Below are 57,671 nucleotides of genomic sequence, written 5' to 3'. Positions count from 1 at the left end.
CGAGCAGCCACATGAGGAACGTCGAGAACAGTGCGGGGCGGTCCTGCACGGCCGGCAGCTCGAGCGCGGAGATCACCCCGCGCCCGTCGGGCGAGCGCCGCAGCAGGTCGCTCACGTCGAACGCGGGCTCCCCGAAGAAGACGTCGGCACCCTGCGCCTGCAGTCCGACGATCTCCCGCAGGATGACGCCGGCCGTGGCCGCGGAGAGCCCGCCGATCCCGCGCAGCTCGGCCTTGCCCTCGTCCCCGACGAGGTACGCCAGCGCGGCCTGCAGGTCCCTGAGGTCCAGCAGTGCGAGCCCCTGGGCGTCGGCCCAGTGGAACACCAGCCCGAGGCTCGACTCCTGCGTGGCGTTGAGCCCGAGCACCTTGCTGAGCAGGAGCGGCCCGAAGTCGGTCACGGTCGTGCGGATCGGCGTCCCCTGCCCGAGCCCGCCGAGCGTGAGCAGCTCGACGGGGTAGGCGCGCGCGGCCCACTCCTGCCCGATGCTCGCGGTCCGCTCGAGGAGCTTCTCGCTGGACACCCCCGGCGCCGCGAGGCCGGACAGGTCGCCCTTCACGTCGGCCACGAACACCGGCACGCCGGCCTCGGAGAGGTGCTCGGCCATCACCTGGAGCGTCTTGGTCTTCCCGGTGCCCGTCGCGCCCGCGACGAGCCCGTGCCGGTTCATCATCGCGAGCGGCAGCCCGACGGGTGCTCCCGCCGTCGCGACGCCGTCCTCGACGAGCGCGCCCAGCGGGACGCTCCCGCCCGCGAACCGGTAGCCCGCGGCGACCGCGGCCGCCCACGGCGAGAGCGACGGCGCGGAGCCCGCCGGACGTGCCACCGGGGGAGCGGCGGCCGAAGCCGCGACCGCGGCGGGAGCGGCGGCGTGCTCGGCGGCGTCGGCGGCTGCCTGCGCGGCGTCGGCCAGGGCCTCGGCGGCCTCCGCACGCGCCTGGGCTGCCTCCGCGCGTGCTGCCGCGGCGGCGGCGCGCAGCTCCGCGACCGACGGCGTCGCCGGTCCCGAGGGCCCCGCGTCCCGGACCGGGATGCTGTCCGCCGCGGCGCCGGCCGGGGTCGCGCTGGGCTCGGGCAGGGCGTCGGGTCCGGGCACGTCGTCGGGCATGGCCGGAGTCTAGGGCGGGCCCTGCCGGGCCGCCGGGTGCTGCGACGCGACGGAGGTCCGGCACCGGACGCCGCCGCGCGGAGCGGGGGAGCAGCGCGGCGTCCTCGTCCGGGTGACCGGCTGCTGAGATCCGGACCGGACATTCGTGACGGACGACGCAAACCCCCGGATCGCACAGAGTCTCAGGCTATGGTGAACTGGACCTGATCAGATGTGCTGCCTTGTCGGGCATCGCGTCACCCCCGATGAGCACGAGGCTCCCTCTATGACGAGCACGCTGAACGACGGCCGCGTCCCCGACGAGGCCCCCACGGCCCGCAGCCCCCGAGAGCGCCAGGTGAGCGAGTTCACCGAGCTCACCCGCATGGTCCAGGAGGCGGGGCTCATGAAGCGCCGCTACGCGTACTACTGGACCCGCTTCGTGGTGCTGACCGCGATGCTCGCCGGCCTCGTGGCCGCGTTCGTCCTGCTCGGCCCGACGTGGTGGCAGCTCGTCGTCGCCGCGGTCCTCGCGATCGTGCTGGGCCAGGTCATGTTCCTCGGCCACGACGCCGCGCACCGCCAGATCTTCCAGTCGGGCAAGTGGAACGACTGGGCCAGCCTCGTGATCGCCAACCTGTACGCCGGCATGAGCTACGGCTGGTGGAACCACAAGCACAGCAAGCACCACGCGAAGCCGAACACCCTCGGCGCCGACGGTGACATCGACCCGGGCGTGCTGGTCTTCACGACCGAGAACCTCACGAAGGAGCGCACCGGCCTCGCCGGCTGGTTCGCGAAGCGTCAGGGCTGGTTCTTCTTCCCGCTCCTGCTCCTCGAGGGCCTCAACCTCCACATCTCCGGCGTCAAGACGATCTTCGGCCGCGGCGAGGTCAAGCGCCGGCCCGTCGAGATCGCGTTCGTGACGCTGCGCCTCGGCGGCTACCTCGCACTCGTGTTCTGGCTGCTCCCGGTCGGCATGGCGTTCGCCTTCCTCGGTGTGCAGCTCGGGATCTTCGGCGTCTACATGGGCGCCTCGTTCGCGCCGAACCACAAGGGCATGCCGGTCGTCCCCGCGTCGATGAAGATCGACTTCCTGCGTCGTCAGGTCCTGCTCAGCCGCAACATCTCCGGCGGCCGCGCGGTCGACCTGTTCATGGGCAGCCTGAACTACCAGATCGAGCACCACCTGTTCCCGAGCATGCCGAGCCCGGCGCTCAAGAAGGTCCAGCCGATGGTGCGGCAGTTCTGCGCCGACAAGAACATCTCCTACACCGAGACGACGCTGATGCAGTCGTACCGGATCGTCGTGCGCTACCTGAACGAGGTCGGCCTGCAGGCCCGCGACCCGTTCCAGTGCCCGCTCGTCGCGGAGATGCGCGCCTCGCGCTGACGCTCCGCCCCCGCACGCCCGGCTACCGGCGCGCGGCGACCTCGGTCGCTGCGCGCCGGTAGCCTTTGCACGTGACTTCGCAGGCTCCCTCGCACCCCGCTCCCGATGCCCCCGTGCCGAACGACGTGCCGTTCCGCTACACCGCGGCGGCAGCCGACGAGCTCGAGCTCCGCTGGCAGGACGAGTGGGAGCGGCGCGGGACGTTCTACGCGGCGAACCCGACCGGCCCGCTGACCGACGCCCAGGGCCGCAACGCCGAGCCGGAGCGGCGGCCCTTCTTCGTGATGGACATGTTCCCGTACCCCTCGGGCGCGGGCCTGCACGTCGGGCACCCGCTCGGGTACATCGCCACCGACGTCGTCTCGCGGTTCCGCCGCATGCTCGGCGACAACGTGCTGCACGCGCTCGGCTACGACGCGTTCGGCCTGCCCGCCGAGCAGTACGCGGTCAAGACGGGCCAGCACCCGCGCACGACGACCGAGGCGAACATCGAGATCATGGCGCGCCAGCTGCGCCGCCTCGGGATGGGCCACGACCCCCGACGCACGTTCGCGACGATCGACCCCGGCTACGTGCGCTGGACGCAGTGGATCTTCCTGCAGATCTTCGAGTCCTGGTACGACGCCGACGCCGTGCGGCCCGACGGCGGACGTGGTGCCGCGCGTCCCGTGTCGACGCTCGTCGAGTCGCTGGAGTCCGGTGCGCGCCCGGTGCCGAGCGGCATCGGCGGCGTCCCCGCGGGCGCGTCGTGGGCGGACCTGGACGCGGTCGCCCGCCGCCGCGTCGTCGACGCCCACCGTCTCGCGTACGTCTCGGAGACCCCGGTCAACTGGTGCCCGGGCCTCGGCACGGTGCTGGCCAACGAGGAGGTCACCTCCGAGGGCCGCTCCGAGCGCGGCGACTTCCCGGTGTTCCAGCGCACGCTGCGGCAGTGGCAGATGCGGATCACCGCGTACGCCGACCGCCTGATCGACGACCTCGAGCTCATCGACTGGCCCGAGAAGGTCGCGTCGATGCAGCGGAACTGGATCGGCCGCTCCGAGGGCGCCCGCGTGCGCTTCCCGGTGCCCGGCCCGGACGGTACGGAGCGCACGTCCGTCGAGGTCTTCACGACGCGCCCCGACACGCTGTTCGGCGCGACGTTCATGGTCGTCTCGCCCGAGCACCCGCTGCTCGATGACGTCGCCGCCGGGTGGCCCGACGGCACGAAGGACGCCTGGACGGGCGGCCACGCGTCGCCCGCCGAGGCCGTCGCCGCGTACCGGCGCGAGTCGGCCGCGAAGAGCGCGATCGAGCGCCAGGCCGACGCCGGCCGCAAGACCGGCGTGTTCACCGGCATCCACGCGACCAACCCCGTGAACGGCGCGAGCATCCCGGTGTTCACGGCCGACTACGTGCTCATGGGCTACGGCACCGGCGCGATCATGGCCGTCCCGGGCGGCGACGAGCGGGACTTCGCCTTCGCGGAGGCCTTCGACCTGCCCGTCGTCCGCACCGTCGAGCCGCCCGTCGGCTTCGAGGGCGGTGCGTGGACCGGCGACGGCGCCATCATCAACTCGTCCAACGACACCGTGAGCCTCGACGGGCTCGACGTCGCGGCCGCGAAGCGCACGATCGTCGACTGGCTCGTCGCGGAGGGCCTCGGCGAGGGCACGATCACGTACCGCCTGCGCGACTGGCTGTTCAGCCGGCAGCGGTACTGGGGCGAGCCGTTCCCGATCGTCTACGACGAGAACGACCTGCCGATCGCGCTGCCCGACGCGTCGCTGCCGGTCAACCTGCCCGAGGTGCCGGACTACGCGCCGCGCACGTTCGACCCGCAGGACTCCGAGTCCTCGCCCGAGGCGCCGCTGGGCCGCAACGAGGACTGGGTGAACGTCACGCTCGACCTCGGCGACGGACCGCGCACCTACCGGCGCGACACCAACACCATGCCCAACTGGGCCGGGTCGTGCTGGTACTACCTGCACTACCTCGACCCGTCGCACACCGAGCAGGTCGTCGACCCGGCGCTCGAGCAGTACTGGATGGGCCCCGGCCACAACGCGGCCGACACGCACGGCGCCGGCGGCGTCGACCTCTACGTGGGCGGTGTCGAGCACGCGGTGCTGCACCTGCTGTACGCGCGCTTCTGGCACAAGGTGCTGTACGACCTGGGCCACGTCAGCAGCCGTGAGCCGTTCCGCAAGCTGTTCAACCAGGGCTACATCCAGGACTGGGCCTACCGGGACGCGCGCGGCGTGTACGTCGAGGCGACCGAGGTGGTCGAGGACACGTCGGTGCCGAGCGGCTTCTCGTGGAACGGCCAGGAGGTCCAGCGCGAGTACGGCAAGATCGGCAAGTCCAAGGGCAACATGATCACGCCCGACCAGATGTACGCCGAGTACGGCGCGGACACGCTGCGGGTCTACGAGATGTCGATGGGTCCCCTGGACCTGTCGCGCCCGTGGGAGACCCGCGCGGTCGTCGGTGCGCAGCGCTTCCTGCAGCGCCTGTGGCGCAACGTGGTCGATGAGACCACCGGGGCGCTCGTCGTCACCGAGGACGAGCTGTCCGCCGAGACGCTGCGCGTGCTGCACCGGACCATCGCGGACGTCCGCACCGACATGGAGGCGATGCGGATCAACACCGCGATCGCCAAGCTCATCGTGCTCAACAACCACCTGACCAGCCTCCCGGCCGTCCCGCGTGCGGCGGTCGAGCCGCTCGTGCTCATGACCGCGCCGGTCGCGCCGCACATCGCGGAGGAGCTGTGGTCGCGGCTCGGGCACACCGAGTCCCTCGCGCACGAGCCGTTCCCGGTCGCCGAGGAGAAGCACCTCGTCGAGGACACCGTGACGTGCGTGCTCCAGGTGCAGGGCAAGGTGCGTGGCCGCGCGGAGGTCCCGGCCGACATCGCCGAGGACGCGCTGCGCGAGCTCGCGCTCGCCGACCCGGGCGTCCAGCGCGCGCTCGCCGGGCGGGACGTCCGCACGGTGATCATCCGGGCGCCGCGCCTGGTCAACGTCGTCCCGGCCTGACCGCCGTGCCGGACCGCACGCGGCGCGGCGCGGGCCGGCGTGAGCCTGCGCCGCCGCCGGTCGCCGTCGTGACCGACTCGACCGCGTCGCTGCCCGCGCACGAGCTCGAGCGGTGGGGGATCGTCGTCGTCCCGCTCGAGGTCGTCCTCGGCGGCGAGCGCCTGCACGAGGGACGGGACCTCGACCCGGCCGCGCTCACGGCCGCGCTCGGGGCGGGTCAGCGCGTGACGACCTCCCAGCCGTCACCCGCCGCGTTCGCCGACGCCTACGCGCGGGCGGCGGCCGGCGGGGCGCGCGAGATCGTGTCGGTGCACCTCTCGGGGGACCTCTCGGGCACGGTGCGCGGCGCCCAGCTCGCGGCGCTCGCCGCGCCGCTGCCGGTGCACGTCGTGGACTCGCGCTCGGTCGCGATGGGCCTCGGCTTCGCGGTGCTCTCGGCCGCCCGGCTGGCCCGCGGCGGCGTGCCGCTCGACGCCCCCGATCCCGCCCCGCCCGTCGCGGGGACGCGCACCTGGCACTCCGCGCTCGGGCGTCGCCGCGACCGGGCGCCCGCCCCCGTCGTCGCCGAGCCCGCGCCGCTGCCCCACGGCGCGGCGGTCGCCGAGCGGGCGCGTCAGGTCGCCGCCGACGCGCACGCCTGGTTCCTCGTCGACTCGCTCGACCACCTGCGCCGAGGCGGCCGGCTCAGTGCGACGGCCGCCGCGCTCGGCACGGTCCTCGGTCTGCGCCCGATCCTCGCGATGCGCGCCGGCCGGATCGAGGTCGCGGAGAAGGTCCGCACCCGCCGGGCCGCGCGCGAGCGTCTCGAGGCCCTCGTCGTGGCCGACGTGCAGCGGCGCGGACACGCTCGCGTCGCCGTGCACCACCTCGGGCAGCCGGACCTCGGCGCCGAGGTCGCGGACTCCCTCCGGTCCCGGCTCGCCGAGAGCGTGTGCGCCGTCGAGGTGTGCGAGGTCAGCGCCGTGCTCGGCGCGCACGCGGGGCCCGGCGTCCTCGCGCTCGTCGTCGCCGACGCCGACGCACCCCCAGCCGTCTGACCGGCAGCGTGCCGTACGCGGCACGAGGGGCCGGGGCGGGTCCTGCGCGGGCCGTCCGTACGGTCGCGGCATGGTCCGAGCCCCCGACCCCTCCGACACCGCCCGGCGCCGCCTTGAGGCGCTGACCCCACCGGCGCCCCGCTCCGACGCCGCGCTGCGCTGGACGCCGCACCGTGGCTCGGGGGACGTGGCGCGTGAGCACCCGGACGCCGGACGGCAGGCGGAACGCGAGGCGCTCGGGCTGAACCCGGGTGGGGAGGCCGGTCGCGAGGCGGCGTCGAGCTGGGAGCGCGCGGCCTCGGGTGCCGGACGCTCGCCTGCGCGCGGGGAGGGCGCCGGTGCGGTGGTGGACGAGCTCGGCACGGCGACGTCACCCGTACCCCGGGTCGCCCCAGACGACCTCGATCCGTGGACCGACGCGACGCGCAGGGTGCGTCTGCCCCGCCCTGCCGTCCCCGAGCCCGTGGCCGTGCGTGCTCCCGTCGCCGGGGCCGCGCCCGTGCGGGAAGCCGCACACGAACGCGGAGGCGCGCTCGCGCCCGTGCCGGGGGCTGGACGTGTGCACGAGGGGCAGCCTCAGGAAGTGCGAGCGCGTCTGCCGTTGTCCGGGGCCGAGGCGCTGTCCTCGCCGGTGCGACCGCGATGGCCCGAGCTGCCGGAGCCCGGCGAGGGAGGAGGCGAGCGCCGCGGCTCGTGGGCGCCCGGGGCGGTCGACGAGCGACCACGTACGGCCGCGACACCAGTCGAGGACACCGGAACCTCGGACGCAGCATCCTTCGACGGCGAAGGGAACGCGGCCAGACGGTTCCGGTCCGACGCGACCGGACGGGGCGCCGAGGACGTCGTGCAGCGGGCCGGGGCCAGGCGCCTCGCTCGCGCGCGGGACGAGTACGCCGCGCGGTACGGCTCGCCGCTGGAGCGCGACGACGTCGCCGCCGGACCGCCGACCCGGCGGTGGGCCGTCTCGACCCGGGCCGGGCTCGTCGCCTCCCTCGCGGTCGCCCTCGTCGCCGGTGTCGTGGTCGTGCGGTCGATGTCCGTCCTCGTGCCGGACGTCGGGCACGCGGTCGACCTCCCGGAGGTGACCGGTGCCCCAGCGGCGATCGGAGCCGCGGTCACGAGCGAGCCGGTGCCGACCACGGGGGCGGGACCTGGCGCTGCGCAGCCCGCGCCGACCGACGTCGCCCGTCGGGTCGTCGTGCACGTCGTGGGCCAGGTCGCGCGGCCGGGGATCGTCGAGCTGCCCGAGGGGTCCCGGGTGACCGACGCCCTCACGGCGGCCGGTGGACCTTCGTCCTCCGCCGACCTCGCGGGCCTCAACCTCGCCCGGGTGCTCGTCGACGGCGAGCAGGTCGCGGTCGTCGCCGCGGGGGAGGCGGCGCCGGCTGTCCCGGCCGGACCGGGACCCGGCGGTGAGGCGGCGTCCGCGGCGGGGCCGCTCGACCTCAACACCGCGGACGCGGGCGCGCTCGACGAGCTGCCGGGCATCGGTCCGGTGCTCGCCGGGCGGATCGTCGCGTGGCGCGAGGAGCACGGACGGTTCCGGTCGCTCGACGAGCTCGCCGACGTCGAGGGCATCGGTCCCGCCCTCCTGGAGCGACTCACCCCGATGGTCCGGGTCTGAGGTGAGGGGACCGCTCGACCTGCGGCTCGTCCCGGCGGCACTCGCGGCGTGGGCGGCGGCAGCGCTCCTCGTCGTGCTTCCCGTGCCGTGGGTCCTCGCCGCAGGTCTCGGCGCGGCGAGCGTGCCGCTGACCGTCGTCGTGCGTGCCGTGAGGAGCGCGTCGCGTGCCGGCAGCCGCGCACATCGCGGCCGTCGTGCGGTCACCGGCGCGGGCCGTGCCCGGCGCGGAGTCGACGGCGTGCTCGTCGCGGGCCGCCCGGGCGCCGCCGTGGACCCCCGACGGCGTCCCGCGGCGGGCGTGCGGACCGGTCAGGTCGTCCTGACGTGCGGTGTGGTCGCGGGGGTGCTGCTCGCCGGTGCGAGCCAGTTGGCCGCCCGCGGCGCCGGCGACCTCGACGGGCTCGCGAGCGACGGCGCGACGGTCACCCTCACCGGGACGCTGACGTCGGAGACCGAGCGGGTGCGCTCCGGGCCACCCGACGCGCCGCCGCGGTACCGCGCGACGATCGCCGTCGAGCAGGTCGAGCACCGCGGGGAGCGCCGCGCGACGTCGGCGCCCGTGGCCGTCCTGACCGGGGTCCCGTGGCCCGAGGCGACCTACGGGAGCCGCGTCGCGGTGCGGGGTCGCCTCGTGCCGGGCACTGCCGGGCGACGCGAGGTGGCGCTGGTCCAGGCGGGCGGCTTGGCCGAGATCGTCGCACCACCGGGCGTCGCGCTCCGCGCGGTCGACGCCGTGCGGTCCGGCCTCCGGGACGTGTGCGCCGGGCTGGGCCCCGACGCGCGTGCGCTCGTGCCCGGCATCGCGGTCGGCGATACCTCCGCGCTCCCGGAGGACCTGGACCAGGCGATGCGCGACTCCGGGCTCACGCACGTGACCGCCGTCTCGGGCGCCCACTTCTCGATCGTCGGCGCGGGTGTCCTCGTGCTGACCGGCGCCGCGGGGATGCCCCGGCGTGCGCGCGCAGGGGTCGTCTGCGCGGTGATGCTCGGGTTCGTGGTGCTCGTCCACCCGGGGCCCAGCGTGCTGCGCGCCGCGGCGATGGGCGCCGTCGGGCTCGGCGCGCTCGTGCTCGGCCGGCCCGCACGGGCGGTGCCGGCGCTCGCCGCGGCCGTCGTGGTGCTCCTCGTCGCCGACCCGTGGCTCGCGCGCGAGCTCGGGTTCGTGCTCTCGGTCGTGGCGACGTCGGGGCTCGTCCTGCTCGCCGGGCCGCTCGCGCGCCGGTGGTCCGGCTCGGTGCGCGCACCCGTCGCCTACGCGCTCGCCGTCCCCGTCGCCGCCCAGAGCGTGTGCGCGCCCGTCGTGCTCCTCCTCAGCCCCACGGTCGCGCTCTACGCCGTGCCCGCCAACGTGCTCGTCGCGCCGGCCGTGGCGCCGGCGACCGTGCTCGGGCTGCTCGCGGCGCTCGTCTCCCCGTGGTGGAACGCCGGCGGCGTCGTCCTCGCCGAGCTCGCCGGTGCCGCGTGCTGGTGGATCGCCTCGGTGGCTCGCGTCGCGGCGTCGCTGCCGGGCGCTCAGGTCGCGTGGCCGCCGGGCGCGCTCGGCGTCGTGCTGCTCGTCGCCGGCACGGTCGCCGCGCTCGTCCTGCTCCTGGGCCGTCCCCCCGGCGACCTCGACCACGGAAGCGGCACAGCCCCGGAGGACCGCCCGCGGCGCGGAGTGGGCGCCGCACGCGCGCGAGCCCGGCCTCCGTCGGCCGCCCCTGCGCTCGGGATCGGCACGGACCCGTGAGCGAGCCCGCCGCCCGTGAGCGAGCCCGCCGCCCGTGCGCGAGCGCCACTCGTCGTCAGCGCGTGACGAGTCGAGGAGCGCCCGCGAGGCCGGACGGGGTCCACGGCGAGGTGGGTGTCGCATGGCAGGCTGGGCGCGTGCCGACCCCGACCCGCTCCAGCACCCGTTCGCCCTCTGGGGCACGCTCCGCCGCACCGGGCCTCGGGTGGGACGAGGTCGAGCTCGCCTCGGTCGTCCTGGTCGCCGGGTCCGAGGGCCTGCTCGCGGACCGCGCGGTCGAGCGGCTCGTCGGGCTCGCACGGGAGCGCGACGCCGGGGTCGAGGTGACGCGCCTCGACGCCGCGGACTACGGGTCGGGCACCCTCGGTGTCGTGACGAGCCCGTCGCTGTTCGCCGAGGACCGGGTCGTCGTCGTCGAGTCCGTCGAGCGCGCGACCGACGAGCTCCTCACCGACGCGCTCGCCTACGTGGCGGCGCCGCAGGAGGACGTCGTGCTCGTGCTGCGCCACGGCGGCGGCCAGCGCGGCAAGAAGCTCCTGGACACCGTGCGCGCCGCGCGCTGGCCCGTCGTCGCGTGCGAGGCGCTCAAGAAGGACTCCGACAAGTCCGCGTTCGTCACGGCCGAGCTGCGCCGGGCGAAGCGCCGGGCGGACGCCAAGGCGGTCCGGGCCCTCGTCGACGCGGTGGGCAGCGACCTGCGCGAGCTCGCCGCGGCGTGCGCCCAGCTGGTCTCGGACACGACAGGGATCATCGGCGAGGCGGCCGTCGAGCGGTACTACGGGGGTCGCATCGAGGCGACCGGCTTCCGGGTGGCTGACGCCGCGATCGAGGGCGACGCGGGGAACGCGGTCGCGCTGCTGCGGCACGCGCTCGCGACCGGTGTCGACCCCGTGCCGATCGTGGCGGCCCTCGGAGCCAAGCTGCGCACGCTCGCGAAGGTCGCGGCCGTGCGCGGGCGAGGCTCGGGCGCGGTCCGCGACCTGGGACTCGCGCCGTGGCAGGTCGACCGCGCGCAGCGAGACCTCGCGCGCTGGACCCCCGAGGGGCTGGCCGTGGCCATCAGCGCCGTTGCGCAGGCTGACGCGGAGGTCAAGGGTGAGAGCCGGGACGCGCAGTTCGCGGTCGAGCGGGCGGTGCTGCGGGTGGCCGCAGCGGGCTCGCGCTGACGCGAGCACGGACCGGGCCGCCACGGCCGCGCAAGCACACGGCCCGCGTCTGCACCGCCGACGCCGGAACCGGCATCGCCTACGCCGTCACCGCCTGCGTCCCCATGCCGTGCGTCGGCACCGCCTGGGTCTGGATCGCGTGCGTCGGCACCGCGCCCGGGAGCACCACCGTCGGTGCGAGCACGTCGCCCTGGAACAGCGAGAACCCCGCCGCGATGCAGGCGTCGAGCGCGGCCGTCGTCTCCAGGTGCTCGGCGACGAGGCGGGCACCGTGGCGGGCGGCGAGGTCCACCAGCGGCTGACCGTGGCGCACGACGTCGCGGTGGTCGATCTTGACGTAGTCGGCGTAGGGCAGCAGCCGCACCTGGTCCGGCAGGGCGACGAAGTCGTCGACCGCGATCCGGAAACCGGCGGCCCGGAGCCGCGCCACGCCCGCCAGCACCTCGGCGTCGACCTGCACCGACTCGACGACCTCGAGGACCAGCCGTGCGGGGTCCGCAGGCAGCGGGAGGGCCCCGACGAGGAACGAGCGGGTCACGTTCACGAACGCCGGGCAACCCCCCGCGGCGGTCACCACACCGCGGTCCGCGAACACCGAGTGCAGCACGGCGCTGGTCGCGAGGTCCTGCTGCGCGGCGGCCCAGCGGTCGACCCCGACGCGTTCCGAGGCGAGGGAGCGGTAGAGGAACTCGTAGGCCTGCGGGGTCCCGTCCGCGCTCGTGATCGGCTGGCGCCCGACGGGGATGCGAGCGCCCGGGGCCGGGACGGCCTCGCCCGGGACGGCCTGGGGGGTCACCTGGGTCAGCGGGTGGCGTCGCCGGTGGGCGCGGGGTGCGGCGGCAGGCGCTGCGAGGGTCACACCGGATGAGAGCGTGCACATCGCGGATGATGACGCGACTTGTGTGAGGTGGGTCTCGCGGAGGTAGCGTCGCCGCCGACACCGGGACGAGTGCGCCGAGGCGTCGCGACGGGCGGGCCCGGCGGGGGACGACGAGCCCTGCGGGGGAATGCGCCGCGCCCACCTCGCGCATGCGAACGAGGTGCCAGGGTCAGGCCGAGCAACCCGGCCAGGCACGGGTGGCCCGTCGGACGCGCCTCCCGAGCGGGCTCCTCGGGGTGCGCAGGGCACGCCCAGCCGAGCGACGAGGCCGCGAGGCGTCAGGCGGACCTGTTCAGCCGACGGGGCGTAGCAGCCGGGCGGCCGAGCGGTCGAGCGTGGCCGACGGCTCGAGCAGGTTGCCCTGGAACAGGTCGAAGCCGAGGTCGCGGCTCTGGTGCAGCATCCACGGGTGCTCGATGTACTCGGCGACGAGGAGCGCGCCGTAGGACCGCGCGAGCTCGACGACCGGGCGGCCCTCGACGTCGAGGTCACGGACGTCGATCTTGACGAAGTCGGTGTGGGGGAGGAGGCGGCGCTGTCCGGGGCGGCTCACGAAGCCGGGGATGGCGACGCGGAACCCACGCTCGCGCAGCCGGCGGACGCCCGCGATGACCTCGGCGTCGACCTCGACGTTGTCCGCGATCTCGATCACGAGGCGGTCGGGGCGGGCCGGCACAGGCAGGTCCCCGACGAGGTAGGCCCGCGGGAAGCGCACGAACATCCAGCGCCCGTGGGCGACCTGCTCGAGGTCGGCGCGCCCGAACGTCGCCCGCAGGACGTGTGCGGTCGCGCGCTCGTGCTGCAGCTCGGTCCAGGTCGCGTGGTGCGGTGCGGCCGCTCCGGCGGTCCCGGGGGGCCGGAACGAGAGCTGGTAGGCGAACGGTCGCAGCCGCGGCGAGAAGATCCCCTGCCGTCCCACGAGGACGCGCTCACGCGCCAGGTGCTGCGCCCAGTCGTGCCGGGCACTGTCGGAGATCGCGTCGTCCACCGCCGCGGCGAGCTGCGCCGCCAGTGCGTCCTTGTCTCCGGTCATGGCACCTATGACACCATAACCAGGGTCGACTTGACACTCCTCCGATCGGCTGAACTGCGACGACGCACGAGAATTCTCGACGCCCGATTCGGGCGGGTCACTCGATTGGGCGGACGTGTGCCAGAGGCCTGCGAAAGGGGCGACTCCACGTCCGGGATCGGTCATGATAGACGTGACACGAAGTCAACCCGTTATGACAGGAGCACTCCCATGGCTACTTCCCTCAAGACCGTCGCCGCCCTCGCGCTCGCTGCCGTTCTCTCCTTCTCCGCTGCGGCCTCGGCGCAGGCCGGCGACGTCTCGATCCAGTCGGGCGGCGCCACGGGCTGCTGCCGCATGAACATGAACTGAGCCACGCCGACTCGCCGGCTGGCCCAGCGACCGGCGTGGTGGCGGGCGCCCCATCGTCCGCTACCACGTGGTCGGAAATTCGCCCGCTGTCAGGGGCGGTATTTCCCAGCCGTCACAGGGACAGTGACGCACTATGACGACGATCGCTGACCGCGTCCGGCAGGCGCGGCTCGCTGCGGGGCTCTCCCAGACCGCCCTCGCGGGCGATTCCTTCTCGCCCAGCTACATCTCGCTGATCGAGGCCGGACGCCGCGAGCCCACGGATTCCGCGCTCAGCGTGCTCGCCGAGCGGCTCGGGTCGACCGTCGAGTACCTCAAGCACGGCGACGACGGTCCGAACGAGGCCCGCGCCCGGCTCGAGATCGACTACGCCAAGCTCGACCTCAGCGCCGGGGAGCCCGCCGGCGCCCGGGCGCGCATCGCGGCGATCGACCTGGCGAGCGTGACGAACGCCGTCCGCGTCGACGCCCTGATGACTCTGGCGCGTGCCCACGAGGCGCTCGGCGACCTCGAGGCCGCCGTCGCGATCCTCGAGCCGCTGCTCGACGACGCCCGCGCCCGCACGCACAACCTCGACTCGGCGGCCGTCGCCACCGGGCTCGTCGCGTCCTACCTCGAGGCCGGTGACATGCACCGCGCGGTCGAGGTCGGCGAGCGCGTGCTCGGCGAGCTCGAGGCCGCCGGGATGTCCGGTACCGACGAGCACCTGCGCCTCGCCTCGACGGTCCTGTGGGCCTACGTCGAGCGCGGCGACCTCCTCTACGCGACGCACCGCGCCGCGGAGCTGGTCCGGCAGGCCGAGGCCCTCGGCAGCCCGCGCGGACGGGGCAGCGTGTACTGGAACGCCGCCCTGGTCGCCGAGCAGCGCCGGGACTACCCGCTCGCACAGCGGTACACCGAGCGCGCGCTCGCGCTGCTGGGCGAGGGCGAGATGGGTCGCGACCTCCCGCGTCTGCGGCTCAACTACGCGTGGCTGCTCCTGCGGAGCGAGCCGGCCGAGCCGCACGAGGCGCTGCGCCAGCTCGACCGCGCGCTGCCCGACCTGCTCGCGATCGGCTCCGAGATCGAGCTGTCGCGCGTCGACGTGGAGCGCTCGCGCGCGCACCTCGTGCTGGGCGACGTCGAGATCGCCGAGACGAGCGCCCGCGAGGCGCTGCGCCGCCTCGGCGACCAGCCGCGCCTCGAGACCGCGGTCGCCCAGCTCGCGCTCGGCGATGCGCTGCACGCCCGGGAGGACGTCGCCGGTGCGGCGCGGGCGTACCGCTGGGCGGCGGACATGCTCGGCATGATGTCCGCGACCCGGCAGTCGGCAGCGGCGTGGCGCGAGCTCGGCGACCGCTTCCTCGGGCACGGCGACGTGGCCGGTGCCGCGCACGCGTTCGACCGCGCGCTGCGCGAGGCAGGTTTCCGACCCACGGTCCCGGCGACGCTGCGGGAGGCATGGACCGCCGCAGCGGGCTGAGACCGTCGGGTCGGAAGAGAACGAAGGCGTCGCCCCGCAGGGGGGGTGACGCCTTCGTCATGTCCGGGGGCAGGCGCCGCGGCCGAGGAGGGTCGCATCCGTCACCGCGCCGCGAGAGCCGAGGGCGGCGGCGCCGGCCGCCCGCACGGGTCTCGGCCGGGACCGGCGAGCGTGCCCCGGACGCGACGAAGGCGCCGGCCCTGACGGGCGGCGCCTTCGTCGTACGGTGCGCTGAGCGCGAGGGGTCAGAGCGAGCCGACGGCCTTCGCGAGAGCGGACTTCTTGTTCGCCGCCTGGTTCTGGTGGATGACACCCTTCGAGGCGGCCTTGTCGAGCTTCTTCGACGCGCTGACCAGCGCGACCGAGGCGGCCTCCTTGTCGCCACCGGCGACGGCCTCGCGGACGCGGCGCACGTGCGTCTTGAGCTCCGACTTGACGGCCTTGTTGCGCAGGCGCGCCTTCTCGTTGGTGCCGATGCGCTTGATCTGGGACTTGATGTTTGCCACGTGTGGACTTTCTGGTGTGTCGCCTGAGCGTCGGATAGGTCGTAGAGGGCCCGTCTGGTTCCGGGACTGGGGCGTGGGGACACCCGCGGAGAGGAACTGGACCAGTGCCCGCCGACCTGGGCGGACACGCGATTCACTATCTTACCAGCCGTGGTGGGCCACGAGCGAGCCCGTGACCCGGTCGAACAGCGCCCGATCCATCACGGCGCCCTCGCGGCGGACCTCGTCCGGGTCCACGCGGAGCACGCGGTCGAGGCGGACCTCGCTCGGCCGGCGCTGGGCGTCCCAGTCGCCCGCACCGATGTCGAGCCACGCGCGGCCCCAGCGCGCCTCGTCGGCCGCGTCGCGCGTGTGGTCCTTGCTCGTGAGCATGAGCCCGAGGAGGTGCTCGCCGTCGCGCCCGACGAGGAGGACGGGCCGGTCCTTGCCGCGCGCGGGGTCGTCCTCGTACGGGACCCACGTCCACACGATCTCGCCCGGGTCGGGTCGGCCGTCGAGGTCGGGGGAGTACTGCGGACGGACGACGCCGGTGTGGTCCCCGGCCGTGCGTGCACGGTCGCGGGCGGCGCTCCCCGACGGCGCAGCCTGGCCGCGAGCCGGCGTCCCGCTGCTGCGCGGTCCCGGGCGTCCGGTGGCCCGTGGGCTCGTGGGGCTGCCCTCCGCCGCGTCACGCGAGACGGTCGAGCGCGTCCGGCGCGTCGGGGTCCGTCTCGCCGGCGCGGACGCCCCGGCACCGCCCGGGCCCGAGCCGCTGCCGGTCTCCCCGCCGGTCCGCGCGCCGGAGGACGTCACGGCGCGCAGGACCGCGTCGAGCACCCGCACCCACGTCCGTCCGCGCACCCGGCAACCCTACGGCGTGGCGCGGACCGCCCGTAACGCGCCGGACGCATGGCGCCGTTAGGGTCCGGACCATGGCGGACGTGTTCGACGACTACCCGCCCGGGGCGGCCTGGGACGAGATGCTCGACGGTGTGGGCGGGGTGCGGCCCGCGTACGAGCACGTGCACTCCTCCCTCTCGCAGCTCTCCGCTGCCGAGCTGCGCGCCCGCGCCGACACGCTCGCGCGCTCCTACCTCGCGCAGGGCGTGACGTTCGACTTCGCGGGCGAGGAGCGGCCGTTCCCGCTCGACGTCGCGCCGCGCGTGCTGACCGGCGCCGAGTGGGACCACGTCGCCCCCGGGGTCTCCCAGCGGGTGCGGGCGCTCGAGGCGTTCCTCGCGGACGTGTACGGCCCGCAGAAGGCCGTGGCCGACGGCGTCGTGCCCCGCGGGCTCGTCGTCTCCTCGACGCACTTCCACCGGGCGGCGCGCGGGATCCAGCCGCCCAACGGGGTGCGCGTGCACGTGTCGGGGATCGACCTGGTGCGCGACGAGGTCGGCGGGTTCCGGGTGCTCGAGGACAACGTGCGCGTGCCGAGCGGCGTGAGCTACGTGCTGTCGAACCGGCGCGCGATGGCCCAGACCTTCCCCGAGCTGTTCGCCGCGCTGCGCATCCGCCCGGTGCAGGACTACCCGCGGCGCCTGCTGGCCGCGCTCACCGCCGCGGCGCCGCACGGCGTCGACGACCCGACCGTCGTCGTGCTGACCCCGGGCGTCTACAACAGCGCGTACTTCGAGCACTCGCTGCTCGCGCGGTCGATGGGCGTCGAGCTCGTCGAGGGGCGCGACCTGTTCTGCGCGGGCGGGCGCGTGTGGATGCGCACGACGCAGGGGCGCCGGCGCGTCGACGTCATCTACCGCCGCGTCGACGACGAGTACCTCGACCCGGTCGCGTTCCGGTCCGACTCGTTGCTCGGCAGCCCGGGGCTCATGACGTGCGCGCGGGCCGGCACCGTGACGATCGCCAACGCGGTCGGCAACGGCGTCGCCGACGACAAGCTCGTCTACACCTACGTCCCCGACCTCATCCGCTACTACCTCGGCGAGGAGCCCGTGCTGGCCAACGTGGACACCTGGCGCCTCGAGGACCCGGGCGCGCTCGAGGAGGTGCTCGACCGCCTCGACGAGCTCGTGGTGAAGCCTGTCGACGGCTCGGGCGGCAAGGGGCTCGTCGTCGGCCCGAGCGCGTCGCGCGCCGAGCTCGCGGCGCTGCGGGACCGGCTCGTGGCGGACCCGCGGGGGTGGATCGCGCAGCCGGTCGTCCAGCTCTCGACGGTCCCGACGCTCATCGAGGACCGCCTGCGCCCGCGGCACGTCGACCTGCGTCCGTTCGCGGTCAACGACGGCGACTCGGTGTGGGTCCTGCCGGGCGGCCTGACCCGCGTCGCGCTCCCGGAGGGGCAGCTCGTCGTCAACAGCTCGCAGGGTGGCGGCTCGAAGGACACGTGGGTCCTCGGCGGTGCCCTGCCGAGGCGCGCGCAGCCGGCGGGGGAGACGACGCCGCAGACGGTCCCGGCGTCGTCGGCGGTGCCGATCGACGCGAACCCGCACGACCTGCGCGCGCAGGTCATGCAGCAGCAGCAGGCGCAGGACGGGGTGGGCACGTGCTGAGCCGGATCGCGGAGTCGCTTTTCTGGATCGGCCGGTACATCGAGCGGGCCGACGACACCGCACGGCTGCTCGACGTGCACGTGCAGAGCCTGCTCGAGGACCCGTGGGCGGAGGAGGACCTCGCGTGCCGCTCGCTGCTCTCGGTCATGGACCGCCCCGCCCCGCCCGCGGGGGTCGTGGTCGGCCGGGAGAGCGTGCTCGACATCCTGGCCTACGACCGCCGCGCCCCGAGCGCGATCGCCGGGTCCCTCGTCGCGGCGCGCGAGAACGCCCGGCGCGCCCGCGAGATCATCTCGACGGACCTGTGGGAGTGCCTCAACACGACGTGGAACCAGCTCCCGTCGCACATGCGACCGGCGCGGCCGCACGACTACTTCACGTGGGTGCGGGAGCGCGCCGCGGTCGTCGCGGGGCTCATGGACTCGGTCACGTCGCGCGACGAGACCTGGCAGTTCATGGTGCTGGGCCGGTCGATCGAGCGCGTCGACATGACCGCGCGCCTGCTCACGACGCGCGCGCTCGTCGGTGCGACGGGGCCGAGCTGGCAGACGCTGCTGCGCTCGTGCGGCGCGCACGAGGCCTACCTGCGCACGTACCGGGGCATCGCGTCGGACGAGCGGGCCGCGGGCTTCCTGCTGCTCGACCGGCTCTTCCCGCGCTCGCTCGTGTTCGCGCTCGGGCAGGCGGAGTCGTGCCTCACGGCGCTGGAGCCGGTCACGAGCCGGTCGAGCGTCGACGACGCGCTGCGCCACCTCGGCCACGCGCGCGCGAGCCTCGAGTACCGCCCGCTCATGGAGGTGCTCGACGGGCTGCCCGAGGAGATGGAGCGCGTGCAGCGCGCGTGCTCGGCGGCGAGCGACGCGATCCGCGCGCGCTACTTCCCGTCGGGTCACGTGACGAACTGGGTGGGGGAGGCGCTGTGAGCCGGCTGCACGTGGTGCACACGACGTCGTTCCGGTACGCGAGCCCGGTCACGGCGTCGTACAACGAGGCGCGCATGACGCCGCTGTCGCAGCCGGGCCAGTCCGTGCTCGAGACGCGGCTCGAGGTCCAGCCGCACACGTGGATGTCGGAGCACCGGGACTACTGGGGCGCGCACGTGACGGTGTTCGAGGTGCTGACGCCGCACGAGTCGCTCGTGATCACCTCGGAGCACCGCGTCGAGATCGCCCCGCGGCGCGACGTGCGCTCGGAGACGACGTGGGACCACCTGCGCAGCCCCGAGCTGCGCGACCACCTCGCGGAGTTCCTCGCGGACACCCCGACGACGCAGGCGCCGCCCGAGGTCGCGGGGCTCGCCGCGCGGGCCGCCGAGGGCCTCGAGCCGTCGCAGGCCGCGGTCGCGGTGTGCGCCGCGCTGCGCGACGAGCTCGAGTACGTGCCGGGCGTCACGGCGGTGCACACCCCGGCGAGCGAGGCGTGGGCGGCGCGCACGGGCGTGTGCCAGGACATGGCGCACCTCGCGGCCGGTGCGCTGCGCAGCATCGGGATCCCGGCGCGGTACGTCTCGGGCTACCTGCACCCCGTCGCGGACGCGATCGGCGAAACCGTCGTGGGCGAGTCGCACGCGTGGGTCGAGTGGTGGTCCGGCGAGTGGCACCCGTACGACCCGACGAACCGCACGGTCGCGGGCGAGCGCCACGTGGTGCTCGCGCGCGGGCGCTCGTACGACGACGTCCCGCCGCTGCGGGGCATCTACGCGGGTGCCGGGACGATCGACCTCGACGTGCAGGTGCGGATCACGCAGGAGGCCTGACGCGTCGGACCGGACGCGGCCGGCCGGTGCGGTCGGCCGGGCGGAGGTGGACGGACGGCGCGCCGCCCGGCGGTGCCGGTGCCCGGGTGGCGGTCGGGACCGGCGGGACGGTCAGAACGACGTGTCGACGACCGGGAACAGCGCGCTCTCGGCGACCGCGTGCCCGAACAGCCAGCCCTGGCCGTGCGTCCACCCGTGGCCGAGCGCGAGCGCCCACTGCTTCTCGGTCTCGATGCCCTCGACGACGCCGTGGCTCGACAGCGAGTCGACGAGCGCGGCGATCGCGGTGCTGATCCGGTCGCACGCCGCGCCGTCGCCGAGCCGCACGGTGAACGAGCGGTCGAGCTTGAGCCCGCTCACCGGCGTCGAGAGCACCGACGTGAGCGCCGAGAAGCCGGTGCCGAAGTCGTCGAGCAGGAGCTCGACGCCGAGCGCGGCGAGCTGCTCGAGGTCCTCGCGCGTCTGCTCGGTCGCCTGCAGCACGCCGTTCTCGGTGATCTCGATGCCGAGGCGCGAGGCGGGCACGTCGTTCGCGCGCAGCACCTGCTCGACGAGCGGCGCGAGGCCCGCGTCCCGGTCGTCCGTCGCGGGCGTGCCGCGGCCCAGCTGGCGGGGCGAGACGTTGATGTAGACCTTGCCGGGCAGCTCGGGGTGCCGGGCGAGGAACTCCACGGCCTCGCGCAGCACCCAGCCGCCGATCCCGTTGATCAGGTCGGACTCCTCGGCGATCTGCACGAACTCCCCGGGCAGGAGCAGGCCCCGGCGGGGGTGCATCCAGCGCACGAGCGCCTCGTGCGCGACGGTCCGGCGGGTGTCGAGCTCGACGACCGGCTGGTAGTGCAGCAGGAACTGCCCCCGGTCGATCGCGGTCCGCAGCTCGGTCTCGACCGACAGCCGGCGCAGCGCGTCGCGGCGGTAGACGTCGTGGTAGACCTCCCAGCGCGAGCGCCCGGCGTCCTTCGCGACGTAGAGCGCGGTGTCCGCGTCGCGCAGGACCTCCTCGGCGACCCCCGTGCCGTCGTTGACGGTCAGCCCCGCGCTCAGGCGCGGCACGACCTCGTGCCCGTCGATGTGCAGCGGGAGCTCGACGGCGGTGAGCAGCTCGTCGAGCAGCTCGCCGGCGTGCTCCGCGGAGTCGACGCCCTCGAGCACGACGACGAACTCGTCGCCCCCGATGCGCGCGACGGTGTCGCCCGGGCGCACCGCGGCGGTCATCCGCTCCGCGACGGCGCGGAGCATCCGGTCGCCGGCGTCGTGGCCGAGGGAGTCGTTGAGCCGCTTGAAGTGGTCCAGGTCGGCGAACGCGACGGCGACGAGGTTGCCGGTGCGGGCGTGCTGGGTCAGCGCGTGCGCGAGGCGATCGAGCAGGAGGCTGCGGTTCGCGAGCCCGGTGAGGTGGTCGTAGAGCGCGCGCCGCTCGAGCTGCTCCTGCGCGAGCCGCATCTCGGTGACGTCCTCGATCTGGTTGACGAAGTGCACCGGCGAGCCGTCGCCGTCGCGCACGACCGAGACCGTGAGCCGGGCCCACATCGTGTCGCCGCCGGGCGTGAGGTAGCGCTTGTCGACCTGGAAGGAGTCGAGGCTCCCGTCGAGCAGGCGGGCGCCGTGCGCGAGGTCGCTCGGGAGGTCGTCGGGATGCGTGATGTCCTCGAACGACGCGCCGACGAGCTCCTCGCGCGTGCGCTGCAGGCTCTCGGTGAGCGCGCGGTTGACCTCGACGTAGCGGCCGTCGAGCGACACGATCGCCATGCCGATCGGGGCGTCCTCGAACGTCAGCCGGAAGGTCTCCTCGCTGTGCCGGAGCCGCTGCTGCGCGTTCTGCGCGCCCGTGACGTCCGTGAGCGTGACCATGCACCACACCTCGTCCGCGACGGGGACGAACGGGATCGCGGTCGCGCGCAGCCACAGCGGGTTCGGCGAGCCGCGCCGGACCTTGACCGTGGCCGAGGCGGGCTGGTTCGTGCGGCGGACGACGGCGACGGGCAGGTCCTCCGAGGGGAGGAGCGATCCCTCGGCGTCGGCGGCGTCGTAGTCGAGCGCGGCGAGGTCGAGACCGAGGAGGCTGTCCCGGTCGAGCGTGAGGATCGTCCCCGCGGCCTCGTTGACGTCGACGACGACCCCGCGGGCGTCGCAGATGAGGACGCCCTCCTGGAGCGCGTCGACCATGGCGTCGGGCAGGCGTACGCCACCGAGCGACACGGGTCGCGGCGGGTTCGTGCCGAGCATGCTGCCTCCAGGCGGGGTCGACTCCCCATCGGCAGCCGGACGCGTCGCGTGAGCGGATGCGCGCGTGTGGTGCTCCCCGGGCTCGTCGTCCGGTGCTGGCGCCGTGTTCGGCACGTCGTGCTCCCCTTCCCCCCGTGCGCCGCGGCGACCTGGTCGCGCGCGGCACACCCTGCATCATGACGCACGCGTGCGGGCTGTCTCGACGGACATCCGTCCTGGACGGCGCGGGGAAAGGCTCACCGGGCGGCGCAGGGACGGCTCGCGGGACGGCGCAGGGACGGCTCGGGCGACGGCCCGGCCGGCAGGTCAGGGGACGAGGGCCTGCGCGAGCGCCCGGTCCAGTGCCGCGGCGTCCCCGGCGACCGCGAGGTGCGGCCCGCCGGGCGTGCGCCGGCCCCACAGCAGGAGCGCGAGCGAGGCGGCCGAGCCGGCGACGGCGGCGTGCGGTGCGTCGCGACCGGTTCCGAGGCGCCACGTGCGGCCCGCGTCGAGCGCGGTGAGGTCGAGCGCGACGTCGAGCGCGGGCATGCGGCCCAGGCGGACCTGGCGCGGCTGCATCACGTGGACCACCTCGTCGACGGTGTCGGCCCACACCTCGGGCGCGGCGTCCACGGGGAGCCCGGCCGCGGTCCGCAGGTCCCACAGGTGCACGAGCGTCTCGTGCAGCTGCCGCCGGCGCCAGAACGACGCCCGCCCCGCACCCTCCAGCGTCTCGCAGGGGGCGTCCGGCCCGAGGTCCCTGAGCGTCGCGGCGAGCTCCTGCGCGCACCGGGAGTAGTGCTCCGCGAGCGGGGCCCTGCCGCGCTCGAGCGGCACCTCGTCCTCCCCGCGGGCCATCGCGGCGGCCCAGCGGTGGATCTCGGCGAGGTGGTCGACGAGGTCCGCGACGGTCCACGCGCCGCACGCCGGCACCGGCGCGTCGGCGGGGACGAGGTCGATCGCGGCGAGGAAGTCGCGCTGCGCGAGCCCGAGCAGGGCGAGATGGTCGAGGTCGGCGTCCGTCATGGGACCATGGTGGCGGGCCTGCGCCGCATCACGGGCCCGAACCGAGACCCCCGTCGAAGCCGGAGCGAACCCGAGTTGTCCCCGATCCCAGCCGCCGCGGGCATGCAGCGCATCCAGCCGGCAGCGACGCCGCCCGAGCTCCTGCGCAACTTCTGCATCATCGCGCACATCGACCACGGGAAGTCGACGCTCGCGGACCGCATGCTCCAGGCCACCGGCGTCGTCGACGCCCGGGCGATGCGCGCGCAGTACCTCGACCGCATGGACATCGAGCGCGAGCGCGGCATCACGATCAAGTCGCAGGCCGTGCGCATGCCGTGGGGCGTCGCCGACGCGTCCGGCGTGGTGCAGCCCTTCGCGCTCAACATGATCGACACCCCCGGGCACGTCGACTTCACGTACGAGGTCTCGCGCTCGCTGGCGGCGTGCGAGGGCGCCGTGCTGCTGGTCGACGCCGCGCAGGGCATCGAGGCGCAGACGCTCGCGAACCTGTACCTCGCGATGGAGAACGACCTGCAGGTCATCCCGGTGCTCAACAAGATCGACCTGCCGGCCGCGCAGCCCGAGAAGTACGCCGAGGAGCTCGCGAAGCTCATCGGCGGCGACCCCGAGGACTGCCTGCGCGTCTCGGGCAAGACGGGTCAGGGGGTCGAGGCGCTGCTCGACCGGATCGTTGAGCTCATCCCCGCGCCGACCGGCGACGCGGACGCCCCGGCGCGCGCGATGATCTTCGACTCCGTCTACGACACCTACCGCGGTGTCGTGACGTACGTCCGTGTCGTCGACGGCAACCTCAACCCGCGCGAGAAGATCGCGATGATGTCGACGCGCGCGACCCACGAGCTGCTCGAGATCGGCGTCATCTCGCCCGAGCCCGTCGTGACCAAGGGCCTCGGGGTCGGCGAGGTCGGCTACCTCATCACGGGCGTCAAGGACGTGCGTCAGTCCCGCGTCGGCGACACGGTGACGAACGCGAGCAAGCCCGCGTCGCAGGACCTCGGCGGCTACCGCGACCCCAAGCCCATGGTGTTCTCGGGCCTGTACCCGCTCGACGGGACCGACTACCCGGTGCTGCGCGACGCGCTCGACCGCCTCAAGCTCAACGACGCCGCGCTGGTCTACGAGCCCGAGACGTCGGTGGCGCTCGGCTTCGGGTTCCGCGTCGGGTTCCTCGGCCTCCTGCACCTCGAGATCGTGCGCGAGCGGCTCGAGCGCGAGTTCGACCTCGACCTCATCTCGACCGCGCCGAACGTCGTCTACGACGTGACCCTCGAGGACCGCAGCGTCGTCACCGTCACGAACCCGAGCGAGTACCCGGGCGGGCGGATCATGGAGGTCCGGGAGCCGGTCGTGCGCGCGACGATCCTCGTCCCGAGCGAGTTCATCGGGTCCGTCATGGAGCTGTGCCAGACGCGGCGCGGCGACCTGCTCGGGATGGACTACCTGTCCGAGGAGCGCGTCGAGATGCGCTACACGCTCCCGCTCGCCGAGATCGTGTTCGACTTCTTCGACGCGCTCAAGTCCAAGACCCGCGGGTACGCGAGCCTCGACTACGAGCCCAACGGCGAGCAGGCCGCCGACCTGGTGAAGGTCGACATCCTCCTGCAGGGCGAGCAGGTCGACGCGTTCAGCGCGATCGTGCACAAGGAGAAGGCCTACGCGTACGGCGTGATGATGGTCGGCAAGCTCAAGGACCTCATCCCGCGCCAGCAGTTCGAGGTGCCGATCCAGGCCGCGATCGGCGCCCGGGTGATCGCGCGCGAGACGATCCGCGCGATCCGCAAGGACGTCCTCGCGAAGTGCTACGGCGGCGACATCACCCGCAAGCGCAAGCTCCTCGAGAAGCAGAAGGAGGGCAAGAAGCGCATGAAGACGATCGGCCGGGTCGACGTGCCGCAGGAGGCCTTCATCGCGGCGCTGTCCTCGGAGGCCGCGGGCAGCAGCGTGAACAAGGACGCGAAGAAGAAGTGAGCCCGGCGCTGCCGGACGGCGACGCCGCACCGGAGGACGGCGCGCTGCCCGCCTCGGTCCGCGACGGCGCTCACGACCGGGCGCTCGGGGTGTACCTGCACGTGCCGTTCTGCACGGTGCGCTGCGGGTACTGCGACTTCAACACGTACACCGCGACCGAGCTCGGCGGCGGCGCGAGCCAGGCGTCCTACGCGTCGACCGCGCTGAGCGAGATCGCGCTGGGCGCCCGGGTGCTGCGCGACGCCGGCCTGCCCCCGCGGGCCGTCTCCACCGTGTTCGTGGGCGGGGGGACGCCGACGGTGCTGCCCGCGCGGGACCTCGCGGCGATGCTCGACGGCATCCGCGACGCGTGGGGCCTGACCCCGGACGCGGAGGTCACCACGGAGGCGAACCCCGACTCGGTGACGCCGGAGTCCCTGGCGGCGCTCGCGGCCGCGGGCTTCACGCGCGTGTCCTTCGGCATGCAGTCCGCGGTGCCGCACGTGCTCGCGACGCTCGAGCGGACGCACGACCCCCGGCGCATCCCCGACGTCGTGCGCTGGGCCCAGGACGCGGGGCTGCGCGTGTCGCTCGACCTCATCTACGGCACGCCGGGGGAGTCGGTGGGCGACTGGCGCGCGAGCCTCGACGCGGTGCTGGCCGCGGGCGTCGACCACGTGTCGGCGTACGCGCTGGTGGTCGAGACGGGCACGCGGATGGCCGTGCAGGTCCGCCGGGGCGAGCTCGCGCTGCCGACCGAGGACGACCTCGCCGCCAAGTACGAGCTCGCCGACGAGCTCCTGACCGCCGCGGGCCTCGGCTGGTACGAGGTCAGCAACTGGGCGCGCACCGACGCGGACCGCTGCCGGCACAACCTCGCGTACTGGCGCGGGGACGACTGGTGGGGCGTCGGGCCCGGCGCGCACAGCCACGTCGGCGGGGTGCGGTGGTGGAACGTCAAGCACCCGCGCGCGTACGCCGACCGCCTCGCGCGCGGGCTGAGCCCGGCGGCCGGGCGGGAGACCGTCGCGGACGACGCGGCCCAGCTCGAGCGCGTGATGCTCGGGGTGCGGCTCGCGGAGGGCCTGGGACTCGGTGCGCTGAGCGACGCGGCGCGCGGCCGGGTCGCGGGGCTCGTCGCGGACGGACTCGTCGACGGGCGGGCCGCGCTCGGGGCCGACGGCGAGCGGCGCGTGCTGCTCACGCAGCGCGGGCGGCTGCTCGCGGACGCCGTGGTGCGCACGCTCACGGACTGAGCGGCGGCCCGACAGGCCCAGGTGTCACCGCGCCACGGGCACGGCGACGGGTACGCGGCACGGCGTCCGGACGCGACGACGCCCCGCGCACCTCTCGGTGCGCGGGGCGTCGTGACGTGGCGGGCTCAGCTCACTTGATGAGGCGCAGCGCCACCGGGTAGCGGTAGTACTGGTTCGAGCTCGCGGCGACCGCGGCGAGGATCCCGAAGATCAGCTGCGCGAGCGCGGCGACGAAGATCAGCACGAAGCCGATGACGATGAAGCTCGTGATGAAGCCGACGACGTAGGCGATGACCAGCGTGATGTGCCAGTTCAGCGCCTCCTTCGACTGGTCCTCGACGAACTGCCCGCGGCCCTTGAAGACGAGCCAGATCACGAGCGGCGCGACGAAGTACGTGATGATGCCGCCGACGTGCGCGAAGATCGCCCACATCCGCTGGTCCGAGTCGTTGAGCGGCGCGCCGACGCCCGGGGCGCCGTAGCCGGCGGGCGGGTAGCCGCCCTGGGGTGCGCCGTAGCCCTGTGCGGGCGGGGGCGGGACGGCGCCGGGCTGGCCGTAGCCGGCGGCGGGCGGCGGCGGCACCGCGCCGGTGGGCTGCTGCGGGTGCTCGGGGTTCGTGGTCACTTGATCAGCTCCAGCGAGAAGGGATAGCGGTAGGCCTGGCCGCGCTGCACGGCGAGGTAGCCCTGGATCGAGAAGATGATCGAGACGACCCAGAGGGCGAACTGAGCGAGCTGGGTGAGCACCCACAGCGGGTCCAGGATGGCGCCGAGGATGGCGACCGCGACCCAGGCGAGCAGCAGCGTGATCTGGAAGTTGACGGCCTTCTTGCCCTCCTGGTCCACGAACGCGCTGCGCGCCCGGAACACCAGCCAGATGACGAGGCCCGGGACGATCCACAGGATCCCGCCGAGGTGGGCCAGTCCGGCCCACTGACGGGTCTCCGCGTCGGTGAGGGGGGCGGCGGTGTGCCCGGCGGGCGGGTGGTCACTCATGTCGAGCCTTTCGCGTCAGGGGGTTTCGGCGCGGCGGACGCGCCGATGCGCCGCACACTAGTCGTCCGAGGTGCGGTGCAGGGACAAACCCGGGAAAATCCGCCCGCCCGGCCCCGCTGCGGGCCCACCGGTGGGTGCGGCGGCCGTCGTGCGGCCAGGATGGTGCCGCACCCGACCGGAGGAGAACGATGAGCGAGCCCACGCCGGACAGGGGCGTCGAGGACGCCTACGGATACGCCGCCCGCACGGTCCGCGACCACGCCGGTCCGTTCCTGCTCGCCGCGCTCGTCGCGACCGCGGTCGCGGCGGTGCTCCAGCTGCTCGTGACGCTCGCGGTGGGCCGGGGCGTCGCGCGGTTCGTCGACGCGGTCGCGGGCGAGGACGCCTCAGCGCTCCGGGTGCTCGGCGTCACCGGGTTCGCGGGGCTCGTGCTGCTGCTCGCGGTGACGGGCGTGCTGCTCGCCGGGCTCGTGCAGGCCGTGCTCACGCGCGGCGCGCTCGCGGTCACCGACGGCCGGGCACCGACCGGGCGCACGTTCACGGGCGGCGGGCGGACCGGGACCGTCGTGCTCGCGGCGCTGCTGGTCGCGGCGCTCGCCGGCGTCGGCACGCTGCTGTGCTACCTGCCGGCGCTCGCCGTCGCGCTGTACGCGCAGTTCACGCTGCTGTTCGTGCTGGACAAGGGGCTCGGCCCGGTCGCGGCACTGCGGTCGAGCGCGATGCTCGTGCAGCGCAACCTCGGAGCGTGCGCGGGGCTCGCGGTCGTGGCGCTGCTCGCGTGCCTCGTCGGCGTGCTGGTGTGCGGCGTCGGCATCGTGCTCGCCGCGCCGGTCGTCGTGCTCGCGCAGACGCACCTGTACCGGACGCTGCTCGGCGAGCCGGTCGCGGCCTGACGGCCTGCCCCGCGGAACGCTGTGGGTGGGCCGAGCGGAACGCGGTCGGGCGGACCGGGCGGAGGGGCGGCGCCCCTGGCGGGCCTAGGGCGGCGGCGGACGGCCGGGGGCGGAGGTCCGGCGCGACGGGCCGCACCGACGTCCGGCGCGAGGGTGCTCAGCCGGTCGTGACGAAGTCGATGAGCTCCTCGACCCGGCCGAGCAGCGACGGCTCGAGGTCCGCGTAGGAGCGCACGGAGCGCAGGATCCGCTGCCACGCGCGCGCGACGTCGGCCTGCTCGTCCGCGGGCCAGCCGAGCTCGCGCAGGATGCCGTGCTTCCACTCGGTGCCGCGCTCGATCGTCGGCCACGCGGTGAGCCCGATCCGCTCGGGGCGCACCGCCTGCCACACGTCGACGTACGGGTGGCCGAGCACGAGCACGGTCCCGGCGGGGACGGTGCGCATCGCGGCGTCGGCGATCCGGCGCTCCTTCGACCCGGGCACGAGGTGGTCGACGAGCACGCCGACGCGGCGCTCGCGGGTCGGGCCGAAGTCGGCGAGCGCGTCCGCGAGGTTGTCGACGCCGTCGAGGAGCTCGACGACGACGCCCTCGACGCGCAGGTCGTCGCCCCAGACCTTCTCGACGAGCTCGGCGTCGTGCTTGCCCTCGACCCAGATGCGGCTCCCGCGGGCGACGCGGGCGCGGGCGTGCGAGACCGCGACCGAGCCGGACGCCGTTCGCGTCGGTGCGGCGGGCGCCGTCGGACCCGCGGGCGCGCGCAGCTCGACGGGCTCGCCGTCGACCCAGAAGCCGGGGCCGAGCGGGAAGGCGCGGGTCTTGCCGCGCCGGTCCTCGAGCACCACGACGTGCTGCCCGCCGGACTTCTCGACGCGCACGACCGCGCCGACCCAGCCGGTCATGACCTCCTCGACGACGAGGCCCGGCTCGGCGGCCTGCGGGCGGGAGGTGCGGGGGGCGCGGTGGTGCGCGGACGCCGGCCGGGTGCTCCCGAGGACGTCGTTGCCGTAACGGTCGTGGGTCACCCGGGCAGCGTAGACGCGGGCCCACGGACGGGCTCGGCGCCGCGCGTCGGCGGCGCGTCCGGGTGACCCCCGGGCGGCCGCGTCGGGCGGGTGAGGTGCCCGTGCGTGACCAGCGAGAACACGTCGGGCTCGGGGCCTCATGTCGCGGACCTGGACAACCGATGGACAAGGCGGCTGTGACTTACGGGCGAGGGGGATGCATGACGGCGGTCGTGACGCGCGCGACGGACGAGCTCGACGACCCGGTGTGGGACGACGCGCTCGACCGTGTGCTCGCAGGGGAGGGCGTGCGGCTCGTCGCGCAGCCCATCATCGACGTGACGCACGCACGGGTCGGCGGGTACGAGCTGCTCTCGCGCTTCGACGGGCCGCCCTCAGCGAGCCCCGACGTGTGGTTCGCGGCAGCGCGGCGCCGGGGCGTCGACGCGCTGCTGACCGCGATCGTGCTGCGGTCCATGCACGCGCTGCGCGCGCGGGGCGTCGTCGACGGGTTCTGCTCGATCAACGTCGAGCCGCACCTCATGGCGGAGCCGGTCGTGCGCGGTGCGCTGTTCGAGCGCGGCCGGCTCGACGGCGTCGTGGTCGAGCTCACCGAGCACGTCGCGGCGCACGACGACGACGCGCTCGGGGACGTCCTCGCCGAGGTGCGGGCGCTCGGGGGGCTCGTCGCGATCGACGACGCGGGGACCGGGCACTCGGGGCTCACGCAGCTGCTGCGCGTGCGGCCCGACATCGTCAAGCTCGACCGCGCGCTCATCACGGGCGTGCACGCCGACCCGGTGCAGCGCGCCACGGTCCGCATGCTCGGCGACCTCGCGGGCGAGATGGACGCCTGGCTCGTCGCCGAGGGCGTCGAGACGCGCGAGGAGCTCGCGGCCCTGATCCACCTCGGCGTGCCGCTCGTCCAGGGCTACGCGCTCGGCCGGCCCGCGTCGGGCTGGACGGGGATGGACGACGACATGACCGCGTTCGTGCGCGAGACGGCGGCGAGCACCGACCGCGGCGAGCACGTCGTCGGCCTCGTCCGCGTCGCGCAGGTGCTGCCCGCGACGATGGCCCGCCACGCGACGGGCGCGGCACCCGGCGCGGTGGTGCTCGACGCCCGCAACCGGCCGGCGAGCGTCGTGGTGCGCGACCCGGCGGGCGGCACGCACCTCGCGCCCGCGCTCGTGGTCACGCCGTCCGCGGCGCCCCTCGAGGTCCTGCGGCGTGCGACCGCGCGGGCCGTCATCTGGCGGGGCGCCCCGGTCGTGTGCGTCGAGGCGAGCGGCATCGTGCTCGGGACGGTCGACGTCGGCGACCTCGTCGAGCACCTGGTCCAGCGGGTGCCCGCCGCCTGACGCGGCCGCCGACGCGGGAGCGGTGCCACACCGGTGCCACACCGGGGCGGCGCCCTCGCGGGGTGGTGCTCGTCACGTGCCGCGGCCCCACCGCGAGGCCGCGCCGTCCGCCAGGTAGAATTGGCACTCTCGATGCCCGAGTGCTACGCCTCCTCCGGTCCGGCCCGCCCCGCGGGCCCCCTCCAGGTCGCCGACCCGCTCCGGGCACGCCACAGGTCCGACGGCCAGGAGGTGCGATGAGCGAGGACCGCAAGCTCGACGTGCTGCGCGCGATCGTCGAGGACTACGTGCAGACCAAGGAGCCGGTCGGCTCCCGGGCGCTCGTCGAGCGGCACTCGCTCGGCGTCTCGCCCGCGACGATCCGCAACGACATGGCCGCCCTCGAGGAGGGCGGCTACATCGCCCAGCCGCACACGTCCGCGGGCCGCGTCCCGACCGACAAGGGCTACCGGCTGTTCGTCGACCGGCTCTCGACCGTCAAGCCGCTCTCGGCACCCGAGAAGCGCGCGATCCAGTCGTTCCTCGAGGACGCCGTGGACCTCGACGACGTCGTCGACCGCTCCGTGCGGCTGCTCGCGCAGCTCACGCAGCAGGTCGCGGTCGTGCAGTACCCGTCGCTGCGGCGCTCGGCGCTGCGCCACCTCGAGCTCGTGCCTGTGGGTGACCGCCGCCTGCTCGTCGTCATCATCACGGACAACGGCCGCGTCGAGCAGCGCACGCTCGAGCTCGGGGCGGACGTCGAGGAGGGCGTCGTCGCGCAGCTGCGGACCCGGCTCAACGTCGCGGCCGTCGGCCGCCGGCTGCCCGAGCTCGACGGGGTGCTCGCCGAGCTCCCCGACGCGTTCGCCCCGCACGACGTGCCGCTCGTGCGCTCGGTCGTCGCGGTCGTCGAGGAGACGCTCGCGCAGGAGATCGAGGAGCGCATCGTGCTCGCCGGGACGGCGAACCTCGCGCGCGGCAGCGGCTCGGACTTCACGCACACGATCGGGCCGGTGCTCGAGGCGCTCGAGGAGCAGGTCGTGCTCCTGCGGCTGCTCAGCGAGATGGCCGAGGACTCGGGCGGCGTCGCGGTGCGCATCGGGCGCGAGACGCAGCACGAGGGCCTGCTCGAGACGAGCTTCGTGACCAGCGGGTACAGCGGTGCGCGCGACGACGGCGCGTCCGTGGCCCGGATCGGCTCGATCGGGCCGCTGCGCATGGACTACCCGGCGACGATGGCCTCGGTCCGGGCCGTCGCGCGGTACCTGTCCCGGATCCTCGCCGGATGACGTCCCCCACCAGCGTTCCCCCCAGCACAGAGAGAGTTCAGTGAGCGACTACTACGAGATCCTCGGCGTGCCGCGCGACGCGAGCCCGGAGCAGATCAAGAAGGCCTACCGGCGGCTCGCCCGCGAGCACCACCCGGACGTCGCCGGGACGGAGGGGGCCTCGGACGAGCGCTTCAAGGACGTCTCGCGCGCGTACGAGGTGCTGTCCAACCCCGAGAAGCGCCGCATGTACGACATGGGCGCGGACCCGGCGTCGCCCGGCGGCGGCATGGGCGGCGGGTTCGGGTTCCAGGACATCTTCGAGACGTTCTTCGGGGCCGCGGCCGGCGCGGGTGCCCAGCGCGGCCCGATCCCGCGGGCGCGCCGCGGCCAGGACGCGCTCGTGCGCCTCGACCTCGACCTCGCCGAGACGACCTTCGGCGTGCACCGCGACGTCCAGGTCGACACCGCGGTCGTGTGCCCGACGTGCTCGGGGACGTGCTGCCGGCCGGGCACCTCGCCGCGCACGTGCGAGGTCTGCGGCGGGCGGGGCAGCGTCCAGCGGGTCGCGCGCTCGTTCCTCGGGCAGGTCATGACGTCCCAGCCGTGCGCCGCGTGCCACGGCTTCGGCACCGTGATCCCCGAGCCGTGCACCGAGTGCTCGGGCGAGGGCCGGGTGCGCTCGCGCCGGACGCTGAGCGTCGACGTCCCGGCGGGCGTCGACACGGGCACCCGCATCAAGCTCACGGGCCAGGGCGAGGTCGGACCCGCGGGCGGCCCGGCCGGCGACGTGTACCTCGAGGTGCGCGAGCGCAAGCACGAGACGTTCATGCGCAGCGGCGACGACCTGCACTGCAACCTCCCCGTCCCGATGACGGCGGCCGCGCTCGGCACCGTGCTCGTGCTCGACACGCTCGACGGTCCGCGCGAGATCGACCTGCGCCCGGGCACGCAGCCGGGTCAGGTCGTGACGCTCAAGGGGCTCGGCGTCGGGCGCCTGCACGTCGGCGGCCGCGGCGACCTGCACGTGCACGTCGAGGTCCAGGTCCCGACGTCGCTCGACGACGAGCAGGCCGAGCTCGTGCGCCGGCTCGCGGTGCTGCGCGGCGAGGAGCGCCCCGAGGGCCGGCTCTCGGCCGCGAACGCCGGGGTCTTCGCGAAGCTGCGCGACAAGCTCGCGGGGCGCTGACCCGGTGAGCGCGCCGGTCTTCCTCGCGGAGCCCGGGAGCCTCGCGGACGCCCGGGCGGGCGCCCTGCACCTGCTCGACGGCGCCGAGGGGCGCCACGCGGGCGTGGTCCAGCGCCGGTCGCCGGGCGAGCGGGTCGACGTCGTCGACGGTCGCGGCGTGCGGCTCGAGTGCGTCGTCGAGGGCGCGCAACCCGACGGCGTGCAGCTGCGCGTCCAGGCGCGCGTCGAGGAGCCCGCGCCGGGCGTCGCGCTCGTGCTCGTGCAGGCCCTCGCGAAGGGCGACCGCGACGAGCTCGCGATCGAGGCGGCGACCGAGGTCGGCGTCGACGCCGTGGTGCCGTGGCAGGCCGAGCGGTCGGTCGTGGTGTGGCGGGGCGAGCGCGCGGCGAAGAGCCGCGCGCGCTGGCTGGGCACGGTGCGGGCGGCGGCGAAGCAGTCGCGGCGCGCGTGGGTCCCCGAGGTCGGGACGGCGCTCGACGACCGCGGTCTGGTCGCGCGCGTGCAGGAGACGGCCCGGCGCGGCGGTCTCACGCTCGTGCTGCACGAGGAGGCGAGCACGCCGCTCGCGTCGGTCGCGCTGCCGGCTCCGGGCGCGGCGGGGGAGCCCGTCGAGCTGGTGGTCGTCGTCGGACCCGAGGGCGGGATCTCGCAGCGCGAGGTCGACGCGCTCACGGAGGCCGGCGCGGTCACCGTGCGGCTCGGGCCGCACGTGCTGCGCACCTCGACCGCGGGCCCCGTCGCGCTCGCGCTGCTCGCGGAGCGACTCGGCCGCTGGTCCTGACCCGCCCGTCCCGACCCGTCGGGCGTGCCCTGCCGGACGCGGCCCGTCGGGCGTCCTCTGCCCGACGCGCCCAGCGGGCCGGCGGTGTCACGCCGCGCCGTGCAGCACCAGGGCCCAGACGAGGCAGCCGAAGGCGGCCGTCGACAGCACGGCGCGGACGACGTTCCAGCGGACCCAGCGCTGCTCGAACGCCCTCCGCACGCCGGCGACGTCGGCGTGCCGCTCGGGGTCGCCGGCGGCCTGGATCTGCCGGTTCAGCGGCAGGTGGACGCGGAACGTGATCGCGACCATCGCCCCGTAGAGCCCGAGCGCGGACAGCGTCCAGCCCAGCTCGGGCCCCCCGCCCTCCGCGAGGTGCAGCCCGGCGGCCAGCGCGGTCGCGAGCGGTGCGCCCAGGAAGCCGAGGGCCTGCCAGGGGTTGCTGATCGCCCGGTCGATCGCCTGGAATCCGGCCACGAACACCGTGTCGGTGCTCCGGCTCAGCCCGGGCATCACGGCGTGCGCGAAGGTCGAGAAGAGCCCCGCGACGAGGCCCGTGCAGAGGGTCGCCACCACGAGCGCGACGCCGTGCGCGTCCACGCCTCACGCCACCCGTCCCGCCGGCGCGGCGCCCCACGCGCCGGCTGCAGCGGCCGCGCGGGCGACGTCGCGTGGCTCACGTCCCAGGGCCCGCCGCACGCCGCCGGCCAGGCGGACGTCGCGCCCGTCGAGCCAGGTGCCGCGCGCGCGGCGGTCGAACGGCGGCGCACCTGCGCGGGTCCCCAGCCGCGTCGGTGCCCCGAGCGCCCCGAGCCGCCGAGCCACGCGGCGACCGGTCCTGCCGGTGCCGCCGGTCGCGGGTGTCGTCCGCTGCTGCGTCGGTGTGGTCATGCACCCAGCCAAGTCCTGCGCCCCGACGTGCGGAATGGCAGTCCCGCTCGCCTCCATGTCCGAGCGTCCACGACCGGCGTGCGGACGCCTGGCCCGCGGGTCGTCCGTGCTCCGCATCGTGCTCGACCCGCCCGGGACGATCGGCGTCCAGCACGGTGCCGCGGACCGTGCCCGCGGCGCCCGGTCGTCACGACACCGTGAACGTCACCGTGGCCTCGTTGCGGCGTCCCTCGGCCGCATCGCCCTCGCCCATGCCGGGCTCCCAGACGTGCAGCGTCCAGGTCCCGGCCGGCACGGTCGCGGAGAACGCGAACGGGCCGACCTCGCCGTTCGCGCCCCCGGTCGTGAAGTCCTGCGCGCCGACCGCGCCGGTGTCGACCGAGACGATCTCCCAGAGCAGGGTGCCCTCGAACGCGGTCCCGGTCCCGGTGACGTCGACCTGCGGCCCGGGGACGGTCGCGCCCGGCGTCGGGGCCGTGATCGCGACGGGTCCGTTGGTCGGGACGTCACCCGCGGAAGGGCTGCCCGAGGGCGTCGCCGTGGGCTCGGCCGACGCGGTCGGTGTCGTCGTCGCCGGTGTCGTCGCCGACGCCTCGGGGCTCGCGCTCGCCGTCGGCTCCTCGCCGCTCGTCCCCGCGCAGCCCGCGAGCAGGCCGACCGCGAGCGCGGCCGTCGTCACGCGCAGCAGCACCCCGGGGGTCGCCGCCCGCGCTCGTCGTGCGGCTCGCTCGTGCATCGCGTCCCCCTCGTCGTCCGGTGCGCCACCCGGCGCACGCCCCGAGTGTGCCCGGGGTCCGTCGGCGTCCGGCGCAGGACGCGCCACGCGCCGGGGATCCGGACGCCCGGGCGCGCCGGGGACCCCGGACGCGCGCGCCGCAGACCCGGACGCACGGGTGCGCCGAGCGCGGGCGAGCGGGGCGCGTCGCTCGGTAGACTCGACGAGTCCCCGGCAGCAGCGCCGGGGGTCCCGGGTCGCCCACGGCACCGGGAACCGTGAGGGTCCGCACCGAAGGAGCGCGAGGCGCGAGCCGAGCACATGACCGACAGCACATCCGCACGGCGCGGGGGCACAGGCGTGACCGCCCACCTCGAGCACAGGATCACGATCCCCCCGGAGATCTCGATGGCCGAGCTGCTCGGCCGGCGCGACGAGGTGCTGCGGGCGATCGAGGCCGGGTTCCGGGACGTCGACATCCACGCGCGCGGCAACGAGATCACCCTCGCCGGACCGACCGGGGACGTCGCGCTCGTCGCGCGGCTCGTCGACGAGCTCGTCGAGATGGCCGCGAGCGGCACGCCGCTGACGCCGGACGTCGTGACCCGCTCGGTCGCGATGCTGGCCGCGGACGCCGGCGCGCGCCCGGCCGACGTCCTGACGTTCAACATCCTGTCGAGCCGCGGCAAGACCATCCGGCCCAAGACGACGGGGCAGAAGGAGTACGTCGACGCGATCGACCGGCACACGGTCACGTTCGGGATCGGCCCCGCAGGCACCGGCAAGACGTACCTCGCGATGGCCAAGGCCGTGCAGGCGCTCCAGGCGCGCGAGGTCAACCGCATCGTGCTGACGCGCCCCGCGGTCGAGGCCGGCGAGCGGCTCGGGTTCCTGCCCGGCACGCTCAACGACAAGATCGACCCGTACCTGCGCCCGCTGTACGACGCGCTGCACGACATGGTCGACCCCGACTCGATCCCGCGGCTCATGGAAGCCGGGACGATCGAGGTCGCGCCGCTCGCCTACATGCGCGGGCGCACGCTCAACGACTCGTTCATCATCCTCGACGAGGCCCAGAACACCTCGACCGAGCAGATGAAGATGTTCCTGACCCGCCTCGGGTTCGGCTCGAGGGTCGTCGTGACCGGTGACGTCACGCAGGTCGACCTGCCGTCGGCGACGACGTCGGGCCTGCGGGTCGTCGAGTCGATCCTCAAGGACGTCGACGACGTCGCGTTCTGCCGGCTGTCGTCCTCCGACGTCGTCCGGCACCGACTCGTGAGCGACATCATCGACGCGTACGCGCGGTGGGACCGCACGTGAGCGTCGAGGTCAACAACGAGTCGGGCGCCGAGGTCGACGAGGCCGAGTTCGCGGCGCTCGCGCGCTACGTGCTCGACGCGATGCACGTGCACCCGCAGACCGAGCTGTCGATCCTGCTGGTCGGCACGCAGGTGATGACCGACCTGCACGTGCGCTACATGGACGAGCCCGGCCCGACCGACGTCCTGTCGTTCCCGATGGACGAGCTGCGCCCCGGGCGGGAGGGCGAGCCGACGCCGCCCGGCCTGCTGGGCGACGTGGTGCTGTGCCCCGAGGTCGCCGCGCAGCAGGCGCGCGTCGCCGGGCACTCGACCGCGGAGGAGCTCCTGCTCCTCACGACGCACGGGATCCTGCACCTGCTCGGGTACGACCACGCGGAACCGGAGGAGGAGAAGGAGATGTTCGCGCTCCAGCGCCAGCTCCTGCTCACGTTCCTGGCCGGGCGATGACCGACATCCCCGTCGCGCTGCTCGTCGTGCTCGCGGTCGTGGGGATCGCGCTCGCGGCGGCCCTCAGTGCGGGCGAGGTCGCGGTGGTGCGCGTGACGCGCGCCGCGGTGACCGAGCTGTTCGCGGAGCGGCGCCCGGGGGCCGCACGGGTGCACCGGCTCACCGAGCACCCCGGCGAGGTCGCCTCGTCGGCCGCGTTCGTGCGCCTGCTCGCGGAGATGACGGCGACCGTGTGCCTCACGCTCGTGGTCGCGAGCCGCCCGCTCGCGTGGTGGGTCGTGCTGCTCGTCGCCGGTGCGCTGTGCGCGGTCGTCGCGTACTTGCTCGTGCGCGTCAGCCCGCGCACGTTCGGCCGCCAGCACCCGGTCACGGTGCTCGTCGGGCTCGCGCCGCTGCTCGCGGCGACGCACGCGCTCGTCGGCTGGGTCGCCCGCGCGTCGCCCGGTGCGGGCCGGACCGCCGAGCTCGACGAGGACGAGCTGCGCGAGATGGTGCAGCGCGTGAGCGAGTCCGAGGGCATCGAGGAGGACGAGCGGGACATGTTCCGCTCGGTGCTCGAGCTCGGCGACACGCTCACGCGCGAGGTCATGGTCCCGCGCACCGACATGGTCACGACCGAGGCGGCGACCCCGCTGCGCAAGGTCCTCTCGCTCCTGCTGCGCTCGGGCTACTCGCGCGTGCCCGTGGTGGGGGAGTCGGTCGACGACGTGCGCGGCGTGCTGTACCTCAAGGACCTCGTGCGCCGGCAGCACGACGACCCGAACGCCGCCGACGCGCCCGCGGCGTCGATCGCCCGCCCCGCCGTGTTCGTCCCCGAGTCCAAGCCCGCCGACGACCTGCTCCGCGAGATGCAGGCCGGGTCGTCGCACATGGCGATCGTGGTCGACGAGTACGGCGGCGTCGCGGGGCTCGTGACGATCGAGGACGCGCTCGAGGAGATCGTCGGCGAGCTCACCGACGAGCACGACCCGAGCGGACCCGTCGTCGAGGACCTGGGCGACGGCACGTTCCGCGTCCCGGCCCGGCTCGGCAAGGACGAGCTCGGCGAGCTGTTCGAGCTCGCGGTCGAGGACGACGACGTCGACTCCGCCGGCGGCCTGCTCGCGAAGGCGCTCGGCAAGGTCCCGCTGCCCGGCTCGGTCGGCGACATCCACGGCCTGCACCTGGTCGCCGAGCGCACGCAGGGCCGGCGCAAGCAGGTCGCGACGCTGCTCGTGAGCCGCAGCGCCGCCGGCGCCGAGGACGCGCCCGACGACACCCCCGAGGACGTCGTCGTCGACGCGTCCACCGATGCGACACCTGGAGCCACCCGATGACCTTCCGATCCGGATTCGCCTGCCTCGTGGGCCGGCCCAACGCGGGGAAGTCGACGCTCACGAACGCGCTCGTCGGCCAGAAGGTCGCGATCACGTCGGGCCGCCCGCAGACGACGCGCCACACGATCCGCGGGATCGTGCACCGCCCCGACGCCCAGCTCGTGCTCGTCGACACCCCGGGCCTGCACCGCCCGCGCACGCTGCTCGGCGAGCGGCTCAACGCCCTCGTCAAGGACACGCTGACCGAGGTCGACGTCGTGGGCTTCTGCCTGCCGTCCGACCAGAAGGTCGGCCCCGGGGACCGGTTCATCGCCGAGCAGCTCAGCGAGCTCGGGCGCGACGGCCGCGGGACGCCCGTGGTCGCGATCGCCACGAAGGCGGACCTCGTCGGCAAGGCGCGCCTCGCGGAGCACCTGCTCGCCGTCTCGGCGCTCGGCGAGTGGGCCGACATCATCCCGGTCTCGGCCGAGTCGGGGTACCAGGTCGCGGAGCTCGAGAAGGTGCTCATCGGGCACCTCGACGAGGGGCCGGCGCTGTACCCCGAGGGCGAGCTGACCGACGAGCCCGAGAACGTCATGGTCGCCGAGCTCGTGCGCGAGGCGGCGCTCGAGGGCGTGCGCGACGAGCTCCCGCACTCGCTCGCCGTCGTCGTCGACGAGATCGTCCCGCGCCCGCAGGCCGACGGCGCCCAGGGGCCCGCGATGCTCGACGTGCGCGTGCACCTGTTCGTCGAGCGCGACAGCCAGAAGGCCATCATCATCGGCCGCGCCGGCTCGCGGCTGCGCGAGGTCGGCACGGAGGCACGCCGGGGGATCGAGGCGCTGCTCGGCACGCGCGTGTTCCTCGACCTGCACGTCAAGGTCGCCAAGGACTGGCAGCGCGACCCCAAGCAGCTCGGGCGGATGGGCTTCTGACGACGACCGCCCTGCGCCCCGGGGTGGCTCCCGGTGCGGGTGAGGGGGTGCGCGATAATCGCCGGATGCCGAACCGGGTCGCCGCGGGGACGGTCGTCGGCATCATCGTGCTCGCCGTCCTCGGCGCCGTGATGGGCCCGCAGTGGGACCCCGTGCCGCTCACCGACCCGCTCGAGGTGCAGAGCCCGTCGACCGCGATCGGCGGCGCGCCCGAGCCCGTCGCGTACGAGGTCCGCACCACGGTCGTCAGCGTCCAGCTCGACGGCGCGGTCGTGCAGGCCCAGATCAGCGAGCCGGTCGGCGCGCCCGGCGACCGCGCCGGGGTCGTGTTCGTGCACGGGGCCGGCACGGGGAAGTTCTCGACCGCGTTCGAGGAGCAGGCGTACGCGCTCGCGGCCTCGGGCGTCGTCACGATGGTCCCCGACAAGCGGCTCGACACGTACACGGCCCGGCACCGGGACTACGTCGCGATGGCGGCGGACTACGCGCGCTCGGTCGAGGTGCTGCGCGGCTGGGCCGACGTCGACCCGGCCCGCGTCGGGCTGTACGGCGAGAGCGAGGGAGCCTGGATCGCGCCGGTCATGGCCGCGCAGGACCCGTCCCTCGCGTTCGTCGCGCTCGTCTCGGCGCCCGTCGTGCCCCCGCGCCAGCAGGCCGCGTTCGCGACCGACTCCTACCTGCGCAAGACCGGCGTCCCGACCGGGGTGTTCCGCGCGATCCCGCGCGCGGTCGGCATGTCGCTGCCCGGCGGTGGCTTCGAGTACGCCGACTTCGACGTCGCGCCGTACCAGCGCCAGATGCGCCAGCCGGTGCTGGTCGTCTACGGCACGGGCGACGCGTCGATGCCGCTCGTGCAGGGCGCCGAGCAGATCATCCGGGACACCGCTATCGCGGGCAGTGCCGACTACACCGTCCGGTACTACGAGGGCGCGAGCCACGGCATCCGCGTGGGCGGCGTGGTCGTCGAGGACTTCCTGCGCGACCTCACGGGCTGGGTCCGCGGGCTCCCCGACACGTCGCGCGCGAGCCCGCGCATCGCCGGCGCGCAGCCCGTGCAGGGCTACTGGGCAGCGCCCGTGCCGACGCCCCGGTGGCTCGGCGACGGCGACCTGGTGCTCGCGACCGTCGGCGGCGGCGTCGCGCTGCTCGCGGTGGGCCCCTTCGCGCACCTCGGCACCGTGCTCACCCGGGCCGTGCGCCGCCGCCGCGGCGGGGCCGACGAGCCCGACGGCCTCGCACCGGGGGTCCGGGGGAGGGCCGACGCGCTGCGGCTGCTCGTGGTCGCGACCGTCGCGTCGCTCGTCTGGTACCTCGTGGCCGTCGCGCGGCTCGCGCTCGGCTACGAGCGCAACGCGTGGGTCGTCCAGGGCGGCTGGATCGGGGTGCGCGTGCTCGGCATCGCCGCGGTCGTCGCGGGGGTCGCGCTGCTGGACCGGGCGCGCCGGGTGCGCGAGGCGGGGGACCGGGTCACGACCGGCCGGGTCGCGGCCGTCGAGCTGTGGACGTCGGTCGTCGGAGCGGCCGTGGTCCTCGTCGTGCTGGCGTACTGGGGCGTGTACCAGCTGGGCATCTGAGACGCCCGGGGATCTTTACACTTGTCTTGCTCATGTAGGGCACGATGTGGCCGATAACCAAGCATGTGGGTGCGGCTGCAGCGCGCCCGAGGAGCAGCGGGGGTGAGAGTGCGCACGTCGTGGGGTTCGGCGACCGACCGCGGTCTCGTGCGGTCCGTCAACGAGGACGCCCTGCTCGCGTACCCCCCGGTGTTCCTGGTCGCGGACGGCATGGGCGGCCACGACGCCGGTGACGTCGCCAGCAGGCTCGCGGTCGAGGAGTTCGCGCACCTCGCGGGGCGCACCGTCGCCTCCGCGGACGACGTGCACGCGTGCTTCACCCGCACGGCCGAGCGCATCCGGGACACGTTCGAGGGACGTGCGGGCGGGACGACCGTCGCGGGCGTCGCCGTCGCGGAGCACGACGACGGCTCCTACTGGCTCGTGTTCAACGTGGGCGACTCGCGCGTGTACCGCGTGAGCGAGGGCGTCCTCGAGCAGATCAGCGTGGACCACTCGGTGGTCCAGGAGATGCTCGACTCGGGTGAGCTGAGCTCCTCGCAGGCCGGCACGCACCCCGAGCGGCACGTGCTGACGCGGGCGCTCGGCACGGGCCCGAGCCCCGAGCCCGACTACTGGCTGATCCCCGCGGGGCCGCACGACCGGGTCCTCGTGTGCTCGGACGGCCTGACCCGTGAGCTCGACGACGACGCGATCTCGGCGATCCTCGCCGAGCACAGCGACCCGCAGCAGGCCGCGCAGCAGCTCGTGCAGCGCGCGGTCGAGGCCGGCGGCCACGACAACGTCAGTGCCGTCGTGGTCGACGTGGCGACCGCCGTGGGCGACGAGGACGTGCACGTGACCGTGCCCCGTGCGGGCGCGGAGCTCGCGCCGAGCGCGTGGGACGAGATGCTCGACGGTGCGACCGTGCCGCGAACCAGGACGACGGAGGTCCAGCCGTGATCGTGCCCGAGTACACCCCTGGAGACTGGCACGCGGTCGTCGCAGGCGGGGTCGTGGCGCTGCTCGCGCCGACCACGCCGCCCTCCGTGGTGCGGGCCGTGTGGGACGCCGTGCCCGCCGACGGCGGCCTCGCGGACCAGCTCGAGGTGCTGCTGACCGGCGGCATCGCCCGGCTGCAGCCGTTCGCCCTGGTCGACCTCACCGGCGGCCGCGTGCACGCCGCGCTGCGCGGCCCGGTCGAGGTCGAGGTGAGCGGGCTCGACGGGTCGTCCGTGCTGGCCGCGGGTGAGGTCACGACCTGGTCGGAGCGCGTCGCCGAGGGCGCGGACGTCGTCACCGTGCGCGTCGCCGGCACCGGGGCCTGGAGCGCCGAGGCGGCTCTCCCGGTCGTGAGCGGTGTCGTGCGGGCCTCCGCGGTGCAGGTCCCGCTCGCCGTGCGCGACGGTGCCGGTGCCACCGAGACCCCCTCGTCCGAGGCGGACGAGGCGGCGGGCGCGCCCGCCGCTGACGTGAGCGCCCACGACGCCGGCGCGGCCGCCGGTGCCCTGACCGTGGACGGCCCCGCCGTCGGGTCGACGGCGGACGGGTCGACGCTCGTCGAGCCGGTCGCCTCCGCGACCGTCGGCGTCGAGGACTCCCCGTCCGCCGTCGAGGTCGCGCCCCCGGGTGCGGTCGACCTCGTGAAGCCCGTCGCCGCGACGCCGTCCGACGAGCCCGCCCCGGACGTCGACCCGGAGCCCGCGACCCGGTCCGGCGAGCTCCCGCTCGCGAGCGGCCGCACCGGGCCCCAGCCCGTGGTCGCCCCGGCCGCCGCCGTGCCCACCGCGTCCGCAGCTCCGGCCGTGCCCGTGGCCCCCGTGCTGCCCCTGCACATCGCCGACCTCCCCCTGCCCGCGTTCCAGGCCGCCGAGACGGCCGCGCCGGCGCGCGAGCAGGCCGACCCGGAGGCGCCCCGCGACCCGCAGGCCGACCTCGGCCGCACGTGGTCGACGCCGACGCCGGTCCTGCCCGTCACCGAGCGGCCCACGGACCACGCCGTCGTGACCCCGGCCCTGGTGCCGGACGACGACCTCGACGACGACGACACCTATGGCGCGGACGTGGTGGCCGCCGCGGAGGCGGTCCTCCAGGGCGAGGCCGCCGCGCAGACGGACCCCGACTTCGGCGACGACCACGACGGCCTGACGATCCTGTCGAGCGACCTCGTGGCGATCCGCGACCAGCTGCCCTCGTGGGCCGGGGACGAGGTCCCCGGACCGTTCCGCGTCGTCGCGCCCGAGGTCGACCCGACCGCGAAGCTCGTGCTCTCGACCGGCCTCGTCGTCGCGCTCGACCGCTCGGTGCTGCTCGGCCGCGCCCCGCAGGTCTCCCGCGTCACGAACCGCGAGCTCCCGCGCCTCGTGACCGTCCCGAGCCCGCAGCAGGACATCTCGCGCACGCACGCCGAGGTCCGTGCCGAGGGCGACGACGTGCTCGTGACCGACCTGAACTCGACCAACGGCATCCTGGTGTCCCGGCCGGGCGAGCGTGCCCGGCGGCTGCACCCCGGCGAGGCGACCGTCGTCGCTGCCGGCGAGGTCGTCGACCTCGGGGACGGCGTGACGTTCACCGTGGAGCGGGGTGCGTGACTGCACGCCGCGTCGCCTCTGCCCCCCCGAGGATCGCCGGGCACCGGTTCGTCCGGGTGCTCGGCCTCGGTGGGTTCGCTGACGTCTTCCTCTACGAGCAGGACATGCCGCGGCGCTCGGTCGCGGTCAAGGTGCTGCTCGCGGGCTCGCTCGACGACGACCTGCGCGTGCGGTTCCAGACCGAGGCCAACCTCATGGCCCAGCTCTCGCACCACCCGTCGATCGTCACGATCTTCCACGCCGACATCGCCGTCGACGGCCGCCCGTACCTCGTCATGGAGTACTGCTCGGGTCCGGCGCTCGCGGAGCGCTACCGCGTCGAGCGGATCTCCGTGGCGGAGGCGCTGCGCATCGGCGTGCGCCTCGGGTCGGCGGTCGAGACGGCGCACCGCGCCGGGATCCTGCACCGCGACATCAAGCCCGCGAACGTCCTGACGACCGACTTCGGCTGGCCGGCGCTGACCGACTTCGGCATCGCGGCGACGACCGGGGCCGGCGCGGGCGTCGCGATCGGCATGTCGATCCCGTGGTCCCCGCCCGAGCTGCTCGCCGAGCGCCCGACCGGCGACGCGCGCTCCGACGTGTACTCGCTCGCGGCGACCGTCTACTCGCTGCTCGCGGGCCGCACGCCGTTCGAGGTCCCGGGCGGCGCGAACGGCGCCGCGGACCTCGTGGCCCGCATCGAGCGCGCGCCCGTGCCGCCGACGGGCCGCCAGGACGTCCCGGCGAGCCTCGACGCGGTGCTCGCCCGCGCGATGAGCCGCTCGCCTGCGGGCCGGCACCCGAGCGCCGTCGCGTTGGCGCGCTCGCTGCAGCAGGTCGAGGCCGAGCTCGGCTTCGCGGTGACCCCGCTGGACCTGACCGACGAGGCCCGCGTGCCTGCCGCCGGGACCGGCCGCGACGTCGGGGGAGCGGGCGAGGACGAGGACGGCGACGACCGCACGCGCCTGCGTCCCGTCGTCAGCATCGACCCGTCGGGCCCGCGGCCGGCCCCCACCACCCGCCGGTCGTTGCGGGCGGGCGAGGACGACGGCACGCGCCTGCGCCCCGTCACGAGCGTCTCGCCCGACCCGGCACCCGCCGGGACGGTCGCGCACCGGCTGCGCGCCGCCGCCGGACCGCAGCCGTCGTCCCCGGCGGCGCCCGCCGCGACGAGCGCCCCGGCGGCGGGTCGCCGCGTGCGGGCCGACGAGCTCGGCACGGAGACGGCCGCGCGCGAGATCCTCATCCCGCAGCCGGACCCCGAGCCCGCGGGGCGCGGTCGCCTCGTCGCCGGCCTGGTCTCGGGCGGCGTCGTGGTCGCCGCGCTCGTCGTGGTCGTCGCGCTCACGCTCGGCGACCCGGGCTCGCGGACCGTCACGCAGGACCCGACCGGCTTCGCGCCGCCCGCGAGCGGCGTGGCGGCGGCGGTCCCCGCACCCGCGGACCTCACGGGCGTGCGCCAGCCCGACGGCGCGGTGGTGTTCACGTGGACCAACCCCGAGCCCGCCGACGGCGACCTCTACCTGTGGGGCGTGCGCGCCGCGACCGGTGAGGCCGAGCTCGAGCTCGTCGACGAGCCCACCGTCACGGTGCCCGCCGCCGCGGCGACCGGGAGCCCCGTGTGCGTCGAGGTGTCGATCGTGCGCGCCGACCGCGGGGCGTCCGCGCGTGCCGCCGAGGGGTGCGCGCCGTGAGGCTCGCGTCCGTGCGCCGGCGCACCGTCTCCGCCGCGGCCGTCGTGACCGTGCCGGTCGTGCTCGCGGTCCTCGCGCTGGTCAACCCCGGGTTCCCGCTCGCGCGCGTCGACCTCAACGACGGCGGCGTGTGGCTGACCGCGACGAGCCAGGCAAAGCTCGGGCGCTTCAACACGCAGGTCGAGGAGCTCAACTCGGGCCTCGTGACGACCGCCGCCCGCTTCGACGTGCTGCAGGACGCGGGCGACGTGCTGCTCCTCGAGCCCGGCAGCGTCTCGGTCGTCGACCCCGCGAGCGTGACGCTCGTCGCGCAGGTGCCCGTCCCGGGCGAGGCGTCCGCGTCGATGGGCGGCGGCACGGTCGCGGTGCTCGACGCCGGCGGGAACGCGTGGGTGCGCCCGTTCGCGAGCCTCGACGCGCTGCGCGTCTCGTCCGACCCGCCCGACCTCGAGCTCGGCGACGACGGCCGGGTCGTCGTCACGCGGGACGGCCTCGCGCTCGGCGTCGACGGCACGACCGGGGACGTCACGCGCGTTCGGCTCGAAGCAGGCACACCCGTCGCCGAGCCGGTCGGGAGCCTCGGGGCGGGCGTCGAGCACCTGACCGCGGTCGGCGACGAGCCCGTCGGGCTCACCGGCTCGACGCTCGTGACCCTGCGCGGCGAGGTCGAGCTCGACGGCGACGGGCTCGTGCTGCAGCAGCCCGGGCCCGCGGCCGACGACGTGCTCGTCGCGAGCCGGACCGCCCTGCTCGAGGTCCCGCTCGGCGGCGGCGACCCGGTCGAGCGCGTCACCGGCGGCTCCGGGCGGCCCGCCGCTCCCGTGCGCGTCCGGGACTGCGCGCACGCCGCGTGGGCGTCGGCGACCGGGAGCTACCTGCGCCAGTGCGCGGGCGGCTCCGGGCCCGTCGTCGAGGACCTCGAGGACATGTCGTCCCAGGACGAGCTCACGTTCCGGGTCAACCGGGGCGTCGTCGTGCTCAACGACACGCTGCGCGGCCGCGTGTGGATGCCGCTCGAGGACACCGCGCTGCGCGAGCCCAACTGGGAGGACATCGTCCCCGAGGAGGAGCTCGAGGAGGAGCAGGAGGACGCCGAGGGCACCGAGACGACGCAGGACCTCGTCGCGGAGTGCGGCACCCAGTCCGCCCCGCCGACCGCGCAGGACGACGGGTTCGGCGTCCGCCCCGGCCGCGCGACGATCCTGCCGGTCATCGACAACGACTCGTCGTCGGACTGCGGCATCCTCGCGGTCAGCGAGTTCGACCCGGTGCCCCAGGAGTTCGGGCGGCTCGAGGCGATCTACGGCGGGCGCTCGCTCCAGCTCACGGTCGCCCCCGACGCCACGGGCAGCGCGACGTTCACCTACACGATCACCGACGGCCGCGGGACGAGCGCGCCCTCGACCGCGAGCGTGACCCTCACCGTGCGCGAGGACGGCGTCAACGAGGCGCCGGTGCAGGTCCGCACGGGGTCGATGCGCGTCGAGCAGGGCGCCCAGGCCACCTACAACGCGCTCGCCGACTTCGCCGACCCCGACGGGGACGACCTCGTGCTCGTGGGCGCGGTCTCCGACGGTGGGGGCGTGAGCTTCCGGCAGGACGGCTCCGTGACGTTCCGCGCCGAGGGTGGGACCCTCGGGCGCAACCAGGTGCGCCTCACGGTCACCGACGGCGTCGAGACGGCCGAGGGCGTGCTCGAGGTCGACGTGCGCGCCGCGGGCTCGCTCGCGCCGCAGGTCGACCCGGTGCACGTCGTGACGTACGTCGACCTGCCCGCGCTCGTCCAGCCGCTCGCCGCGGTGCGCAGCTCCTCGGCCGAGCCCGTGCGCCTCGCGGGCGTCGAGGAGGTCGCCGGCCTGACCCTCACGACCGACCTCGCGGCCGGGACGTTCACGGTGAGCGCCGCGCGCCCCGGGACGTACTACGTGCCGTTCGTCGTGGCCGCGCCGCCGCAGCAGGCGACCGGGCTCGCGCGCGTCGACGTGCGCGAGTGGCCGTCCGAGGTCCAGCCGCCCGTCGCCGTGCGCGACCGCGCGTACCTGCCCGCGGGCGGCGAGGTCACGGTCGACCCGCTCGCGAACGACACCGACCCGGCGGGCGGCGTCCTCGTCGTCCAGTCGGTCGAGGCCCCCGCGGACTCCGGGCTCCGGGTCGCGGTGATCGGTCACCAGCTCGTGCAGGTCTCCGCGACGCGCACGCTCGAGGCGCCGGTGTCCGTCCGGTACGTCGTGTCGAACGGGACGGCGTCCGCGACGAGCGAGATCGCGGTGCACCCCGTCCCGCCGTCCGCGACGAACCAGCCGCCCGTGGTCGAGAACGTCGAGGTCTCGGTGCGCACGGGCGGCGTCGTGACCGTCCCGGTGCTCGAGGACGCCTACGACCCCGACGGCGACCGGCTCACGCTCGTGCCCGAGCTCGCCGAGCCGCTCGGCGACGGCCAGGGCCTGCTCTTCGTGTCCGGCGACGTGCTGCGCTACCAGGCGCCCGAGTCCCCGCTCACCGCGCGCGCGACGTTCGCGGTGCGGGACGCGCTCGGCAACACGACCGCGGCGACGCTCACGGTGCGCGTGCACGAGTCCGACGCGACCACGAAGTCCCCGCCGCGCCCGCGCGACCTGACGGCCCGGGTCTTCGAGAGCGAGACGATCCGGATCCCCGTGCCGCTCGTCGGGATCGACGACGACGGCGACGGCGTGACGCTCCTCGGGGCGGCCGTCGCCCCCACCAAGGGACGCATCGTCGAGGTCGGGGCGGACTGGCTCGAGTACGAGGCGCTGCCGGGCGAGCTCGGCACGGACACGTTCACGTACGCGGTCGAGGACTGGGTCGGCCAGCGCGCGGTCGCGACGATCCGGGTGGGGATCAGCCCGCGGCCCACGACGACCGTGCCCGTGGTCGCGCGCGACGACGCGGTTCAGGTCCGGCCCGGCGAGCGCGTCGAGGTGCGGGTGCTCGCGAACGACGTCGACCCCAACGGCGGCGAGCTGAGCCTCGTGACGGACCTCGAGACGGCTGAGGGCGTCGACGCGCGCGTCGAGGGCCGCCGCATCCTGGTCCAGGCGCCCGACGAGCCCGCGGTGCTGCAGATCGTGTACACCGCGACGAACATCCGCGGCGGCCGGGCGTCCGCCGTGCTGACGGTGACGGTCGCGGACGACGCCGCCGTGCTCGCGCCCATCGCGCAGGACGTCGTCGTCCCCCCGATCGACACGATCGGCCGCGAGAGCGTCGAGGTGGACGTGCTCGAGGTCGCGCAGAACCCGAGCGGCCCGCTCAGCGACCTGCGGGTCTCCGTGCCGGCCTCGGCGGCCGAGGTCGCGACCGTGACGCCGCAGGGGAACGTCGTCGTGACGCTCGTCGACCACGCGCAGACCGTGCCGTACCTCCTGACCAACGTCTCCCCGCAGGCGGACCGGGTCTCGTCCTACGCGTTCATCACGGTGCCCGCGCTCGGCTTCTTCCCGCCGACGCCCCGGCCCAAGGCGCCCGAGCTGCGCGTCGCCTCGGGCGAGCCGCTCGAGATCCCGCTCGACGAGCAGGTCCAGGTCGCGCCCGGCCGCACCGCGAGCATCGCCGACCCCGCGGCCGTCACCGCGACCAAGTCGGACGGCACCGCGCTCGTCAAGGACGCCACGACGCTGCGCTTCCAGTCGGCCGCGGGCTACGCCGGGCCCGCGTCGATCACCGTCCCGGTCACCGACCGGACGAGCGCGGGGGACCCCGACGGCCGGACGTCGGTCATCACCCTCGCCATCACGGTCTACGCGCTCGACGACCACCCGCCGACCTTCGAGCCGACGGCGCTCGACATGGGTCCGGGCGAGGCCCCGATCGCGGTCGACCTGCGGGCCCTCACGCGCGGGCCCGAGGGCGAGACCACCACGACGACGCCGTACACCTACCAGCTCACGTCCGCCGTCCCGGCGGGCTTCACCGCGACGCTCGAGGGCAGCACGCTGCGGGTCTCCGCGGCCCGCACGACGCCCAAGGGCACGCTCGGCTCGCTCGCGGTCAAGATCGGCTACGGGCGCGCGGGGTCGATGGACGTGCAGGTCGACCTGCGCGTGACCGCGAGCACCCGGCAGCTCGCGCGCGTCGTCGACCGCACGATCACTGACGGCGTGCAGGGCCGCGACACGGTCGTGAACGTGCTCGAGAACGCACTCAACCCGTTCCCCGACGGCGTGCTCACGGTCGTCGGCGCCGTCGTCGAGACGCCGGGCGCGGGCACCGCGAGCCCGACGTCGAGCACCGTCTCGGTCCGCCCGAACGCCGACTTCGTGGGGGCGATGGTCACCCGCTTCCGCGTGCGCGACGCCACGGGGGACCCCGACCGCGAGGTCGAGGGCCGCATCACCGTCCTCGTGCGCGGCAAGCCGGACGCCCCGCGCGCACCGCGCGTGGTCGAGGTCCGCGACCGGACGGTCGTGCTCGCGTGGGACGCCCCCGCCGACCGCGGCGCGCCGATCACCGGGTATCGCGTCGTCGCCAACCCGGGCGGCGCCGTCCGGGCGTGCGCGAGCACCACCTGCACGATCGACAACCTCACCAACGACACCGAGTACACGTTCACGGTCGCGGCGCAGAACGCCGTGGACTGGTCCGACCCGAGCCCGGCGTCCGCGCCCGCGCGGCCCGACGCCGTGCCGGACCCGCCCGGCGCGCCCGTCGAGGTCTCGACGGGGGACCGCGAGCTCACGGTGCGCTGGGAAGCGCCGCGCAGCACCGGCTCGCCGATCACGAGCTACACGGTCGAGATCACGCCGGCGCCCTCGAACGGGCCCGCGTCGGTCACGACGTCGACGCTGTCGCAGCGCTTCACGGGGCTCGACAACGGCAAGGCGTACACGGTCCGGGTGCGGGCACAGAACCGGGCGCCCGAGCCGAGCGGGTGGAGCCCGTCGTCGGTGACGATCGTGCCGGCCAAGGCCCCGGAGCCGCCCGCGGTTACCGCCACGTCGGGGGAGACCGGCTGGTCGAGCGAGCCCGAGATCGTCGCCACGTGGACGCCGCCGGCGAACAACGGCGACCCGGTGCGCGGCTACGAGGTCACGGTCGACGGCGGGGCGCCGGTCGCGGTGGGCGGCGAGCTCAGCTTCCGTATCCCCGGGGCCGAGCGCGGCCGCACCTACACGATCGGCGTGCGCGCGCTGAACAAGGCGGGCGCGTCCGCGTGGGGGACCGTGACGGCGGAGGTCTGGAGCGGGCCGCAGCCGCCCGGCTCGCCCGTGGCGACGGCCGTCGACGGCGGCTCGTGGGGGCAGGCCGCGGTCGAGCTGCGGTGGCAGCCGCCGTCGAGCGCCGGCGGTCGCGGCTTCGTCGTCACCGACTACGAGATCACCGGCGGCCCGTCGACGATCTCCGTGGGTGGCGGCACGACGAGCCACCCCGTGACGGGCCTCCCGGGCGGGTCGAGCTACTCCTTCGTGATCCGGGCGCGCAACTCGCGCGGCATCTGGAGCGAGCCGGTCCCGTTCGCGCCGGTCACCGTCCGGACCGTCCCGCAGGCGCCGAACCTCACGGTCACGACCGGGGGCGTCGACCAGGTCACGGTCGGCGCCTCGGACGCGGCCGACGGCGGGACCGGGATCACGGCACGCCGGTACCGCGTCAACGGCGGCGACTGGGTCTCCGGCTCGCCGCCCGGCACGATCGACCAGGAGGGCGACGTCACGGTGCGCTACCAGGTCGCCAACGCGGTGGGCTGGAGCGCCGAGACCGTCGCCGGCGCGCGTGCGGGGGAGCCCAGCGCACCCGGCGCGCCGCCGATCGACTCCGCGACGAGCCCGTCCGCCGAGAAGCTCGCGTTCCGCTGGAGCGCGGCCGAGGCCAACGGCCGGGACGTCACGCAGTACGAGTGGGAGGTCCTCCGCGGTGCCGCTCGCATCGACCGCAACGGCAACGCGGCCCTGCCCACCGAGCCCGTCGTCGTCGACGTGCCCGGCGGCGGGGACGTCCTCGTCCGCGTCCGCGCCCGCAACGCCGTCGGCTGGGGCCCGTGGTCCGAGCGGCCCGCCACCGTGACCGGGCCCGCGCCCGCTGCGGGGGCCGGCGGATGACCCCCGACGCCCGGTACGGGCCTGCCGAGCCGGCCCAGCCCGCCCAGCCCGCCGCAGGTGCCGGGGCGTCCGCGCCCCTCGGCACGACGACCCGCCCGACCGCCACGGCCCTGGCCGCGACGGCCACCACCAAGGAGAACCGAGCCCCGATGACCCCCGAACAGACGACGTGGTTCGCCGAGACCTTCGGCGCGCTCGTGGCCAACGTGGGCCGCGCCGTCCTCGGCAAGGAGCACGCCGTGCGCCTCGCGCTGACGGCGATGCTCTCCGACGGGCACCTGCTGCTCGAGGACGCCCCGGGCACCGGCAAGACGTCGCTCGCGAAGGCGATCGCGGCGACCGTCCAGGGCACACACCACCGCATCCAGTTCACGCCCGACCTCCTGCCGAGCGACGTCACGGGCGTGACGATCTACGACCAGGGCACCGGGCGGTTCGAGTTCCACCCCGGCCCGGTGTTCACGTCGGTGCTGCTCGCGGACGAGATCAACCGTGCGTCGCCCAAGACGCAGTCGGCGCTGCTCGAGGTCATGGAGGAGGGCCAGGTCACCGTCGACGGCGTGACGCACCCGGTCGGCCGCCCGTTCATGGTCATCGCGACGCAGAACCCCATCGAGCAGGCCGGGACCTACCGGCTCCCCGAGGCGCAGCTCGACCGGTTCCTGATCAAGACCTCGCTCGGCTACCCGGACCGCGCGTCGACCGTCGAGATCCTCGCCGGCGCCAAGGACCGCACGACGGGCCTGCAGCCCAAGATCACGACCAAGGCCGTCGCCGACATGGCGGACCTCGCGGGCACCGTGCACATCGACGCCGCGGTGCTCGACTACGTCGCGCGGCTCCTCGAGGCGACGCGCGAGGACGCGCAGACCTCCCTCGGGGCGTCCGTGCGCGGCGGGCTCGCGCTCGTGCGCTGCTCGAAGGTGTGGGCCGCGTCCGACGGGCGCGGGTTCGTGGTGCCCGACGACATCAAGGCGCTCGCCGTGCCGATCCTCGCGCACCGGCTCGTGCTCGACACCGAGGCCGAGTTCGCGGGCGTGACCGCCGTGCAGGTCATCGAGCGGATCGTCGCGTCCACGGCACCCCCGGCGCAGCGGGCGGCCTGACGGTGGCCCTGCGCGTCTCCGGTGCCGGCTGGGCGGCCGCGGTCGCCGCGGTCGTCGGCCTCGTGCTGGGACGGGTGCTCGGCTGGGTCGAGGCGGCCGTCGGCGGCGCCGCGCTCGCGGGGCTCGTCGTGGTCGCGCTGCTCATGACGGTGGGGCGCGAGCGATACGCGGTCGACCTCGACCTCGCGGACCGGCGCGTGCGCGTCGGCGAGCGCGCGGTCGGGCGGCTCGCGGTGCGCAACGTCGCCCGCCGGCGCTCGCTCCCGGCGCGCATCGAGCTCCCCGTGGGTGCGGGCGCCGCCGACCTCGCGCTGCCGTCCCTCGGCCCGGGCGCCGAGCACGACGACATCTTCGCGATCCCGACGTCGCGGCGCGCCGTCGTGGTCGTGGGGCCCGTGCGTTCGGTGCGCGGCGACCCGCTGGGCCTGGCGCGGCGCCGGGTGCGCTGGACCGAGCCCGTCGAGCTCTACGTGCACCCCGAGCTCGTGTCGCTCGCGGGCGCGAGCGCGGGCCTGCTGCGCGACCTCGAGGGGCAGTCGACGCGCGACCTGTCCGACTCGGACCTGTCCTTCCACGCCCTGCGCGACTACGTCGCGGGCGACGACCGCCGCTACATCCACTGGCGCACGACCGCCCGCCGCGGCGCGCTCATGGTCAAGCAGTTCGAGGACACGCGCCGCACGCAGACCGCGCTCGCGCTCTCGACCGACCCGCGCGACTACGCCGACGACGACGAGTTCGAGCTCGCCGTCTCGACCGTCGCGTCGCTCGGCGTGCAGACGCTGCGCGAGGAGCGCGACCTCGCGGTGCTCGCCGGCGGGGGACGCCTGCGCGTCGAGACCCCGCCGCTCCTGCTCGACGACTGCGCGGGCGTGCAGCTCACGATCGGCGGCACCGGGATGTCCGCGCTCGGCCGGCGCGTCGCGCGCGACGCCCCCGAGGCGTCGGTCGCGGTGCTGGTCACCGGGTCGGTCCCGTCCGCGGGCGACCTGCGCGCCGGTGCGCGGCACGTGCCCGTCGGGACCCGCACCGTCGTCATGCGCTGCACGGCCGGCGAGGAGGTGCAGGTGCGCACGCAGGGCTCCCTGAGCCTGGCGACGCTCGGCACGCTCGACGACCTGCCGCGCGTCCTGCGCCGGGTGGTGAGCTGATGACGGCGACCGCGACCGCGACAGCGACCTCGGGCCGGGGCGTCCGCGGCGGCGCTCCGCGCAGCGGGTGGCCCGCGGTCGTCGACGTCGTGCTGCTCGTCGGCGTGCTCGCGGCCGCGCTCGTGCCGCTCGTCCCCGTCTACGGCGCACGGGCCGCGGTCCCGGCCCTCGCCGGCGGGCTCGTGCTGGGCGCCGCGATCGGCGTGCTCGGCGCGGTCCGGCGCTGGTCCGCGATCGTCGTCGTGGCGCTCGTCGTGCTCGCCTACTTCCTCGCGGGCGGCGCGCTCGCGGCGCCCAGCACGACCGTTGGCGGCGTCGTCCCGACCCTGCGCACGCTCACCGAGCTCGCGGTCGGCGCGACCGCGTCCTGGAAGCAGGTGCTCACGCTGCAGCCGCCCGTGGGGACGAGCGGCGCTCTGCTCGCGGCGCCGTTCCTGCTCGCGCTCGTGGGTGCCGTGACCGTGACCGCGACGGCGCTGCGCGTGCGCTCCCCGGGGCGGGCCGCCCTCGCCGCGGTCGTCCCCGGCGTCGCGCTCGTCGGTGCGGTGCTGCTCGGGACGCGCCAGGTGATCGCGCCCGTCGCGACCGGTCTCGGTCTCGCCGCGGTGCTCGTCGGCTGGGCGGCGTGGCGCGCGGGCGGGGTGCGCCCGCGCCGGTTCGTGGCCCTCGGCGTGCTCGTCGCGGTCGTCGCCGGGTGCGGTGTCCTGGGGGGACCGCTCGTGACCGGCTCGACGCCGCGGTACGTCCTGCGCGACGAGCTCGTCCCGCCGTTCGACCCCCGCGCGTACCCGAGCCCGCTGTCCGCGTTCCGCAAGATCGTCAAGGCCAAGGACGACCCGCTGTTCACCGTGAGCGGGCTGCCGGCCGGTGCGCGCGTGCGCCTCGCGACGATGGACCAGTTCGACGGCGTCGTGTGGAACGTCGCGGGCGACGGCTCCGCGCAGGGCTCGGGGGAGTTCCGCCGCGTCGGCGAGACGATCGAGACTACGACCCGCGGCGACCGCGCCCGGGTCACGATCGAGGTCGAGCAGCTCTCGGGCGTGTGGCTGCCGACCGTCGGCCAGGCGACCGCCGTGCGCTTCGAGGATCCCGTCGTCGCGGGCGACCTGCGCTACAACGACGCGACCGGCGCGGCGGTGCTGACGGGCGGCGTCGAGCGCGGCCTGCGGTACACGCTCGACACCGTGGTGCCCCCGGTCCCCGACGACGCGACGGTCGGCGAGGCGCCCCAGGCACCCGTCGTCGTCCCCGACGACAGCGGGGTGCCCGACGTGATCGGCGCGACCGCGGCGGACGTCGCGCGCGACGCCGGCACGCCCGTGCAGATCGCCCGGAGCCTCCAGAAGGCGCTCGCCGAGGGCGGCTTCTTCAGTCACGGCCTGACCGAGGCGGGCGACTCCCCGTCGCTGTCGGGGCACGGCGCCGACCGCCTGACGACGCTGCTCGGCTCGGACCTCATGGTCGGCGACGGCGAGCAGTACGCGTCGGCGATGGCGCTCATGGCCCGGCAGATGGGCCTGCCCTCGCGCGTCGTGCTCGGCTTCGTGCCCGGCGAGGAGGAGCGCGGCGCCGAGTCGATGACCGTGACCGGCGACGACGTCGAGGCGTGGGTCGAGATCGCGTTCACGGGGCACGGCTGGGTCCCGTTCGACCCGACGCCGCCCCGCTCGCAGACGCCGCAGGAGGAGTCGACGACCAAGCCGTCCGACCCGGAGCCGCAGGTCGTCCAGCCCCCGCCGCCGCCGCCCGAGCCCGTCACGCCGCCCGAGGACGACACCGAGCAGCCGCAGGCCGAGGACCCGGACTCCGGCGACGAGGGCGGCCCGGTGTGGCTGCGCGTCGCGCGCGTCGCCGGCGTCGTCGCGATCCCGCTCGTCGTGCTGCTCGGCCCGCTGGTCGTCGTGCTCGCGGTCAAGGCCCGCCGCCGGCGCCGGCGCCGCGAGCACCCCGACGCCGTGGTCCGCGTCGCGGGGGGCTGGGACGAGGTGCTCGACGCCGCACGCGACCTGCGCCACCCGCCGTCGCCGCTCGCGACGCGGCGCGAGACCGCGGACGAGCTCACGCGTGCGCTGTCGGGCGTCTCCGGCGCCGGGGCCGCGTGGTCCGCGCACCGGGCCGGCTCGGTCGTGACCCGGCTCGCCGCCGAGGCCGACGCCGCGGTGTTCGGGCCCGGGACACCGACGCTCGCCGAGGCCGCCGCGTACTGGCGGCGCGTCGAGCAGGCGGTCACCGAGATGCACGGCGCGCTGCCCTGGGGTCGCCGGGTCCGGGCCCGCGTCTCGCTCGCGTCGCTGCGCCGCTCGCGCCGGGTCCCGCGCGCCGGCGGTCCGCCCGGACGGCCCCCGCGCCGCACCCGGCGGCGCGCGACCCCGGACACCCCCACGACCCACGAGCAAGGACCCCGCTCATGAGCCACCCCGCACCGGCGTCGCTCGGACGCCGCGCCGCCGCGTTCTTGCTCGACCAGGCCGTGGCCCTCGTCCTCGGCGGCGGCGTGGTCCTCGCGGTCGCGCTGCGGACGGTGCGCGACCTCGGCGCCGACCCCGCGGCGACGCCCACCGCCCCGGGCGTCCTGCTCGGTGCGTGGGCGCTGCTGCTCGTGCAGGCGCTCGTGCAGTGGTGGACCCACGGGACGTTCGGCTGGACGCTCGGCCGGCGCCTGCTCGGGCTGCGCACGGTCGACGCGCGCACGGGCCGCCCGCTGGGCCTCGCGCGCGTGCTGCTGCGCGGGCTCGTGGTCGCCGCGGGCTCGGTCGTGGTCGTCGGGTCGCTCGTGGTGCTCGCGTCGCCGCTGCTGGACCGCACGGGCCGGGGCCGCGGCTGGCACGACCGGGTCGCGGGCGGCGAGGTCGTCGACCTGCGGACCGTCGAGGGCCCGCTCGCCGGGCGGCGGGACGGCGGCCGTGCCCAGCGCTCGCGGGGCGTCACCCCGGTGCGCCCGCGCCCGGCGGCCCGGCCGACGGCCGACGAGGACTGGTCGCTCGTGGAGTCGGCCCCGGCCGAGGAGCCCGTGCGCCCCGTTGCCCCGCAGGACGTCGCCGGCCGCCGGCTGGGCGCGCTGCTGGCCGAGCGCCGCACCACCGGCCCGTCGCTCGTGCTGCCCCCGCTCGGCGAGCCCGGCGTCGCGCCCGACGTCGACACGCGCGCCATCCCGATGCTGCGGCCCGCGGTGTTCGCGCTCGACCCCGCGCTCGAGGAGACCCGGCGCGCCCCGCTGCGGGCCGACGAGCGCCCGGCGCCGGCCGAGCCGCTCGACCCCCGGGCCGTCGCGCTCGAGCTGAGCGACGGGCGGACCGTCACGGTCGACGGCGCCGTGCTCGTCGGCCGCAACCCCGTCGGCACCGGGACCGAGCAGCTGGTGCGGGTCGTCGACCCGGGCCGCTCGGTCTCCAAGACCCACCTGCAGCTCGGCGTCGACGACCGGGGCCTGTGGGTCGCCGACCGCGGCTCGACCAACGGGACCCTCGTGACCCTCGCGGACGGCCAGCAGATCGTGTGCGGGGTCGACCAGCGTGTCCGCGTCCCGCTCGGGTCGACGGTGTCGTTCGGCGACTGCGGGCTGCGCGTCGTCCCCCCGCCGGTGGAGCGCCGGCTGGCCTAGAGTCGGCCTCATGGCGCCCGTGCGGCCCGCTGCGAGGATGCAGCCCGTCGAGGTCCTCGAGGAGGGCCTCCCGGACACGGGCGCGCGACGGCGGCACGTGCCGCCCGCCGACGAGGAGGTCCCCCCCGGTGCTGCGCCCGCGGCGAGCGACGGCGCCGGACCCGGCGACGGGCCCCCGGCGCCGGACGTCCGCGGGCTCCTGCGCCGCTGGTGGCCCGTGCCCGTCGCGCTCGTCGTCGCGGTGACCGCGGTCGGCGTGCTCGGGGTGCAGCGCGACCGGGAGCGCGCGGAACGCCTCGCGGGCGTGCCCGGCGTCGTGCGCCCGCTCGACGGGCCGCCCGAGGTCCTGTGGAGCACGCCCGCGGGACCCGGCGACCAGCTGCTCGTCGCGCGGGGGCTGCTCGTCGTGGTGCAGCCGGGCACGAGCGCGTGGCACGCGACCGCGCACGACGCCCGCACCGGGGAGCAGCGGTGGAGCGCGGACGTCGCCCCGGCGCCCGGTGCGGCCATGGAGTCCGGGCCGGTGCGCTGCCCCGACCCGGGCACCGACGTCGGCGCGGTGGTCGTCTGCCTCGCGGCCGAGCCCGACCCCGTCTACGCCGACGACCCGGACGGCACGGTCACGTCCGGCGACGTCGGGGCGTTCTCGGAGGTCGACGTGGCGCTCCCGGAGACCCGGGTCGGCGCGCTGTCGGCGCGCGACGGGCGCACGCTCGGCACCTGGACGCTGCTCGGGGAGCTCGTGGCCGCCGGGCGGGTCAGGGACGACGTCGTCGTCGTGACGGTCGACGACGACGAGCACGTCGTGGTCGCGCGGCGCGACGGCGTGACCGGCGAGGTGCGGTGGGGCTGGCGCAGTCCCGTGCCCATCCGGGGCACGAGCGTGCGGGCGCTCACGTCCGTCGAG

45 protein-coding genes (2 of these 45 only partly in view) are annotated in these 57,671 nt (G+C 75.5%); 32 read left to right on the top strand and 13 right to left on the bottom strand.

What is annotated here, in order from left to right; translation table 11 throughout:
* A protein-coding gene (locus CCE01nite_RS16285; protein WP_141372678.1) for a helicase HerA-like domain-containing protein crosses the window boundary here: on the bottom strand, window positions 1-1,108 show its 5' portion. 878 nt of this gene lie to the left of the window's left edge; the window shows 1,108 of its 1,986 coding nt (coding positions 1-1,108); it begins with the start codon at window positions 1,106-1,108; the stop codon falls past the left edge of the window.
* Between the two features lie 265 nt (window positions 1,109-1,373).
* Between CCE01nite_RS16285 and CCE01nite_RS16280 the strand changes: the two genes are divergently transcribed.
* The 6 genes from CCE01nite_RS16280 (at window position 1,374) to holA (ending at window position 11,056) form a co-directional block, all read left to right on the top strand.
* Complete coding sequence (locus tag CCE01nite_RS16280; protein ID WP_141372677.1) at window positions 1,374-2,480, top strand: fatty acid desaturase family protein; 1,107 nt, start codon at window positions 1,374-1,376, stop codon at window positions 2,478-2,480.
* A gap of 71 nt (window positions 2,481-2,551) precedes the next feature.
* Window positions 2,552-5,500, top strand: a complete 2,949-nt coding sequence (gene leuS / locus CCE01nite_RS16275; RefSeq protein WP_141372676.1) for a leucine--tRNA ligase — start codon at window positions 2,552-2,554, stop codon at window positions 5,498-5,500.
* Window positions 5,501-5,568: 68 nt separating this feature from the next.
* Window positions 5,569-6,537: a DegV family protein gene (locus tag CCE01nite_RS16270; protein WP_141372675.1), complete on the top strand. Its 969-nt coding sequence runs from the start codon at window positions 5,569-5,571 to the stop codon at window positions 6,535-6,537.
* 844 nt (window positions 6,538-7,381) lie between these two features.
* On the top strand, window positions 7,382-8,161 hold the full coding sequence (locus CCE01nite_RS21845; protein WP_034628961.1) for a ComEA family DNA-binding protein: 780 nt from the start codon (window positions 7,382-7,384) through the stop codon (window positions 8,159-8,161).
* 1 nt (window position 8,162) lies between these two features.
* The gene (locus CCE01nite_RS16260; protein WP_052104025.1) at window positions 8,163-9,890 is read left to right on the top strand and encodes a ComEC/Rec2 family competence protein; all 1,728 of its coding nucleotides are present in this window, start codon (window positions 8,163-8,165) and stop codon (window positions 9,888-9,890) included.
* 137 nt (window positions 9,891-10,027) lie between these two features.
* Window positions 10,028-11,056, top strand: a complete 1,029-nt coding sequence (holA, locus tag CCE01nite_RS16255) for a DNA polymerase III subunit delta (protein ID WP_084142633.1) — start codon at window positions 10,028-10,030, stop codon at window positions 11,054-11,056.
* A 79-nt stretch (window positions 11,057-11,135) separates the two neighbouring features.
* Here holA and CCE01nite_RS16250 read toward each other — a convergent pair whose 3' ends face one another.
* Together CCE01nite_RS16250 and CCE01nite_RS16245 are read right to left on the bottom strand one after the other, a co-directional pair.
* Complete coding sequence (locus CCE01nite_RS16250; protein ID WP_281282402.1) at window positions 11,136-11,852, bottom strand: EAL and HDOD domain-containing protein; 717 nt, start codon at window positions 11,850-11,852, stop codon at window positions 11,136-11,138.
* A 376-nt stretch (window positions 11,853-12,228) separates the two neighbouring features.
* On the bottom strand, window positions 12,229-12,969 hold the full coding sequence (locus tag CCE01nite_RS16245; RefSeq protein ID WP_034628957.1) for an EAL domain-containing protein: 741 nt from the start codon (window positions 12,967-12,969) through the stop codon (window positions 12,229-12,231).
* Between the two features lie 210 nt (window positions 12,970-13,179).
* Here CCE01nite_RS16245 and CCE01nite_RS21425 point away from each other — a divergent pair, with 210 nt between their 5' ends.
* Together CCE01nite_RS21425 and CCE01nite_RS16240 are read left to right on the top strand one after the other, a co-directional pair.
* Window positions 13,180-13,320, top strand: a complete 141-nt coding sequence (locus CCE01nite_RS21425) for a hypothetical protein (protein WP_157464180.1) — start codon at window positions 13,180-13,182, stop codon at window positions 13,318-13,320.
* Window positions 13,321-13,453: 133 nt separating this feature from the next.
* The gene (locus tag CCE01nite_RS16240; protein WP_034628955.1) at window positions 13,454-14,782 is read left to right on the top strand and encodes a helix-turn-helix domain-containing protein; all 1,329 of its coding nucleotides are present in this window, start codon (window positions 13,454-13,456) and stop codon (window positions 14,780-14,782) included.
* A 245-nt stretch (window positions 14,783-15,027) separates the two neighbouring features.
* Here the strand turns inward: CCE01nite_RS16240 and rpsT are convergent, their stop codons facing one another.
* Window positions 15,028-15,288, bottom strand: coding sequence for a 30S ribosomal protein S20 (rpsT, locus tag CCE01nite_RS16235; RefSeq protein WP_034628951.1), 261 nt, complete (start codon window positions 15,286-15,288; stop codon window positions 15,028-15,030).
* A gap of 141 nt (window positions 15,289-15,429) precedes the next feature.
* The gene (locus CCE01nite_RS16230) at window positions 15,430-16,128 is read right to left on the bottom strand and encodes a type II toxin-antitoxin system PemK/MazF family toxin (RefSeq protein ID WP_141372674.1); all 699 of its coding nucleotides are present in this window, start codon (window positions 16,126-16,128) and stop codon (window positions 15,430-15,432) included.
* A gap of 71 nt (window positions 16,129-16,199) precedes the next feature.
* On the opposite strand from CCE01nite_RS16230, the gene CCE01nite_RS16225 reads away from it, so the two are divergent.
* Genes CCE01nite_RS16225 through CCE01nite_RS16215 form a run of 3 tightly spaced genes read left to right on the top strand, consistent with a single transcriptional unit; the run spans window position 16,200 to window position 19,533 of the window.
* On the top strand, window positions 16,200-17,777 hold the full coding sequence (locus tag CCE01nite_RS16225) for a circularly permuted type 2 ATP-grasp protein (protein WP_034628949.1): 1,578 nt from the start codon (window positions 16,200-16,202) through the stop codon (window positions 17,775-17,777).
* Window positions 17,771-18,700, top strand: a complete 930-nt coding sequence (locus CCE01nite_RS16220; RefSeq protein ID WP_034628947.1) for an alpha-E domain-containing protein — start codon at window positions 17,771-17,773, stop codon at window positions 18,698-18,700. Before CCE01nite_RS16225 ends, CCE01nite_RS16220 begins: the two co-directional genes overlap by 7 nt.
* Window positions 18,697-19,533 (top strand): transglutaminase family protein, encoded by an 837-nt coding sequence (locus CCE01nite_RS16215; RefSeq protein WP_034628945.1) that lies wholly within the window; start codon window positions 18,697-18,699, stop codon window positions 19,531-19,533. The genes CCE01nite_RS16220 and CCE01nite_RS16215 overlap by 4 nt, the downstream gene beginning before the upstream one ends.
* Before the next feature lie 111 nt (window positions 19,534-19,644).
* Here the strand turns inward: CCE01nite_RS16215 and CCE01nite_RS16210 are convergent, their stop codons facing one another.
* Window positions 19,645-21,759, bottom strand: coding sequence for a putative bifunctional diguanylate cyclase/phosphodiesterase (locus CCE01nite_RS16210; protein ID WP_034628942.1), 2,115 nt, complete (start codon window positions 21,757-21,759; stop codon window positions 19,645-19,647).
* Between the two features lie 306 nt (window positions 21,760-22,065).
* Window positions 22,066-22,764 carry a maleylpyruvate isomerase family mycothiol-dependent enzyme gene (locus CCE01nite_RS16205; RefSeq protein ID WP_034628940.1) on the bottom strand — a complete coding sequence of 233 codons (699 nt, stop codon included), beginning with the start codon at window positions 22,762-22,764 and terminating at the stop codon, window positions 22,066-22,068.
* Between the two features lie 102 nt (window positions 22,765-22,866).
* On the opposite strand from CCE01nite_RS16205, the gene lepA reads away from it, so the two are divergent.
* A complete protein-coding gene (gene lepA / locus CCE01nite_RS16200; RefSeq protein ID WP_034628938.1) occupies window positions 22,867-24,735 on the top strand; it encodes a translation elongation factor 4 in 1,869 nt (622 codons plus the stop codon).
* Window positions 24,732-25,970 carry a radical SAM family heme chaperone HemW gene (gene hemW / locus CCE01nite_RS16195; protein ID WP_034628936.1) on the top strand — a complete coding sequence of 413 codons (1,239 nt, stop codon included), beginning with the start codon at window positions 24,732-24,734 and terminating at the stop codon, window positions 25,968-25,970. The genes lepA and hemW overlap by 4 nt, the downstream gene beginning before the upstream one ends.
* A gap of 130 nt (window positions 25,971-26,100) precedes the next feature.
* On the opposite strand, the gene CCE01nite_RS22210 is transcribed toward hemW, so the two are convergent.
* Both CCE01nite_RS22210 and CCE01nite_RS16185 read right to left on the bottom strand, forming a co-directional pair.
* Entirely contained in the window at window positions 26,101-26,595 is a 495-nt protein-coding gene (locus CCE01nite_RS22210) for a DUF4870 domain-containing protein (RefSeq protein ID WP_034628933.1), read from the bottom strand.
* On the bottom strand, window positions 26,592-26,966 hold the full coding sequence (locus CCE01nite_RS16185; RefSeq protein ID WP_034628931.1) for a DUF4870 domain-containing protein: 375 nt from the start codon (window positions 26,964-26,966) through the stop codon (window positions 26,592-26,594). The genes CCE01nite_RS22210 and CCE01nite_RS16185 overlap by 4 nt, the downstream gene beginning before the upstream one ends.
* A 188-nt stretch (window positions 26,967-27,154) precedes the next feature.
* On the opposite strand from CCE01nite_RS16185, the gene CCE01nite_RS16180 reads away from it, so the two are divergent.
* Window positions 27,155-27,859, top strand: coding sequence for a DUF2189 domain-containing protein (locus tag CCE01nite_RS16180; RefSeq protein ID WP_052104023.1), 705 nt, complete (start codon window positions 27,155-27,157; stop codon window positions 27,857-27,859).
* Window positions 27,860-28,016: 157 nt separating this feature from the next.
* Here CCE01nite_RS16180 and CCE01nite_RS16175 read toward each other — a convergent pair whose 3' ends face one another.
* Window positions 28,017-28,883: a DUF3097 domain-containing protein gene (locus tag CCE01nite_RS16175; RefSeq protein WP_034628929.1), complete on the bottom strand. Its 867-nt coding sequence runs from the start codon at window positions 28,881-28,883 to the stop codon at window positions 28,017-28,019.
* A gap of 200 nt (window positions 28,884-29,083) precedes the next feature.
* Between CCE01nite_RS16175 and CCE01nite_RS16170 the strand changes: the two genes are divergently transcribed.
* The 4 genes from CCE01nite_RS16170 (at window position 29,084) to CCE01nite_RS16155 (ending at window position 33,440) form a co-directional block, all read left to right on the top strand.
* Window positions 29,084-30,223 (top strand): EAL domain-containing protein, encoded by a 1,140-nt coding sequence (locus CCE01nite_RS16170; RefSeq protein ID WP_034628927.1) that lies wholly within the window; start codon window positions 29,084-29,086, stop codon window positions 30,221-30,223.
* A gap of 236 nt (window positions 30,224-30,459) precedes the next feature.
* The gene (gene hrcA, locus CCE01nite_RS16165) at window positions 30,460-31,491 is read left to right on the top strand and encodes a heat-inducible transcriptional repressor HrcA (RefSeq protein ID WP_034628925.1); all 1,032 of its coding nucleotides are present in this window, start codon (window positions 30,460-30,462) and stop codon (window positions 31,489-31,491) included.
* 40 nt (window positions 31,492-31,531) lie between these two features.
* Window positions 31,532-32,659: a molecular chaperone DnaJ gene (dnaJ, locus tag CCE01nite_RS16160; RefSeq protein WP_034628923.1), complete on the top strand. Its 1,128-nt coding sequence runs from the start codon at window positions 31,532-31,534 to the stop codon at window positions 32,657-32,659.
* 4 nt (window positions 32,660-32,663) lie between these two features.
* Window positions 32,664-33,440 carry a 16S rRNA (uracil(1498)-N(3))-methyltransferase gene (locus CCE01nite_RS16155; RefSeq protein WP_034628921.1) on the top strand — a complete coding sequence of 259 codons (777 nt, stop codon included), beginning with the start codon at window positions 32,664-32,666 and terminating at the stop codon, window positions 33,438-33,440.
* An 87-nt stretch (window positions 33,441-33,527) separates the two neighbouring features.
* On the opposite strand, the gene CCE01nite_RS16150 is transcribed toward CCE01nite_RS16155, so the two are convergent.
* The 3 genes from CCE01nite_RS16150 to CCE01nite_RS16140 all read right to left on the bottom strand — a co-directional run bounded on the left by CCE01nite_RS16150 (window position 33,528) and on the right by CCE01nite_RS16140 (window position 35,046).
* Window positions 33,528-34,019, bottom strand: coding sequence for an anthrone oxygenase family protein (locus CCE01nite_RS16150; protein ID WP_034628920.1), 492 nt, complete (start codon window positions 34,017-34,019; stop codon window positions 33,528-33,530).
* A 3-nt stretch (window positions 34,020-34,022) separates the two neighbouring features.
* On the bottom strand, window positions 34,023-34,310 hold the full coding sequence (locus CCE01nite_RS21570) for a hypothetical protein (protein ID WP_174774705.1): 288 nt from the start codon (window positions 34,308-34,310) through the stop codon (window positions 34,023-34,025).
* Window positions 34,311-34,497: 187 nt separating this feature from the next.
* Window positions 34,498-35,046, bottom strand: coding sequence for a Gmad2 immunoglobulin-like domain-containing protein (locus CCE01nite_RS16140; protein ID WP_141372672.1), 549 nt, complete (start codon window positions 35,044-35,046; stop codon window positions 34,498-34,500).
* Between the two features lie 300 nt (window positions 35,047-35,346).
* Between CCE01nite_RS16140 and CCE01nite_RS16135 the strand changes: the two genes are divergently transcribed.
* The 14 genes from CCE01nite_RS16135 to CCE01nite_RS16070 all read left to right on the top strand — a co-directional run.
* Window positions 35,347-36,348: a PhoH family protein gene (locus tag CCE01nite_RS16135; protein ID WP_034634865.1), complete on the top strand. Its 1,002-nt coding sequence runs from the start codon at window positions 35,347-35,349 to the stop codon at window positions 36,346-36,348.
* The gene (ybeY, locus tag CCE01nite_RS16130; RefSeq protein ID WP_034634881.1) at window positions 36,345-36,797 is read left to right on the top strand and encodes an rRNA maturation RNase YbeY; all 453 of its coding nucleotides are present in this window, start codon (window positions 36,345-36,347) and stop codon (window positions 36,795-36,797) included. Before CCE01nite_RS16135 ends, ybeY begins: the two co-directional genes overlap by 4 nt.
* Window positions 36,794-38,113, top strand: coding sequence for a hemolysin family protein (locus tag CCE01nite_RS16125; protein WP_052104481.1), 1,320 nt, complete (start codon window positions 36,794-36,796; stop codon window positions 38,111-38,113). Before ybeY ends, CCE01nite_RS16125 begins: the two co-directional genes overlap by 4 nt.
* Window positions 38,110-39,027, top strand: a complete 918-nt coding sequence (gene era, locus CCE01nite_RS16120; protein WP_034634862.1) for a GTPase Era — start codon at window positions 38,110-38,112, stop codon at window positions 39,025-39,027. Before CCE01nite_RS16125 ends, era begins: the two co-directional genes overlap by 4 nt.
* A gap of 65 nt (window positions 39,028-39,092) precedes the next feature.
* A complete protein-coding gene (locus CCE01nite_RS16115; protein ID WP_034634859.1) occupies window positions 39,093-40,601 on the top strand; it encodes an alpha/beta hydrolase family protein in 1,509 nt (502 codons plus the stop codon).
* 102 nt (window positions 40,602-40,703) lie between these two features.
* Window positions 40,704-41,543, top strand: a complete 840-nt coding sequence (locus CCE01nite_RS16110; protein ID WP_307722747.1) for a PP2C family protein-serine/threonine phosphatase — start codon at window positions 40,704-40,706, stop codon at window positions 41,541-41,543.
* Window positions 41,540-43,171: an FHA domain-containing protein gene (locus tag CCE01nite_RS16105; RefSeq protein ID WP_034634856.1), complete on the top strand. Its 1,632-nt coding sequence runs from the start codon at window positions 41,540-41,542 to the stop codon at window positions 43,169-43,171. Before CCE01nite_RS16110 ends, CCE01nite_RS16105 begins: the two co-directional genes overlap by 4 nt.
* Window positions 43,168-44,847, top strand: coding sequence for a serine/threonine-protein kinase (locus CCE01nite_RS16100; RefSeq protein WP_141372671.1), 1,680 nt, complete (start codon window positions 43,168-43,170; stop codon window positions 44,845-44,847). The genes CCE01nite_RS16105 and CCE01nite_RS16100 overlap by 4 nt, the downstream gene beginning before the upstream one ends.
* Window positions 44,844-50,906 (top strand): Ig-like domain-containing protein, encoded by a 6,063-nt coding sequence (locus CCE01nite_RS16095; RefSeq protein ID WP_052104465.1) that lies wholly within the window; start codon window positions 44,844-44,846, stop codon window positions 50,904-50,906. Before CCE01nite_RS16100 ends, CCE01nite_RS16095 begins: the two co-directional genes overlap by 4 nt.
* A gap of 149 nt (window positions 50,907-51,055) precedes the next feature.
* Window positions 51,056-52,012, top strand: coding sequence for an AAA family ATPase (locus tag CCE01nite_RS16090; RefSeq protein ID WP_034634676.1), 957 nt, complete (start codon window positions 51,056-51,058; stop codon window positions 52,010-52,012).
* 2 nt (window positions 52,013-52,014) lie between these two features.
* A complete protein-coding gene (locus tag CCE01nite_RS16085) occupies window positions 52,015-53,163 on the top strand; it encodes a DUF58 domain-containing protein (protein ID WP_034634672.1) in 1,149 nt (382 codons plus the stop codon).
* Entirely contained in the window at window positions 53,163-55,574 is a 2,412-nt protein-coding gene (locus CCE01nite_RS16080) for a transglutaminase TgpA family protein (RefSeq protein ID WP_141372670.1), read from the top strand. Before CCE01nite_RS16085 ends, CCE01nite_RS16080 begins: the two co-directional genes overlap by 1 nt.
* On the top strand, window positions 55,571-56,764 hold the full coding sequence (locus tag CCE01nite_RS16075; RefSeq protein WP_141372669.1) for an RDD family protein: 1,194 nt from the start codon (window positions 55,571-55,573) through the stop codon (window positions 56,762-56,764). Before CCE01nite_RS16080 ends, CCE01nite_RS16075 begins: the two co-directional genes overlap by 4 nt.
* 10 nt (window positions 56,765-56,774) lie before the next feature.
* Window positions 56,775-57,671, top strand: the 5' portion of a protein-coding gene (locus CCE01nite_RS16070) for an outer membrane protein assembly factor BamB family protein (RefSeq protein WP_141372668.1). The gene runs 639 nt beyond the window's last position; 897 of the gene's 1,536 nt are visible here — the first part of the coding sequence; its start codon is at window positions 56,775-56,777; its stop codon lies off the right edge, out of view.

This window comes from Cellulomonas cellasea (genome assembly GCF_006538745.1).
Classification (GTDB): domain Bacteria; phylum Actinomycetota; class Actinomycetes; order Actinomycetales; family Cellulomonadaceae; genus Cellulomonas_A; species Cellulomonas_A cellasea.
The sequence above is the reverse complement of the archived record's forward strand: the minus strand, read 5'-3'. Positions and strand labels throughout refer to the sequence as shown.

Bases quoted from the DNA above. Each gene is read 5' to 3' on its own strand.
- CCE01nite_RS16280 (WP_141372677.1), top strand. From the start codon at position 1,374: ATGACGAGCACGCTGAACGACGGCCGCGTCCCCGACGAGGCCCCCACG.
- CCE01nite_RS16245 (WP_034628957.1), bottom strand. From the start codon at position 12,969: ATGACCGGAGACAAGGACGCACTGGCGGCGCAGCTCGCCGCGGCGGTG.
- CCE01nite_RS21425 (WP_157464180.1), top strand. From the start codon at position 13,180: ATGGCTACTTCCCTCAAGACCGTCGCCGCCCTCGCGCTCGCTGCCGTT.
- CCE01nite_RS16240 (WP_034628955.1), top strand. From the start codon at position 13,454: ATGACGACGATCGCTGACCGCGTCCGGCAGGCGCGGCTCGCTGCGGGG.
- CCE01nite_RS16225 (WP_034628949.1), top strand. From the start codon at position 16,200: ATGGCGGACGTGTTCGACGACTACCCGCCCGGGGCGGCCTGGGACGAG.
- CCE01nite_RS16210 (WP_034628942.1), bottom strand. From the start codon at position 21,759: ATGCTCGGCACGAACCCGCCGCGACCCGTGTCGCTCGGTGGCGTACGC.
- CCE01nite_RS16205 (WP_034628940.1), bottom strand. From the start codon at position 22,764: ATGACGGACGCCGACCTCGACCATCTCGCCCTGCTCGGGCTCGCGCAG.
- lepA (WP_034628938.1), top strand. From the start codon at position 22,867: ATGCAGCGCATCCAGCCGGCAGCGACGCCGCCCGAGCTCCTGCGCAAC.
- CCE01nite_RS16185 (WP_034628931.1), bottom strand. From the start codon at position 26,966: ATGAGTGACCACCCGCCCGCCGGGCACACCGCCGCCCCCCTCACCGAC.
- CCE01nite_RS16180 (WP_052104023.1), top strand. From the start codon at position 27,155: ATGAGCGAGCCCACGCCGGACAGGGGCGTCGAGGACGCCTACGGATAC.
- CCE01nite_RS16170 (WP_034628927.1), top strand. From the start codon at position 29,084: ATGACGGCGGTCGTGACGCGCGCGACGGACGAGCTCGACGACCCGGTG.
- hrcA (WP_034628925.1), top strand. From the start codon at position 30,460: ATGAGCGAGGACCGCAAGCTCGACGTGCTGCGCGCGATCGTCGAGGAC.
- CCE01nite_RS21570 (WP_174774705.1), bottom strand. From the start codon at position 34,310: ATGACCACACCGACGCAGCAGCGGACGACACCCGCGACCGGCGGCACC.
- CCE01nite_RS16140 (WP_141372672.1), bottom strand. From the start codon at position 35,046: ATGCACGAGCGAGCCGCACGACGAGCGCGGGCGGCGACCCCCGGGGTG.
- CCE01nite_RS16135 (WP_034634865.1), top strand. From the start codon at position 35,347: ATGACCGACAGCACATCCGCACGGCGCGGGGGCACAGGCGTGACCGCC.
- CCE01nite_RS16125 (WP_052104481.1), top strand. From the start codon at position 36,794: ATGACCGACATCCCCGTCGCGCTGCTCGTCGTGCTCGCGGTCGTGGGG.
- era (WP_034634862.1), top strand. From the start codon at position 38,110: ATGACCTTCCGATCCGGATTCGCCTGCCTCGTGGGCCGGCCCAACGCG.
- CCE01nite_RS16115 (WP_034634859.1), top strand. From the start codon at position 39,093: ATGCCGAACCGGGTCGCCGCGGGGACGGTCGTCGGCATCATCGTGCTC.
- CCE01nite_RS16090 (WP_034634676.1), top strand. From the start codon at position 51,056: ATGACCCCCGAACAGACGACGTGGTTCGCCGAGACCTTCGGCGCGCTC.
- CCE01nite_RS16080 (WP_141372670.1), top strand. From the start codon at position 53,163: ATGACGGCGACCGCGACCGCGACAGCGACCTCGGGCCGGGGCGTCCGC.
- CCE01nite_RS16075 (WP_141372669.1), top strand. From the start codon at position 55,571: ATGAGCCACCCCGCACCGGCGTCGCTCGGACGCCGCGCCGCCGCGTTC.